Source organism: Pelagirhabdus alkalitolerans, assembly GCF_900096905.1.
GTDB lineage: Bacteria > Bacillota > Bacilli > Bacillales > Amphibacillaceae > Pelagirhabdus > Pelagirhabdus alkalitolerans.
In genome coordinates, this window is record NZ_FMYI01000001.1 from 57672 (window position 1) to 115342 (window position 57671).

Consider the following 57671-nt stretch of genomic DNA (forward strand, 5'->3'; position numbering starts at 1 on the left):
AAACTGGTGATAAGATGACAATGCCGATCAGTGACATCAAAAAATCAATCACTCGCTTTACTTTTGTATACATAATCAAGTATGTCTCCTTTAAAGTGACGGTAGTTATGAAATATTAGATGTTACATCAGATTCATGATAAACAATCGACATCAAACGTTCTTTTAATGTTTCATTTGTTAAATCATCATGGACCTCAATTAAGTCAAACACCGATTGTGCATCGACTTTTTTAGTCCGACCTACGTAAATTTTGCTATAGACTTCACCCGGCAATACTTCATCATCACCTAATAGCTCTTCATACATTTTCTCGCCTGGGCGTATGCCGGCGAACTCAATCGGAATATCATCGGTCGTGTAGCCTGATAATTTAATTAAGTTTTTCGCCAAGTCGACAATTTTAACAGGTTCACCCATGTCCAAAACAAAAATCTCGCCACCCTTAGCTAGTGTCCCTGCTTGAATCACAAGACGTGACGCTTCAGGAATAGTCATGAAATAGCGTGTCATATCTGGGTGGGTAACGGTAACGGGGCCACCTTTTGCAATTTGTTTTTTAAAGAGTGGGATAACAGAACCACGACTACCTAAGACGTTACCAAAACGGACAGCGACAAACTTGGTTGAGCTTTTCGCCGCTAAGTCTTGGACAACCATTTCTGCTAACCGTTTCGTTGCTCCCATTACATTCGCAGGATTGACTGCTTTGTCAGTTGATACGAGTACGAACGTTTCAGTACCGAATGTATCCGCTGCTTCTGCTACATTGCGTGTACCCATGACGTTATTTTTAATCGCTTCATGAGGGTTGTGTTCCATGAGTGGTACGTGTTTATGCGCAGCTGCATGATAAATAATACATGGATTATATTGATTAACTATGTCAAAAATCCGTTCGCGATCTTGGACGTCCCCTATAATCGGAATAATTTCAGTTTCTTGATCTGCAAATACTTGTCGTAATTCCATATCAATGGAATAAATGCTGAATTCACCATGACCGACTAGTAAAATCCGACTTGGTTTAAATTGCATGAGCTGACGACAAATTTCAGATCCGATCGAACCCCCTGCACCTGTCACCATCACCGTGTTGTTTTCGACGTATTTTGAAATAGCGTCAATATCAAGCTGAACGGGTTCACGACCGAGGACGTCTTCAACATCGACATTTCTCAGTGCTTTAACCGATACTTTACCCGTTGCGATATCTTCAATTTTCGGCAAAATTTGCAGTTTAGCCTCTGTTTCATTACACCGGGCAATAATGTCTGTTAATTGGCCATTTCGAAGTGATGGAATCGCAATGATAATGTGTTCGATTTGTTTGTTTTCAACAACGGCCCCGATGTGCTGTGTTGTTCCTAAAACCGGTATATCAAATATTTGCATACGTTGTTTAAACGCATCATCATCAACAAAAGCAACGGGGTGTAAATCTGATTCTGACGTTCCATTCGTTAACTGACGCGCAATCATCGCTCCGGCATCACCGGCACCTACGATTAATGTTCGTTTTAAATCTTTACCTTTGTTAATATAACGGTCTCTAAACATACGCCAAGCAAAACGAGATCCTCCGAGGAATGTTACATGAAGAAGCCATGTGACAACTAAAGCACGTCTATAGACAGAAAAGTCATTAATAATAAATTGAATGAGTCCAGTTGAAACAACTGCTAGCGTAACGGAATAGACGATGGCTTTTAGTTCATTCACACTGGCATAAGACCAGACTTTATGATAGAGCTTGAAGCCAACAGCATATAAGTGATGAAAGATAAGTAATGCGATCGCACTGACTAACACCGTTGTATTTGACCAAACACCCATAACTGGATACACGACCCATGAGGCAACTACAATCGCTGCCATGACTATAACTGAATCAAGGAGAACGAGTGAGACCATTCGATTTCTGTAATTCATAATGTTGACTCCTTTAATTAATTGATCACACAAGTGTGTGATGTAGCGAGGCCACACCACACAATAAATGAACTATTGATTGACTTTAAACTGTTCGGTTAACTGGATCAGCATCTCTTTCACATCATCACCGATCTCATCATTTTGTAGGGCAAATTCGATCGTTGTTTTGACAAATCCGAGCTTTTCACCAACATCATGACGTTCACCATTGAAATCGTAAGCATAAACTTTTTGGAGTTCATTTAACATTTGGATTGCATCTGTTAATTGAATCTCACCACCTGCCCCAATCTCTTGGCGATCCAGAAAACGGAAAATTTCAGGCGTGAAGACATAACGCCCCATAATCGCTAAGTTAGAAGGTGCTGTGCCTTGAGCTGGTTTTTCTACAAAATTATTCACTTGATAGCGTTGGCCATTTTTTGATTTTGGATCGACAATACCGTAACGATGGGTTTGCTCATCCGGTACTTGTTGTACACCAATCACCGATGATTCGGTTTCTTCGTATTGATTAATCAGCTGTTTTAAACACGGGACATCACTTTGAACGATGTCATCACCAAGTAGTACCGCAAATGGTTCGTCTCCAATGAATTTACGCGCACACCAAACGGCATGCCCTAATCCTTTAGGTTCTTTTTGACGGATATAGTGAATATCAGCCAAGTTCGTCGACTGTTCCACTTTATGTAGTAAATCAAGTTTATTTTTCTCTTTTAAGTTCGCTTCTAGTTCTGGTGCAAAATCGAAGTGATCCTCGATTGCGCGTTTACCTTTTCCTGTCACGATGATAATATCTTCAATACCCGATGCGACTGCTTCTTCAACAATATATTGAATGGTTGGCTTATCGACAATCGGTAACATTTCTTTCGGTTGTGCTTTTGTAGCTGGTAGGAAACGTGTCCCAAGTCCAGCAGCTGGGATAATTGCTTTTTTGACTTTTTTCATTGTGTATTCTCCTTATCACTTAAAATAATCCAAAAAACTTCTTACGTTCGATTCTTAACGGTTCATTCACAAATACAGGTTCTCCCTCTACTAAGAGTCGAGCATTTTCTGTGAACATGTAAAGCGTGGATACGCCGTATGTTTTCTCAATTTCCTTTGTTGCTTCAGTCATCATAAAGCCTCGTGAAGTGACACCGTGTGCATCCGAGGCAATGAAATGGGTTAGATTAGATTCAATCAGTTCATGTGAGAACTTCTTCATTTTCTTTCCGAATTTCCCTACTAAACTACTTGCCGTTATTTGTGTTAAAACACCTTGTCGGACAAATTCATAGAGACGATTTGGGTGTTCTAAAAACTCTGTATTCCGCTCTGGATGAACAATAACAGGTACAAGATCGTGCAGCTGAATATCGAACAGTAACTGCTTGGTAAAGCGCGGAATGTGATTGGTCGGCAGCTCAACGAACAAATAGCGTCCCGACTGATTCATTGTTAATAGGTCATTGTGCTCTATATCATTAACGAGTTCACCATATAGGCGGATTTCTTGACCTGGTAAAATGGTCAATGGAAGATTCCGATCTTGCAATTGTCTATTTAAGTTTTCAACTGCACTTAAGACTTTCTCTTTTGGGTTATCGTAACGGCCATTCTTATGATGTGGTGTGGCTACAATTGTATGAATCCCTTGATTTATTGCTTCTTTAGCCATTGCAACACTTTCTTCAATATGTTTTGCCCCATCATCTAGACCGGGCAAAATATGACAATGTGTATCTATCATTGTGCACACTCACCTTTACATTATTTTTACATAATAAATTAATTATAACAGGGTACAGATAAGATTGAAACCCTGATTTTACGCATTTCACAGCATAAAACGTGACTTGAGTCATATTCGACTAATCTCGACAATTCTCATATATTTGTATTTATAGTACTTTTTTCATGCTATCACTGAATGAAAGCGTTTTTTTATTTTGCAATTTCCTTTTTCATTAAAAAAATGAATTGTCATATATTCAACAAAAAAAGACAAATGTTAAATATGCGTTAAAGGATTATTCTATTATTACTCATGGTTTATCATAGTCGATCATGTGGTAATGAATGTGTCAGTACATACAAAAACCGAACTCAACAAACGTCAAGTTCGGTTAACGGGTCCAATTGATCTTTTAAATAAATCGGCTCTTATTCTTCAGTAGCGTCATTTCACAAAGCACCCATAATCGTAGGTGTTTCTTATGCATTAAAAACGCGTATTTCTTTTGTGTTTTTCGGAAGTAATAGTCCTAAAAGACCACCTAATGAAAAAACAATCATAAATATTCCGATTGAGAATGCATCTGTTAAAAGAGCAAAACCAACATTAGTGAATTCTACCAAAATAGGAATTGATACTCCTATACTGACTAAAAACAAGAGGATTACAACGGCTTTAATTAGTGACTGTCTATGCTTAGGTGCAAAATAAGCTAGTGTCCAAACAGATAAAGCGCCTAATAACAAGGCAAGTGTATAAGATAAAATGTAATTTAAGATCCTTGCATTTCTTACACCTTCTGCTTCTGAAACATAATAAGTGGTGTCTATTTCTTCAAAAATGGGTTGAAGCAATGTATCACTACTTACAACAATCTCTTCGTCTTTATCATATTCATCATTTTCCCAACCTATAAACTCATATCCCTCTTCCGCTTGAGGTTCGATATGAATAGGCGTCGACTCATAATATATACCTTGCCAAATCCAATCATAATCAACGTCTTCGTACATGAAAGGATCTTGTCCGTTTACTAAAACAGTACCTTTGTGTCTCTGTTCATGCTCTATATTCAGTTCAAATGACTCACCTAAACCGAAATGATCGTCCAAATAAGATCTAACGATCGAAGGGCGTTCTTCAGCAAAGTATCGAAGCGTATCAATACTCTCATACCATTCATCAACATCATGGTGATTGATATCCCATCTCTTTAAATGGAGCCCCATTTCATCTTCATATAACGCTTCAAATTGTTGAATCTGATGAAGCACTCTGTCAGTATTAAAATGAATATTTAAGTAATCGATAAAGCGCGATTTAAATTCTTCATTAAATTCGTCATTTTCTAGCAAATGACGAATCAAAAATGTTGACTCCTCTGGGTGTAAGATCCATTCAACTGTATCATGTACGACCCCTCTTGTATTATCTCGTCTATCATCTGACGTGTACATTTCGAATCCATGGTCCGTATCGTACAACAACCAACGCCATCTGCCATCTCGACCTTCAACAGCATCTGGATCATATTCATCTGTTAAGTAGCGCCAAAACCTAATATTATTGTGAGGCCAATCCGAGTTTGCAAGGTAAACCTGTGAAATAATGTAATCCATATAATTGTCTACATCCATTAATGTTTGAATATATTGATAATGTTCATCTTCTTCTAAACCATTTTGTTCAATATATTCAATCATATCGTGATAGTGAGCTTGTCCATCTGGATTCCCTTTATCAAAATCAGCAGATCCCTCTTCCAAAATTGTCACATTATCTGGGTTCACTCCATCATAGTGAGACTCAAGGTAATACTCATCTTGCCTTTCTCGAATATTGTAAATACCCCAATATTCCCCATTTATAAAAGCAATCGCAGGTCTAGATGCCTGTGGAGCAAAATTACCTATGTCCTCGACTAAACTTTGCATAAATGCATCTCTAAAACTTAAATCATTGTGATCATTTCCAGAATTTCTTAAGAGAATGCGTTTGAACGCATCTATCTCTTCATCGCTATCCCCATAAGCTTGCAGTGAAGGGAAAAATTCATAGTGCATCCAATCATCTTCATCGTAAGAGCCTCTAGCGTAAAACCTTAAAGATTTTTGATCACGGTTTCTAGTAATTCCACCGTGTATTCGAACACCGAGGTTTTGACTAATTCCAAGAACGCCATTAGGCTCATAAAGTTCAAAAGCCATTGGATGCTCCCATTCTCTTCCTCTATTTTCATAATTACCTTCAGCATAAATCCCTATCTCTTCATCAAATAAGTTGTCTGAGTCTGTATTTAATGAGATCACAGGAAAGTTGAAGCGATTGTGAACATCTCTTCCTACGAAATATGAATGTGTGGCAATTTCGCTCAACTCACCAGAATCACCCCTAGTTACAGCACGAACGGTTTGAACTTTAGGCAATTCTTCACTTAATGTTTCTTCAATACTTAAAACACCATCATACAACTTTGAATCCTCTGTCGGTTCAGAACCATCTAGAGTATAATAAATCTCTGTACCTTCATCAGATTCAATTTCTAAGTCAAAGCTTTGTTCATAAAATCCACCTTGATGAGAAAATCGTGGTGTTGATAACACCTCATCAAATCCATCATCATCATTTTCATCACCAGGCGTCGGTGAATTAAAGTACGTTAGCTGATCGTCACCATCCGGCATCCGACCAAACGATCTATCCCGAGGTACTTCTCTTTGAGCGATGAAGTCGATCGTTGTTTCACCGTCTGGTCCCATTAATATAATCGGTTCACCTTGACGACTAATTGAGAAGTTCGTGTGATGCATGCCATTATTATCTAATCGATCCTCTCCAGATGCCCATATGACGATGTAGTCATCCGCTTCAATCACAACATCCTCTGGAATCTCCCAACGTGTTGGGTTTGTTTCATCATCTGATAAATAGTACCCTGATAACTCAATTGATTCATCAGTTGGATTATACAATTCTATCCAATCATGATAATTGCCCTCATCATCAGAAATCGTCTCACCATTAGATGCCATATATTCATTGATATATAACTCTTGATCTTTGGGCGATAATAGGTTTTCTGGCTCTCTAACTGATATATTATCCCAATAATCTCTGATCGGGGCATAACCTGATGCTTGTCCTTCTTTTTCAACAGAAATAGGGTTTTCTGTTAAATCAATAATTGCTTCGACCTCAAGACTTGGCTGATCTTGTAGGGCACCATTTTCCATAAGATGACCTATAACAGAAACATCTTCTATACCAGTATTTCGTACATTTAACCGAGTTAAATTAGTAAGGTTCTCTAATACTTCTATATGCTCGCCTATCGGTACGTTAGGAATGATGAGCGTTTCCAATCCAACCAGATCTTGAATAGGGGTGAAATTATAAATTTTTTCATTGGAATGAAGATTTAGGTAAGTTAATTCATCTAAATCTTCCAAAAACTGAATGTCTTGAATATTTGATTCTCTAAGATTTAAATGCGATAAGTTTTCGAAGTTCTCCAAAAATTGAACGTCTCCGTTTTTAAGAGGATTTTGACTTAAATCTAATTCTTCTAGATTTATTAACGTATTCAATGGCGTCGCATCTTGAATATGGTTATCTCTCAAACTTAACTTTTCAAGCGAGGTAAAACCTGCAAGGATTGAAATATCTTCAATTCGATACTGATAGCTGCCGTCGTCAGGATCCGGTCGCTTCACATTATGACGTAAGCTCAGCTCTTTTAAATTTTCAAGACCTCTTAAGCTATCAAAATGAATCGCTTCAAGTGAGGTGATCTCATTATTTCTCAGATTAAGAATTTCTAATTCGGATAAGTTTTGCAATGGTCTAACATCTTCAACAAAATTATCTTCAAGATCTAATGTTTCTAATTCAGTTAAGTGTTCGATTCCTCTGAGTGATGTAATATCTGCACCCTTAGCTTCCAATGATGTTACATTGCTTAACATCCCTACTGTTAAATCATCTTCGGGTACACTTAATTCATCTCGTATGACTTCCTCCAAATTCTCATCCTCAAACTGAACAGCTTGAGACATTTGATAAGAATAGGAATAAATCATCGTAAATGCGATGGAAAAAATGAGGAGGCCTGTGAAAATGATGACAATTCTTTTCATAATTTATTGCCTCCCCTTCATCGTATAAAATGAACTTAACATATGATCCGACATTGGCATGACAACATCTTTTCTCGTTAATTCAATGCTTTGACCGTACTTACTGTTTGACATAGCTTTTAAGCCATATTGTTGAATGATTCGTTGTAACCACGGCGGAATGATATCTAGTGTTTTTATTTCTAAAATAATCCCTTTGTGATGATCATGACCTTTATATAGAGGCTTTTCTGGAAAAAGCCTATCAGCACTAGCACTTTCAACTGTATGGTCAAACGTTAAACGGAAGTCTTCACGATCTTTTGGCTGAAGCCCTTCCCTTTTATAACGAACCAATGTTTTAGGCCGCAACGCTTTTAAATGCGCCAATCTCTCAAACTCAGTTAAAACCTCATTATTATGATTTGGCCAATGGCCTGTACGAATATACTCTAAATAATCTCGACCTTTAACAAACACACTATATTTTGTCATATTTAACCCTTTTCGTGTTTTCAATTCAACACTAATTGGTGTATCGTTACTAAAGTTTTCGTGATAAGAGCGAATGCGTAATTTAATTCGACTATAGTTGCCATAGCACTTATCTGTATAAGCTTCATAGTCATTCGTATCAAAATACAAGCTTTTCACAAGGTACTTTTGATCTTCTGATCTCAATGTAAACTTATCCATATCCATATAAATTAATGCTGCATTCTTTATTTGGTGATATTGCTGCCTACTGATTAAATATTTATATTCAAAACGTTTAACCGTTCTCATACTAAAAGCTCCTAACTTATTTGCGTTAAATTACATCGGTAGAGCAAGCTGAGGTGCAAGTAAAGATACTTTCTCAACACCATTAATCTGTTTAATTTCATTTAACAGATCCTGGGACGGATTGTCTTGGTTTTTTAAGAATTTTAGTTCAAAAATAATTTCCCAATGCTCATCATGTACATCATGTGATCGTACTTGTGCATTTGTTGCATAACGTTTAATAATATCTTCTAGATCCTTAGAATGACCATCCAATTGACCCGTAACGACGAGAACAAACTCTGCATGAAGAGGCGTTCCATATTTCACCATAAATAAAAACGTTACAACAATTGCGACAATAATACTCGCCACAATAGTTACTGTCCAATTATAGGTACCTGCACCTAACCCAACAGCAATTGTCCAGAACAAGAAGACCATATCGCGCGTATCTTTGATCGGTGTACGGAAACGAACAATTGACAGCGATCCGACTAGACCTAGCGATATAACAAGATCACCTTGAATAAAGTACATAACCATCGTTACAATTGGCGAAATTAGTACTAATGTTGTTAAAAAAGAGCGCTCATAGTTCATACCTCGATGTGTATATTTGTACACAAAGGCAATCCCGATTCCTAGAATAATAGCTAAACTAATCGATACAACTAGATTCATAATATGTATAGCTTCTACAAAAAACGTGCTTGAAAGTTCATATAACATGTGCATATCTCCTTAAATGTATTGAATTTTTTTACTACTAGCTATGCATTTGTACCTTGTTTTTATAAATACAAAAAGCACCTTTGGTATTCTATCATGTATAATTTTTCTATTCAACCCAGTTATTTTAATTGATTCAGCTATAGATCTGATTCAATATATAGATATCTCCTTGAAAAATATCACTACGTCATTCTTATGATCTTAGAAACCCCGGAACAGACAGGGGATTTCTAAGACCAATAAGAAAAAACCGAACTCAACAATCGTCGAGTTCGGTTAACGGGTCCGCTTTAGTTAATTATTATGCTGCTTGTTGTTTATCTTTTGATTCACCTAACATGAGCTTAGGTCGTTTAATAAATAAATAGCCAATCACTATAATATTGATTAGATAGGCTGGTAATAAGTATGAACCGTTATAAACGAGCGAATACACCCATATATTCATCCCATCAATTAGTGATTCAAAGAAGACAACGCCTGCTAAATAGTGTGATACAAAACGAAGACTGATTCCTGCTAAAACACCAAGCGCTAAATAACCAGCAAATAGTTTATGATTGTTATCTTTTAGAGCTCTTTGTACAACTGGTGCAAATAATCCAGCCACTCCTAATACGGTAAAGGCGATTGGATAGTCAAGCGCTCCTTGGATCGGATGCATAATCCAGGCTGTACCGGTTGCGATCTGTAGTGTCCCGTAAAGAAAGCCGGATAGAAGACCGCCTTTTAGTCCCCAACGGAATGCGACGATGAAAATGGGAATCATCGCGAATGATACAGACCCACCTTGTGCCCAAATTCTAAATGATAAAAATGGTAGTAAGTCTAAAACAAGTGCGAAAGCTGTGAAAATTGCCACTTCAATTAAAAATAATGTGCGTTTTGATTGCATGATTGTCCCCCTAATGGTTTTTAATCAACAAAAAAAGCAATACATATGGGGGTGCTTCCTGATGGAGGACCCGCCTTTAGTATTACTTTTAAACGCCATCAAAAAAGCCACCATCCCTACGCTAGTATTAACTAACAGGTTCATAGAGTCTAAACATCTCGTGTTTACTCTCAGCTGACAACATCAGCTCCCCTTGAAGGCTTCATTATTCACTTTTTTTGTTACCTTTCATTATAAAGAAAGACTCGCCAGTTAGCAAGTCTTATTCTCCATAATAGTAATATTGATTTTTAGTCAACTCGACATCGTTTAAAACGGAACCGAGCAACTTAGATTGAGCAGGCTCTAACAATTCTTTCGCTTTTAACGCCGCTTCTTGATCTGTTTGTTTACTTCTTACCACTAATAATGAGCCATCAACTTGATTTGCAAGAATTTGCGCGTCTGTTACAGCTAAAACAGGTGGTGTATCAAAGATAATGAAATCGTAGTAACGTTTTGCTTCTTCAATCAGTTTGGTCATCGCTTTGGAACCTAATAATTCTGATGGGTTCGGTGGGATGGGACCAGATGGCAATATATCAAGACCATCATGTTCTGATTTTGTAAAAGCCTCCGCTAAGGATAGCTCACCAACTAATACGCTACTCAATCCTCTACGGTTATCTGCACGGAATGTGTAATGCACCGTTGGTTTACGTAAATCGGCATCGACGAGTAATACATTCTTCTCTTGTTGAGAAAAGACAATCGCTAAGTTCGCAACCGTGGAAGATTTCCCTTCAGACGGTCCCGCTGAAGTGACAAGCATGGTTGAAAGATCCTCATCAACTGCTGCAAATTGTAAGTTCGTTCGAATCGTCCGGTATTGCTCTGAGATTGGAGAGCGTGGATTTAAAGATGTAATTAAGTGTCGCATCGTCTGATTAACTTGTTTTTTTCGCTTGGCCATTCATTTGTCTCCTCTCTCTTACAGGACGTACTGATTGAGGCGATGGAGTGGCAATGTCTCGGTCACTAATATGACTCACAATACCGATGACTGGTAAGCCGAGGTCTTTCTCCACATCTTCCTCTGTTTTAACCGTTGTATCTAAGAAGTCTAGTAGGAAAGCTAGACCGACACCGACCATTAAACCGAGTACACCTGCAATAGCAATGTTAAGCATTGTGTTGGGGCTAATGGGTGATGGATTTAATGGTACTTGTGCTTCATTTAAAACATTAACATTGTCTACATTCATTAGGTCACCGATTTGGTCTTGAAACACACCCACTGTTGTATTAACAATTTGAACCGCCATTTCAGGGTCTGGGTCTGTCGCACTCACTGTAACGACTTGAGAATCGTTTTCGTTATCGACCGTTAGTTTATTGCTTAAGGCGGTTGTAGAAATGTTCAAACCTAATTCCTCTTGAACTTCTGACAAGATTCGGTCACTTTGTATAATCACATTGTACGTATTAATTAATTCAACATTTGTTCGTAAATCATTCAATTCAACACCAGACACTTCTGTCTCATTCGGCGCTTGGTTCTGATTGACTAGAAATTGTGTACTTGATTCATAAATTGGCGTCATGAAAAAAGTTGTAACGACGCCACTTATTAACGCAGCACCTATCGTTAGTAAAATAATCAGACCCAGGCGCTTGCGTATGATGGCGACAATTTCTTGCAGTGATATCGTTTCTTCCATATATATACCCCTTTATGTAAGTTTTGCTCGATCATATAAATGCACAAATGACATTATAGCATACGTTTAGTATAAAATGGATAGAAAAATAAATAATTGTTGCTTTTGTTCGACCTTTTTATCTATGGAGCATGACAATTGTCACCTTTTTTGTTTTTTTGTTAGTGGATGTCTGTTCTCTGTTATAATTAATTAGAGAATATAAACAGTATTGGTAAATTATATAAACGTTAGGATGGTTGCTATGGAAGAGTTTATCAAAAATCGTGAGTTTCACCATGTTTTTCAACCGATTTTTGAAACAAGTTCAGAGTCATGTTTAGGATATGAAGGATTACTTCGAACAGATCAGTTTTCAAATCCTGAGCACGTTTTTAACCAAGCAAAACATGAAGGGCTTTTGTATGAAATGGATATAGCATCAATTGAAGAAGCGTTGCGAAAAGTTGAAAAGAAGCAAAATCTACAAGGTAAATCTATCTTCTTAAATTTACTCCCTTCCACTTTAAACGATTCTCGATTTTTACATGACTTAGACCGATTATTTGGAACGCTTACAACTTCACCTTCTTCAGTTGTATTTGAATTATCTGAACAGGAGTTACTCGAGCCAACCGATCATCACGTTAAGCAAATTGAAACTATTCAATCCTGGGGGTGTCAGTTTGCACTCGATGATGTCGGCAAAGGGTATGCTAATTTTCATACGATGATTGATTTTGAGTTTGATATGATTAAATTGGATCGTGGATTTGCTGATGGTTTAACGGATTCATTAAGAAAAAAGGCCTTCGTCAAAAGTATGGCTGACTATTGCAAGAAACTTCAAATTCGGTTAGTTTTAGAGGGGATTGAGACAAAAAGAGATTACGAGACAGCTAAAGGATTACATATTCCATCTGTCCAAGGCTATTACTTAGGACGACCGACTGATCTCGTGTAACAAAAGAAAGGATGAGCCGATGAACTATTGCCAACATTGTGGACATCAGTTAAAAGAGAAAGATAATTTTTGTCAATATTGTGGGAAGCAAGTCGCGACACCACAATCTGAGCTGATGAAGAAAACTGAGTCTATCTCCTTAAAGGAGCGATTCAACAAATTATCTAGAAAACAACGAATCATTGGGGGATCAGTGTTCGTTGCTATTATTCTATTATTTAGTTTCTATCAAATCGGACGTACATATGCAGACCCTGAGCGCGTGATTGGGGAATTTGAACAGGCGGTTGAGGAAGAAGACCGAGAGGCGATTGCTGATTTACTTGTTTTTGATGATGGTGAAGAGATTGATTCTGAAGATTTGGATGGGTTTATGCGCTATTTAGACGAGGGAAATATCTCATCTACAGACATACAGAACTTGTTAACTGATCAAATTGAAAATCCCGCAGCCGATTACATTTTATCAGTTGAAGAATCAGACGGTAATTGGTTTTCATTCAATCGATATGACATCGTTGTGCCTAATTTTTATGTAGAGGCAACGGTTGAAAGACCAGGGTCTGACGTTCTATTTGAACAAGAGGTTATTTCTACAACAGAATCAGAACGTGAAACAGTAGAGTTAGGACCACTCGTTCCGGGTATATACCAAATGGAAGCTACTTTTGAAAATGACTTTGCTTATCTTTCAGAGTATAAGGAGTTCGAGCTTCTTAGATTAGATCGGACGGATGTCGACTTATCATTTTATCTGGAAGGTGATACGTTAGGCTACTCTGTTGAGTATGAATCAGAAGCTGAGGATATTCAGTATTACTTAAATGATCAAGAAATTGAACTAGACGCTGACAATTTATTCAGCCCGGTTTCAGCAGATCAACAGCTCGAAACATTTGCCGTTCTCACGTTCCCTTGGGGCGAAGTCGAAACAGAAACGACAGAAGTTCGTGCTGGAAATAACTATTTATCTGTCGATTCACCCTTTTCTGAAGAGGCGAAGAATGAGCTCATTGATGCCGTGGATCAATATGGAACCGAGTATATTAACGTGATGAACGAACAATCAGTTGATGAAGCGTCGGTTGTGACGGATGCATTTTCCGATGATTATTTAACAGATGAAGTCGATGGTTTAATTGATAGCGAGCGTTACTGGGACAGTGACCATAGCGAAACGAACATTGACCTCAGTAGTTTGTCACTTTCTTATGATGAAGATGATGCAGCTTATTATGTAAATGTTAATGTTGAGTACGTATTTCTTGTTGATGAGGTGACAGATCCCGATGAATTCGGTGATTCGGAACCGAGTGAAGAAACGAGACGCATGCAACTAAGGTTATTTTATGATGAATCTAAGGATGCTTGGTTAGTGGATGATGTATCGGGGTTGTTCTTCTTTAGTAGCTCGAACTTAGAAGAAATATCACATTAAATAAAAAGAGAACTGGAGTGATCGAGATGAAAACATGTCCAAATTGTCAAGAAACATTAGAAGAAGATGCACTATTTTGTACAAATTGTGGGACGAAGTTGGGTGAGGAAACTGAAGAAGATGCACCGGTTGTACACACACCCGTTGAGGAATATGCAGCTGATGAAGATGAGAAAGATTTTATTAGTCAGGTGAAGAAGGTCAGTAAATCATATTGGCACTTTTTACCGCCTGCTTTGATCCAACCGTTTAAGAAAAGTTTAATGATGACAGAACATAAAACAGATTTAGTGAACAGCATTATTACATTGGTATTATTCGCTTTACTTGTACCGGTTTATATTTATGTCGCGATGGATCAACTGTTCCCAACTCTCACGCCTTCTGTTTTTGAATATGTGTTGGAGCCGTTCTTTTACTTACTCGTGACGATCGCATTTGTGATTGCTGTTATGTTCGGGTTATCGCGTTTAATGAAATTATCATTATCGTACTTGCAAGTGATGAGTCATTTTGGTGCGCTGATGGTGCTACCTTTAACAGTGATTGCTATTGCGATTTTTATGGCGCTCGTTGGCGGATTAAGCGTGAGCTTTAGCTTAACTGTGATTTCTGTCCTATTGACCTTTGTGATGATGATTGTTAATCTTTTCGTTATTCGCATTACTTATCAAGCGAATCAAAGTGTTGATTTAGTTTATTTAATTGCCTTACTATTTATCGCATTTTATTTATTTGGTCAATTATTTGGGGAAGTTTTCTTAGCTGATTATATCGTGCGATTGATTGAGGATTTCATTTATCAAGAAGCATTTTTCGATTTAATTGATGGCATGATGAACGAACAGTATCAAAACTTCATGTGGTAATTCGTCACAAATATGTCACAATTAGCACGTCGCATGTCACTCATGGATTAAGCAGATTTTAAACAAATATTGGGAATTTTAAGGCTATTCTTATCCTTGTCTATATGCTAGACTGAGAACAGAACACAATATATAGTGTTCTGTTCTTTTATTTTATACTACATATTGATATATAAGGAGATGTTAAGATGCAAACTTTAACTCCACGTAAAGCTAATACCGACTCACTCATCGATCAACTAGATGAGATTGTCGCATCTGAGAATCAAGATTTAATCCAAGAAAATGCCAATGTTGATGGCCAGTCACCGATGGGGCAAATGTCGAAGTTCGGTTCAGAAGCTGCCAAACATTATGCGAAAACCAAATTATTAAGTGGAGACGTTGTTGAGGCGATGAATGATAATTTCATCCATCCACATGATTTAGATTTTTTACCGACAGGCACGACGACGTGTGCACAAATTCCATTAGGTGCGATTTTAAAAGGTGGTTTTAATACAGGGCATGGCTTTATGCGTGAACCTGGCGATATTACGAGTGCGATGGCACTCTCTTCAATTATTTTTCAATCAAATCAAAACATGCAGCACGGTGGTCAGAGCTACCCGATGTTCGATTATGACTTAGCACCGTATGTGCGTAAGTCTTACGAAAAGCATCGTAAAAAATTACTCGGCTATCCTGTTGAATGGGACGAGGACACTTTAGAAAAGACGGCTTGGAAAGAAGCTGAACGTGATGTCTTTCAAGCGTGTGAAGCGTTTATTCATAATTGCAATTCGATGCATTCACGTGGCGGTGGTCAAGTGCCGTTTGTGTCGATTAACTATGGGACAGACACTTCTGTTGAAGGGCGTTTGTTAATTAAAAATTTATTGCTTGCGACAAAAGACGGTTTAGGTAATGGTGAGACACCGATCTTCCCGATTCAAATTTTCAAAATGAAGCGCGGGGTTAATTTTGAACGTGAGGATAAGAACTATGATTTATATCAGTTAGCTTTGGAGACAACAGCGAAGCGACTTTTCCCGAACTTTAGCTTTATTGATTCCAGTGTTAACGTTCAGCATTATGATGGCACACCTGAATCGGAAGTGTCCTATATGGGGTGCCGAACACGCGTGATGGCTAATCGTCACGGGGATGACAATAGTATTCAGCGCGGAAATTTGTCGTTTACATCGGTGAATTTAGTGAAAACAGCGTTAGTGTCATCTTCGGTAAGTGAATTTTTTGATTCTTTAGGTGGAACTGTTGATCTTGTGATTAAGCAATTGTTGGAGCGATTTGAGTTTCAAGCGAAGAAGCAAGCACAACATTTTTCATTTTTATATGGGCAAGGCGTTTGGAAAGATAGTGAGGACTTGAAGCCGACTGATTCTTTACGTGAGGTCTTAAAACAAGGAACTTTGAGCGTTGGATTTATCGGACTTGCTGAATGTTTGGTTGCCTTGACTGGCAAGCACCACGGTGAAAGTGAGGCGTCACTTGAGTTAGGTTATGAGATTGTGCAGTTTATGCGTGAACGCGTTGACTGGGCAAGTAAGCAGTATGATTTGAACTTTAGCTTAATTGCAACACCTGCTGAAGGGTTATCAGGACGCTTTACACGCGGAGATCGTGATGAATTTGGGTTGATTCCTGGTGTGACCGAGCATGACTACTATACGAATTCATTCCACGTGCCCGTTTATTATTCGATTCGTGCAATTGATAAGATTCGGATTGAAGGACGCTTCCATGAGCTATGTAACGGTGGACACATTTCATACATTGAGTGCGATGGGGATGTAACGAAAAATACGAAGGCGCTTGATGTTTTAGTGAAGGCGATGGCTGAAAATGATTTCGGTTATGGTTCAATTAACCATCCTGTTGATCGCTGCGAACCATGTGGCTATACCGGCATTATTAATGAGGAATGTCCGAAGTGTGGGAATCGCGATCAAGATCAGGTGGAGCGTATTCGACGCATTACCGGTTATCTCGTTGGAGACATGAAAAAATGGAACACAGCTAAGCGCGCTGAGGAGCAGGAGCGTGTTAAGCATGGACAGTGATTTCATATGAAAGTGTTGAATATATTACATGATTCAGTTGTTGATGGTGAGGGTATGCGTACGGTGATTTTCTTTGCAGGGTGCCCTCACTTTTGCAAAGGATGCCACAATCCAAAGAGTTGGAATATTCGAAACGGAAGCGAGATGACCGTTGATGAGATCGTTGATGAGGTAATGAGCAACCCTCTTTGTGACGTGACTTTATCGGGTGGTGACCCGTTTTATCAAGCTGGAGAAGTTAAAGAAGTCGCTCGCAGGTTGCGCGAAAATGGGAAAAACATTTGGGCGTATAGCGGCTACACATTAGAGGAACTGCTCGATTTAGGCGGCGACTATGTTGAGCTATTAAGTTACTGCGACGTGTTAGTCGATGGTCCCTTTATTTTAGCAGAGAAAGACTTGAGTCTTGACTTTTGCGGCAGCCGCAACCAACGCGTGATCGATCTGAATCAACTTAATTTAGCAGAAAGAACTGGCTGAAGCCAGTTCTTTTCTTTATGGAATGAGTGTGTGACTGCGCGAAAATTTTGATTTGCGCGCGATTTTTTGTGGTTATGCGCGACTTTTGGTATTTGCGCGCGAAAATCAAGCTTGACTGCGCGATATATTGAATTTGCGCGCGATATGAGTACATAGAACTATCTAATTTTATAATGAGCTGATCGATTATCTCCGATTAACTCACATCCAGCGAACAATAATAAGCGACGCGTTACATGCCGACTCTCAACACCCAAATACTCACACGCTTCTCGGCAGGAGATCGTGTCTGAGATCAAAATCTGATAATCTTTTAATGCTTGTACATGCGCCCGCTTGTCAACACTCTTACAACGGGGGCAGTACCACGCTCCGTGCTTCCGCATCATTTGTTGACCTGCACAATCTGGGCACAGTACCCCTTTTAATAGATCCGCTTCTCGTATTTTAAATTTTTCCATTACATTAATTGCTCGATCCATGTGCCGACTCGAGAGTTGATCCGCAAGCCACGAACATTCGGATTCACTCAGTACAGTAGGATATCTCGCGATTATTTCTTCATACTTGTGTATAAAACTAGGTGCGGTGACTAAGCCTGGATGTTGAGTGATTAATTTACCTTGGCGGTGGGTGAACACAACAAGTGTTTGAATCGGAAGTTGATAACCTAAGTGAGCAAGCACATGTTGGAGTTGTTTCGCTTGGAGATTGGCTTGGAGTTTGGGATGTGTGTAGATGCGTTCATGATCGGTCGTTTGGATCATTTGGTTGGAATCGTTAAACGTGATTGTTCCGGTTAAATGTTTAATTTCAATAATTAAACAGAGTTGCGGGGTGATCAATAGATGATCAATTTGAAAATAATGTTCATCATGCAAAAGACGTAAACCTGCTAAACTAAAAATCGGTTCCTGCTTAACAAAATTCAAATAATATAAAAATTCTTTCTCCCCGAAGTAACCTGCTCGTTCTCTTCCTTCAGTATTTAACACTTGCTCATAGTGAGGATGACTCCGCGGCAAACGCCTTAAGAGTGCTTCGTAATGCCTTAAACTGGACGGTTCGGTTAGTGGTAATCGTTCATCAATCATAAGCACCTCCCTTTTAATGATTAAAGTATAGCACAGATTATTTTCTTTTTTGACAAAACACGTTATAATATATTTCGACTAACGAATAATTTTAGGAGTGACATCATGAAAGAGAAAATTTGGACACGAGATTTTGCCCTAATTTGTGTGGCAAACTTTTTTATATTTTTAGGATTTCAAATGACTTTACCGACCGTTCCACTGCTCGTTCAATCACTTGGCGGGACGGATCAAATTATCGGATTAATTACAGGGGTTTTTTCATTTTCATCTATTCTTTTTAGGCCATATGCTGGACATGCACTTGAATCAAAGGGCCGTCAGCCTATTTATATGTTGGGGCTGGCTATTTTTGTGCTGTCAGTTGGTTCTTACGCGATTGTCCCATCGATCATTTTCTTGATTCTCATGCGTCTTGTTCAAGGTGCAGGTTGGGGGCTTTCCACAACGGCAACAGGTACAATCGTGTCAGACTTCACTCCTCAAGCAAGACGTGGAGAGGGCATGGCTTATTTCGGGTTCTCAGGTAATTTAGCATTGGCGATCGGGCCATCACTAGGTTTAACACTCGCTGGTGCTCTATCCTACACGCAACTCTTTTTAATTATAGCCTCAACTGGGCTCATTGCATTCGTGCTCGCTTCTCGTATTCAATACAAAAAAATAGAAGATTTACCGCAGCCAGAGAAATCAACAACTGTAAAGTTTGATATTTTTGAAAAAAGTGCTGTTACACCGTCCATCTTACTCTTTTTCGTAACCGTTACTTTCGGTGGAATCACCTCATTCCTACCGCTTTATACTGCACAAGAAGGTGTGAGTGGAATTGAGTTCTATTTCTTGTTCTATGCGATTGCTCTTTTAATCTCGAAAACATTTGCAGGAAAACTATATGATGTGAAAGGACATATCTATGTCTTTTTACCAGGTGGTGTCCTCGTTGTGCTCGCGATGCTCACACTATTCATCATGCCTGACACGTGGGCATTACTACTCGCTGGTACGTTGTACGGACTCGGATTTGGTAGTATTCAACCTGCCTTGCAAGCTTGGGCGATTAATCAATCCCCGGCTAACAGACGCGGCATGGCAAATGCAACGTTCTTCGGTTCCTTTGATTTAGGTGTAGGAACAGGCGCTATGGTATTCGGTTTGATTGCCACTGCATTCGGATATGCATACATTTACTTAGCCGCTGCTTTATCCGTTGCAACAGCGATGGTCATCTACACAATCCTCGTGATTAAAAAATGGGCTTAAATGTGTAACGTTTTCGAAAATCTCTCGTCAAATAACTCGAAGGGACATACGTTACAGGATTGTTACATTTTTTATTCAAGTCAAAAATTATTTTACCTTTCAAACTATTGGTAGTACAATAGTTAATAGTGTTAATCATTCATATTTTAAGGGGATTCGTCATGAAGAAAAAAGAACAAGTGAATTCACGTTCTATGAAACGTAAATCAAAGAAGAGAAGTCGTAAACGTAAACTTTTGTTGTTTGTTTTAGTACCTATCTTGCTACTCGTAACAGCTACTTCAGTTTACGCATTTAATATTTTTAATCGAGCACAACAAGCAGTAGATAATGCATACGAAGATGATGGTCGTGACCGATCAGAATTAAGGGATTTTGATGTTGATCCAGATCATGATCACGTATCGATTTTATTTTTAGGTATTGATGAAAATGATCAACGTGATAACGCTGGAAGTGCTTTATCTGATTCTATGATTCTTGCTACCCTTAATAAAGACGATAATAGTGTGAAGCTAACAAGTATTCCGCGTGACTCATACGTCTACATTCCTGAGGTTGGTTATTATGATAAAATCAATCACGCGCATGCATTTGGCGGTGCACGTGCATCCATTGAAGCTGTTGAAGGCTTTCTAGATGTTCCTGTTGACTACTATGCTAGATTTAACTTCCAGGCATTTGTCGATGTTGTCGATGCGTTAGGTGGCGTTGATTTTGATGTGCCTTATGAATTTACTGAATCCAATTCAGACGACCAGCGTGATGCCATCCACCTTCTCCCTGGCGAACAGCGAGTTGACGGGGAGGAAGCTCTTGCACTTGCAAGAACACGTAAATTAGATAGTGACTTAGCTCGTGGTGAACGTCAACAAGAATTAATGGAATCGATTCTCGATCGAGCCGTTTCTATTGGATCTATTAATCGAATTAATGATGTCATCGATGCTGTTGGTGACAACATGACAACAAGTTTATCATTTGATGATATGATGAGCTTTATCTCCTATGGAATGTCCGGAGATCTAGATGTTGAAATGATTAATCTTGAAGGTAGTGACCTTTGGTTAGACGGTATCTACTACTATCAGCTAGATGAACAGCATCTTGCTGAAGTTCAAAACAAACTTCAAGTTCATCTTGATATCTTAGATGAAGATGAAGAGATGCAACCTGTAAATGAAGATGCGATTGGCGGAGAAGAAGATCGTCATCAGACAGATACAGATCAACATATAGAATAACAGTAAAAAAAGCCTTTAAGGGCTTTTTTTACTGTTTAAATTTCTTTATTAACCTTACTGAATACACTAATGGCACGATCTTCTTTAAACTTCTCTTTAGAAATTGCTTTCTATTTTGTTTTTTAGAATGGATTTCAAATCCTACTTTAACAGGGCTAGACCATTCTCGTACCTCAACATTACTTTCATTCCCTCCTGATATACGATTCAAAATAACCTGATCAAATGTAGTTACTATCTCTTTGTCTTGTCCCACAATTACGACTTCACTATTTTTTCTTTTATGTTCTACTAGATAACCACTTAGTTCGTATTTGAATACAAAGTCACGAACCCTTTTTAATTTTTCTTTATTAAAATCAACATTTGAAATGATATATTGTTTTCCATAAAGATTACCTTTTAATGGAGATGGGACAGTCACTTTATTTACTCTGTTTTGTCTAATAGGTTCCAATGTTCTTTGAAAATCAAAATACATACTACTTTTTTCTGTGTCATTTACTGTCTCGGGAAAGTAATCATCAATAATTGCTTTAGGAACGTCACATGGTTTTCCATACATAGGAAATACGATTGATCCTATCTGCGCTGTAGGATTCAGTTCGAGTACATGTGCTTGCCCAGAGCTTTCGACCAACAAGTCAACAGCAGAATGATATAGGTTAGGTACTGCTTGTATAGCATTAACCGCTACATCCTTTATAGAATGATTCAATTCATCTAGAACGTCAATTGAATCCCCACCAGCAGAAATATTATTTAAATCACTTAGAAATATAGTTTTATTTTCAGGTGGGATCGTCAACAGCGTATAACCTTGTTTTTTTATGAATGTTTCCAATTTCGCATCAATTTTTATTAAACATGAAGCTAAACGAGGGTTCTCTTTTCGTAATTCATTCTTTCTTTGAATAAGTTTTTTTATTGAAGAGTAGCCATCACCTACAATGTTTGCTGGAATTCTTTTAATTGCCCCCACCACTTGATCGCCAACAACATAGGCTCTAATGTCTTCAGCACTAAAGTAAGGTTCAATTAAACAATCTTCACCTTCATTTGAACTTCTCAAGTTGCATACGGCTTCCATTAAGTCTCTCTCATTATTAATGTCTAAATGAACACCTCGACCAAAACTGCCATCAAGAGGTTTAACAGCAACAGGGTAGCCTATATCTTCAGCTAATCGAATCAATTTTTCTTTTTCAATAGCTAAATTAAATCGATGTCCAGTAACTACAGGGACGTTAGCTTTTTGCAGATATTCTTTCGTCAATTGCTTATTCATACCAATTTCTGTCGCTTCATTTGAGACCTTATCGCCTCTAGTTCTAAAAAAATAATGTGTACGCGTCTCAGATGATAAAGAAAATAATTTTCCGGGTTTATCTACAAACCATGTTTTGATCTCGTCAAACGGACTCTCATTCTTCTCATGAAAATTTAGTGTTAATCCTCTTCTCCAACCTTCCAAAGCAATAATATATGCATCAAGTTCATGATCCCCTGCTTCATTCATAACATCTTTATTCAAATGAGGTAACCATTCTTTATTTATCTTTTTCATATTTATATTTCTCCTATTAACATTTAAGTTTTTCATCACCTCTTAATCGTACCATAATTTTATTATTGAGTATGCATTTAACTATTTCACTATACAATAAATTACTTTTGTGATAAAAAATCACTAATTTCATTTTTTATTTATATATATAGACATCAAGTAAGTTTAAAATTATAGTTGAGTTATATTTATAAAAGCGCTAGAATAGATAAGGATGCGTACAAATAATATTATGCTATAAGTATATAGTACTATAGGAAGTAATTAGGAGGCAACATTGTGGTGAAAGATGATATTCTTGGAAATTGGCCTAATCAATTAATTAATGCAATCCCAATGCAAGGTTTTCGTTATAAACTTAGCGGAGTTTCGATTGCATTAGAGGGTTGGAGAAGAGGATTAAACTTAAAATTTTATAGACTTGATGACTCTGAAAACAAATTTAAACTTAGGTTTTATTTGTCTAATGACAAAAGAACACATCATTTCGAAGCGTCAAAAGGTGATATGACAACTGCTGAAGCTGATAAGATCTGCGATGACAAATTTTTAACAAAAAAATACTTAAAAAAAGCTGGCGTCCCAGTTGCTGAAGGTAATATATTTAATAAGAATGATACTAACAGTGATATTATGAATTATTGTAAAGAGCTTGGGTTCCCGCTGGTTGTAAAACCACTTAATGCAAATGGAGGAAAAGGTGTCTTCTCTAATATCCAAACCCCAGTGGACTTATTGACTGCTATCACAACTGTACGAGACGAATTAAATTATAATAAGGTTATGGTCGAACGGTACATCGAGGGAGAAGAGTATAGAATAGTTGTATTGGATAATGAAGTGGTAGGTGTTCTGAATAGAATACCAGCGAACGTAATTGGGAATGGTCATGATTCAATTAGAAAACTGATACGTGATAAAAATAACAAACGAAAATCAAATCCACACCTAAGTAATTTAAAAATAAAAATTGACAAGGATGTCAAATCTGTCTTATATAGTCAAAACCTGGACTTAAAATCTGTTCCTGAATTAAATCAAGCTGTTGCATTAAAATTAACCAGTAATTTATCAACCGGGGGAGATTCTGTAGATTTAACAGATGATATACCTGATCAGTTAAAAGAAATTGCGATTAATGCTACAAATGCAATACCTGGACTACCACTAAGTGGAATTGATGTAATGGTAAATAAATCAAAAAACGAATATAAAGTCATTGAAGTAAATACGAAACCTGGTTTGGGAGGGCATTTATTCCCGTTCTACGGACAATCTAGAGATATCCCCAAGAAAATAATTGATTATTACTTCCCAGAAACCCAAGGTATTCAAAGGTCTTTTTTCTACTTTAATATTGAACAAATTTATGAAATATTAAAAAGCAGATCTGCTAAGGAAATTAGTATAACACCTTGTCCGACAGGAGAATTTCACAAAAAAGAATTTATTATTCATGGTAAAGTTCAGAAAGTTGGTTATAGAGTTGCCGTAACCAATAAAGCTAAAAAAATGAACATACATGGATCAATAAAAAATTTAGAAGACAATACTGTTCAAGTAGTCGCTTGTGCTGATAGCACAGATAAACTAAATGAGTTTAAAAAACTGTGCTATGAGGGATTAAATAGAGCAAAAGTAACATCTATTTCTGAATATGAATACCCGTATCCTGTACCTATTGGGTTCAATATAGAGACAAGAGATGAAGAAAGGGCATATTTAAACCTTCAAGAAGAAAAAGAGTATTATCAAAAGAAATACGAACAAATAGAGAGTAGTAAAGTTTGGAAAGTTACGTCACCTGTTCGTATTAGCCTTGATTATATAAAAGATAGAATAAAACGAATTAGAAGAATTGTTTAAACAATTCTAAAAATCATAAAATAAAAAATAATATGCTCCCCATAAGGTAAACAGTTTAAAAAGTTAAAAACTGCATACTTTAGGGTGATATTTTCATGTACAAAAGAGCATGTTTTCAGAAAAAAATAAGCTTCAAATAGCCCACACCTATCATTCAGGTCTGGGCTATTTAGCCCTTAAAGCATAATATTGTCTACTTTAGTTTAGCAGTTACAACTGCAGTAGTATTTTAACGAACAATACGAAATCCAATTAACAATGGAATATTTAAAGGATCAGATTTTAATAAATTTAGCTTATAATTATATTTAATATGGAATTCAGTTAATAAACCTATTATAGATTCATTCTTTTTCATGGTACAACACATTTCAATTTGATCTTGTTTATGTTCTTTCACATAACCATTTATATTATTCAGAATACAAAACGATTTTAATTTAAACATTATTTTATTGATATCTCCGTTATCAAATTCAATAATATGCTTCTCAACCTTTTCATTTCGATAACGTAATGGTTTTAGCGTGACTCTGGATACAGCTGAATTATTGAGTGTAGATTGAATTGATTTAAAATCAAAATATAGGTTAGAACGATAGTTGTTTTTCAATTCAGGAAAATAAAAATCAATAATAGGTTTTATTACATCTCTTGGTTTTCCTTCTAACGGAAAGAGATGCAACCCTACCATTGGACGGGTATTCACCTCAATTATACACATTCTCTTTGTTTTAGGATTGATAATCATATCGACACCAGACAATTCAATACCTTCAATCGATTTTATAGCTTCTTGAGCCAATATTTTAGCTTCTTCACTAATTTCATCTGTGACATCTATATGATCACCACCAGAGGATATATTAGACTTCTCACGCAATTTTAACATTTCACCCTTAGGTAAAATGCTATCCAACGAATAATTATTATTTTCTAAATTCAAATTAACCTCATGATCAACCTTTATCTTTTTATTATATACGAGTACATTCTTTTCTTTTAATCGATTTTTATGTTTTATCAATTCATTTATTGTATCTTTTCCATTCCCGACAACGTGAGCTGGTGTCCGTTTTGTCACTGCTACAATTTCATTACCTACACCAAAAAACCGATGTTCCTCTCCTTGGACATACTCTTCTAATAATAAATTATGATATTTTAGCTCATTAACAAGATAGTTAAACACATCTAATAAATCATCAAAGCATTTAATATTTGGATAAACTCCTCTGCCCGACTGTCCATCAACTGGTTTTATTGTTACTGGAAAAGACAGTTCATTACACATGTCTTTTAACATGGAAGAAGTGACATGATTATCTATATTAAAACCTTTGGGTGTATCTATTCCAATAGATTCTAGATGCCTTTTTGTTTTATTTTTATCACGACACAGCTTTTTTACTGTTTTAGATAGCTGTAAAGATTCTGATAATTGAAAAGATCGAACTGTATCTTTATATTTTAACTTATAATATATCATTCTTCTTTTATTGATTTCATTTTTTACAAAAAATTGAACGGAAACTCCTCTACGCCAAGCTTCCAAAGCTATTAAGTAGACACTCAAACGATTATTATATCCATCAGGAGGTAAAACACCATCCAAATGGGAGAGTTGATCAACCATATAATCCATACAACACCTCCAGAATATATTTTATTAATTTATTTTTTAAATAGCTGATTAAATTTCATCTTTATAATATCCAAAGGACTACGAATGATTTTTGTTAATTTCCATGATCTACTTTGTAAAACTTGAACATACTTTTGCTCATAATATGCTCTCTCTCTCTCAATATGAGCTATTTCTTTTTCTATTTTCTTACTATTTTGACTTTGATCATTTGTTAATATCTTAAATCCTATTTCAATCGGTTCGATCGTTTTAATGGATTCTTCATTCAATTTTATATTGGGATTATTTTTTTTTAGTCTGTCAACAAATTTTTTAATATCTTTTACATTTTCACCATTAACATGCAAAATGGGCCGTGTTTCTGTCATGTTTAGATAGCCATTTATATTATACTCATTTGCTACTTGTCCAAGAGACAATTTTAAACTGATTTCATTCAACTCACCTTCTACAGAAAATTGTTTATTTTCAGAAAAGTGTTTAGAAGGATGCGACAATACTACTTTCTTAGCAGTTCTCCTTTTCAATAAATCTACAGCACCATCAAAATCAAAATAGAGTAGCGAACGATCTTTTCCTTTTGTTGCTGGAAAATGATAATCAACAATTGATTTTGCTAAATCTTTAGGTACTCCATAAGCTGGAAACATATGCCCACCTAAACCGGGTTTTGTGTTAGCTTCTAATATATAGTATCCACTGGTTTCTTCGTCTACTATTATATCCATACCACTCATGAATAGACCAGGAATAGCTTTAGTAGCTTTAATAGCTATATTATGCAATTCTTCAGATACATTCTCTTTAATTTCAACAGAATCACCACCTGTCGACAGATTACTTGTTAGACGTAACTGAATAAATTCATTTTTAAGGGGGACTGACTCTAAATTCAAACCCAATTTATTCAAATTACGTTCAACAATTTGATCTGCTTTGATAACTTTATTACGCAGGTGTGGGTTTTTAAGTCGAATTTTATTCTTTTGATTAATTAACTCTCGAATCGTGCTATCACCATCTCCTACAACATTAGCTGCCACTCGCTTCATAACACCTTCTACTTGATCACCTACAACAAACACACGATGTTCCTCACCAGTTGCATAGCTTTCAACCATAATATTTTTAAAGTTCATTTGTTCTCTTAAAATATTTAAACTTGATTTAAACTCATCCATATTTTTTATATTTGAGAATACTCCGCTTCCACCTTTACCATCTGTTGGTTTAAGCACTAATGGAAAACCTAGCGTTTTTGCGTAGTTGATTATATCCGAAGTTTTTGACATAACTGAAAATTTTTTTCCTTCTGTTACAGGGAGACCTGATTGCTTCAGTCTTTCTTTAGTTAAAAATTTATCATCACATATGTGGTAGGCTTCACTTGATATAAGATCACTTCCAGAACCATCAAAATGATATGTCTTTTTACCGTCACTAAGTGAATATCTGACTTTAAACTTGTTATCGTTCTTGTCATCTCTATAAATGGTTAATTCAAGCCCTCTTCTCCAGCCTTCTAGTGCAATAGCATATATGCTAAAATACTTATCCATACCCTCTGATGGTACAGCGTTTATTAAATGATCCAACCATTTTTCATTCATATTTAATAACATCTTCATTCCCTTTCTGATTATCGTTATTTTTCACTGTGCTTTTTTATAATTTTTTGTATTTTTCAAAATAACGACCTCTTAATAAATCTTCATTTAAACAGACCTCAGCTCGATTGAAAGCCGTTCCTAATTTTTGGTCAATAGTACGAGAAAAATCAGCATAGTTTCCTGGTTTCGGTGTGAATTCCCCAAATACTAACTCGTCATTCTGCCTTAAAAAATCAATTCGCATAAAAGGTGAAGGAATTTCTTTACTCATTTTCTCCACCATGGTAATTTCATCTTCAGAAACACCTTCTCCGACAAATAAATAATTATCATACTTACCTGTTTTTACTCTCTTACCTTCTCGATCCCACCAACAATAATGCAAACCCTGGTTTCGATCTATTTCAAGAATCAACTCAACTTTACCATAAAAGGCGTAAAACTTAATATCACGGGCAGACTCTTTGGAATAATGGTCCTTTAAAATGAGTTCTTCAGCGTACCAATGATCTTCAATTACCCATTCTTTTTTTAGATCTTGCTCCATTTGTTTTTTTAGCTCATGAAAAGCTGAAAGGCGCTCGTTTCTTTTCAAATCAATAATGTCATTATCTGAGTAAACTAAATAGACCCCCCTTGAACCTGCTCCATCCATTGGTTTAATCACAACGTTTGGTTTTGCTGGCACTTCTGAAGCTTTAAAAGAATGAGCAGCAATATGAGGACGCCTAATCGAAAACTGATCCACAAATTGATAGGCTTTAAATTTATTATCTAATGTAGCTTCTACATTGTTCTCTTTAATTTGATTTAGTCGTTGCCTCCTTACCATCGAACTAGAAAATGAATCTTGACTTTCTAATGTCAAATCATATTTAGCTGGGTCTCGAACCAATAGCTCAGGAGGCAATGAGGGTGGAAAATCGTCCACTATTTTTTGGTAAATCAAGTGAACAAGTTCCCGATCTTGGTGAGTCTTATAAACTTGAGAACAGAATTGTAATATCTGATTAAATACTTGCTCACTTTTTTGTTTTTTGACTGTTATTTCATCTATAAATTTTATCAACTCTGCCCGATCATCAATTGTCCGCGCTATAGTTCGCATATGTTCATCTCTAATATCAAATAATTGATTAACTAACGGTGTGATGATTTTTTGTTGCTCACTCGTTTCTTCAATATGTTTTTCGTATGCGGTTATCTTTTTCTCAAGTGACGCTATTTTCACTTGCATTGAAGGGATACTTTTTAAGCGTCGAAGCGTCTTTTTAAATTTAACTACTGAAGTGATTGTATTATAAATAAATCTTTTTTTCGACTTCGTTCTTCCCATATTCCTATCAATAGCGTCTAACTCTCGGTTCAATTTTCTGATATATACGTCATATTGATAAGCTCTTTCAAACTCGTCTTGAGACTCAAATGAAACGCACTCACTACCAATTAAACGATGAGTTTCATTAGACATGGTCAGGACTCCTTTCAGGCAGGTGAGCCATTAAAAGATCTTGGTAGCTATTAGAACCGGCATGATCACACCACATAAATCTTGATACTTCCGCTCTTTTATAACTTTGCTTTATTCTTTTTAATTCTTTTCGACTGTTTTCATTAACTGGGTGTACGATGGGTTTTATACCCGTTTTTCTTATGATCGCTTCATATGATTGGCGAAATTGTATAACTTTAGTGAATCGATCTACTAAAGATTTTGATGATGATTCGTATACTAATTTCACAGCCTTCACAGACATTATCGGTGTATCTTCGATTACTTTAGCAAATTCTTCGTAATCATAAATAATAAGCAACTCTGCTTCTACATGATCTTCTCCGTTAACTACACGTAAATCTTTATTGAAATATGCTCTCATATCTTTTGAACGATCGTTATTTTGCTCTAGTTTACGAGTTGATTTTATAATTCCTTGTCTGAGATTAAGGTTAATATTATTAATCACATTTTCCACAAATCGTTTATGGTTAAGTGATGAGTCCCGCAAACCTCCACAAACTATAATGTCAAATGTATTTGATTCACCTGAGAAAAAAGAAGGGAGTTTTTGAAGCCTAGACAACCGTTGTTTTTTGTCGTTATGAAACTTTAATATATCCTCGAATTCAACATTGGCATGTTGCAAAGCTCTTTTGTATCGTTCGTTTGTAAGTGAATCTGCCTCTATTAAAACAATGAGTCCATCTACATTTAAGCAAGTGATCGACTCTTTAAGCACTATTTGAAGGTCATGATCAAACACCTTGAAATACCCGTTTAATAAATCAGTCCACTTTAATCCTTCATCTTTTAGTCGAGCTGTTTTTAGACAAATTGAGCTATAACGTGTGAAGGTATACTGATAAAAATCATCAACCGGCTCAAATCGGTCACTTAAGAATTTCAATGCTTTTAGTCGATTAGCCTGCTTTTTAGAATTTTCTAAATCTGAAACTTGATAATGAATTCTTTCTGGGTGAGCCCATTCATTTAATTGATGAACGGTTATATACTCTCCCTTTGCGTAGTCAATAGCTTGATTTAACATTTGTGGAACTGATAATTGTGAATTGACTTGAAAAAAATTTATGTTTGAATGACTTATTAATGATTGACAGTACGATGTTAATGACTTAGCTGAATAAACACTTATGAAAATAAACTCTATACTAGAATAGGTCTGATTCATAAGTGTATACAATGATTGATCAATATAGTCAATATGATGCTTTATAGGAACAATAACTGTTACTAAGGGAGAGACTGCTGAAGATGTACCGTTATTTTCCTCTATTTTATTAACACTGGTAAATGTGTACAATTGATCAATCGATCCTAACTGTTGATTTTGATAAAATGTGTTGATCGCATGTAACTTTTGATCATCTTCAAGATCTTTTATTGAATTTAACAATACTTTATTAGTCATCTGTTCATTTGGGACAGGGTGTTTGTCAGAAATTTCATAGTAGATCACTGATTTTAGTTCAGGGTCAATCTCATTATATTTTTCCTCAATTAACGTTAATAATTCACTCGCTTTTTCATGATAAAGAGGGGGCTTTTGTTTAATAAGATCCATTAACATGTATAGGACTTGTTTTTTACTAGCTTGCTTCATATAGCGTTTAGCCACTTTTATAAATAAAGATTTATTATAAGCATCATCATAACTTAATTCATGTAATTTTTCCTCATACAAGTCTTTATTCTTTATATGATTCATCGTTAGATTTTTCAACTTATTAATTAGTTCTTGATGATCATTAACTTTTCGATACTCCTTAATCAGTCTATTCAGTCTTTGCTTTCGTTGATTAGAATCAATCAATACGCCCCCTCCTTTCTATTCATTTCTAAGAGCAATCCAATTTTTATCTGCTAGGTTTATAAGATTTATACCTTTATAGTCGTTTTCTAATATTTCATTACGAATCTCTTGATCAGCTGGATACCAAGTTGCTTGTTTAGAAAAATATGTATCCAAATTTTCAACAGCGTTATCAAAACCATAACTTGTCTGACCACTTTCATTTGGAAGATGATTGATAATAACCTTAATATTATTTGCTTCAATATCAGGGATGTAAAGCTGTTGTTTATCCAAAGTCGCAGGATCTCTAATAATAAGACGATCACAAGCCACTTTTTCACCAAAACAAATCATTTGTGTAGAATCCCCGTCTAATTCTTCACGAACTAACGTATTGATATGCTTTTGAGCATGTATATCATAACGATTCATCTGTACAATACCTACTTTAAGATTTCTTTCTTTGTATAGACGAATATCATTAAGCTGTTCTCTAATAAAATGATCAGTCAATCTAAAGTCCGATGCTATGACTATATCAAACTGTCGAAACCCATCTTCACCTTTATTCTCTCTTCTAGGCCACATAGGTTCTGGAACTGGAAAGGGTCGTTCGGTCTGAGGAAATTTATAATATAAATTATCCGAGTATTGCTGGTGATAATATGTGTGCGCTTCTACATATTCTTTTCTTACCCCCATAAAGAAACCAGGGTATCCAAAAGCAGAATTACCCGTAAGTGATGCTTCGGTTTGACGTTGGAAAGAGAGTGGTGGTGTATTTAATACCTTTATTGATTTTTCCCCAAACACTCTTTTAATTCTTGTAATAAATTCTCCGTCTGCTCCAAATCGTATCGAATCCCAATATCCTAAAGCTTTTAGTACTTTATCTTTTTTGAACATGAAGGAAGACATATTTTTAAAAACATATTGACCTTGCTGACCTCTTCTAAAGAATGTCAAATCGTTTGTCAATCTTGCTTGATTAGAGTAGTTACCAACAAGACGGCGATCTGAAAATAGATTACGCACTTGTTTTTCAATTTTTTCAGAATGTGACCAATCATCGGCATCATTAATTGTAATTGCATCACCAGAGGCAACATCCAGGGCGTAATTCCTTGCTATATAAGCCCCACCATTTTTTTTCGTTTGCAAAACGATTAAACGTTCATCTTCTGCTTTTAATTTATTTAAAACAGCTAGCGTGTCATCTTGACTACAATCATCCACAGCTATAATTTCAATGTTCGTCCATGTTTGATTAAATAAAGAGCGGATAGCTGTTTCAACATAATTTGATGCGTTAAATGTAGGAACAATAATTGAAACACGGATAGGTTCATAAACTGGATTAGTCACCTTCGTATGCAATCGATCATAAAGTGTTGAAACATCGCTTTCACAAGGCTCTATAAGCTGAAGCTTATGCATTTTATACACTTGATTAAGTTGTTCTATTTTACAATCCATTGAGTCCTTTAAGTTAGATTTTGCATAAATAAGATCATAGTGCTGATCGAATTTTAACCTTTGAGCCAATAATTTTTCTGCTTCACTTGACTTTCCAATCATTGACAAACATTCCGCTTGTAAAATGCTTTTTCGCCGCTTTTTCACGGTATCTCTATTGTTTATTTCGATATGTCCCAAATAAAATAATGCTTTTTCTGCTGAAGCTGCACTTGCTTGATTGGCATACCAAGTCGCAAGTTCCCACAATGCTACCATTCTCACCTTATGAGAATAAGTTTTAGATGTGTAAGTTTCTAAATCAATTAATCCTTGTTCAGTAAAACCTAAATTATTTAATTGATAAAGTGTATTTTTTAAGTTTTCAAATTGAGGATTAGGCTTGAAAATCTGTTTAATTCTTTTCTTTTGTTTTTCCGTAAGTGTACCGCTTATTTTTTCTTTCATCTCAGTCGTCAATAATCGGCTTACCGTTTCTTTAATTGGCTTTAATAAAAAGTTAATCATCTTCTTCAAGCTTTCACCTCCACATAAAACACAGCTTTATTTTCTTTTCGATAATTTCTTTCTTTTCTCTTTTTTTGATTTTCGGTATTTTTCAACCACTTCTTCAGCATCTCCGTCTTCAACGATCTGCCCTTCTTCCATCCAAATAGCACGTGAACAAACTGTTTCAACAAAGGACATGCTGTGTGAGACGATAATGACTGCTTTAGCTTGTTCCATCATATCCTGTATTTTTGCACTTGCTTTTTGTTTAAAAGCCATATCACCAGTAGATAAGGCCTCATCTAGTATGAAAATATCAGGCTGAAGCATTGCAGCAACACTAAAGCCTAACCTTGCTTTCATACCACTGGAATAATGTTTAACTGCTTTTTCTCTTGATTTTTGTAACTCTGCAAAATCTAAAATGTTATCAATATTATGCTCAACTACAGATTTAGGAATCCCTAGAAGCATACCATTTAAGTAAATATTATCTACAGCTGAGAGATTGCGGTTGAATCCCGTTCCATAGTTTAATAAAGCTGTTGTCGTGCCTTCAATTTTCAATTCACCTTGATCGGGTTTTAAAATTTCAGTGAGTACTTTGCATAATGTGCTTTTACCAGCACCATTATGACCGATCACACCAATAACCTCTCCTTCTTTTATTTGGAAATTGAGATTTTTAAGCGCCCAATGTTCATGATTATTGAGTCTGAATTTAAGACCTAGTTGATTTGCATCGACAACAATCCGGTCTTTTTTATTAATATTAACATTCGTTAATTCAATTTTTTTCTTTGGTCGTCGTTTAACTTTAGGAACTGTTGCTTCATAGTTGTCTAAAACTGTGTCAGGATCTCCGATTTCTCTTATTTGTCCCTTATCTAACCATATAACTCGATCACAATTTTTTCTTGCAAATTTATGACTATGTGTTACCACAATAACCATTTTTGCTTTTTGTACGAGTTCTTTTATTTTTTTTGCGGATTTGTCACTGAAATTTTGATCACCAGTATTTAATGCTTCATCCAGTATGAGAATTTCAGGTTCTAGGTGGGAGGCGACACTAAAGCCTAGTCGTGCACGCATACCACTTGAATACTTTTTCATTGATTGTTCAAAAAAGTCTCCTAGACCAGAGAATTCTTGAATATCATCTATGGTTTCATCAATTTTATTCTTGCTCATCCCCATCATCATGCCATTCAAGTATACATTTTCTCTTCCGGATAACTTCTTATTAAATCCCATTCCTAATGAGAATAATGCTTGTACTTTACCATCGATTGATATATGGCCTTCATCAGGTCGAAGTAAGCCTGATAAAATTCGACAAAGTGTCGTTTTACCAGACCCATTAGACCCTACTATACCTAGAACTTCTCCTTTATAACCTTTAAAATTTAGACCTTTTAATGGCCAAGAAATTTTAGGTGTATTGTCCTGGTCCTTATCTTCCTTAGGCCTAAATAAATTGATGACAGTTGACTTGTAATCATCTTTTTTTAGGTCATTTTGGTAAGTGACACCTATATTCTCAGCATTAATGACGATTTCTTGTTTATTTACCATCTTATTAACTCCATTCACTAACAATTAGGTTAGAGTGCTTTTATAATTTTATGTTCATTTTTATAATAGTGCCTTAACATTATAAGGATGAAGAAAAATGAGAGTATCCCTATAATAAATAGACTCAAAAAGTTCGGATTGACGTGATACATTAGAATATCTCGATAGGCGCCTAGTATAACGGCGATTGGATTTAAGTTAACTAACCATTCTAAACCATCTGGAATTGGAAAACGAGACTCTTCCCAGATAATAGGTGAAGCATAGAATAAGATTCTGACAATGTGTTTTGTCAAATTATCAATATCTCGTACAAAAACAGAGATATATCCAAACATCAAACTAATGCCTACTAGAAACAATAATTGTATGACAATGATTAAAGGTAATAAAACTAAGCGCCAAGTGGGGACAACCCCAAAAGCAATTAAGAATATCGCTACAACAACGAGCCCAAATATAAAGTTAAACATTTGGGTTAACGTTAATGCCACAGGAAATAAAGATTTAGGTAAGTAGACTTGATTAATAATCGATGCATATTTCGTTATCGATTTTGTTGAACTATTGATAACGGTACTCATCCATCTCCAAACAACCATACCAATGACTAAAAAAACCGGAAAATCTGGTCCACCGCGTCCCATGATTACAACGACTAAGAAGTAATAAACGAGGACGTTTAATAATGGATCAAGTAGCCACCAAAAGTAACCTAAGTAACTATCTCTGTTATCTGCCTTTAAGCCAGACATAACTAAATATATTAATAAATCTTTTCGTTTAGCCATTTCATGTATATATGTTCTCATAACTGTATTTCACTCCGCTCGATAATTTAACAATCCTTTTTTATATAGTGCATGTATTCTTTTGTTTTTAGAAATGCATAGTGGGTGAAGTACCACGCTGCAATAGGAAATGATAATTTTTCTACATCACGATAGACTCGCCAATTTTGCTTAGCCATATTCCACTTGTTACTGGAAACAGAACCTAATCGAACATGGTAATTAGCCAATACCTCATTAATACCATGTGCTTCAAATCCTTTTCTGGTTAATTCTAACCACAATGCGTAATCTTGCCTTGAACGAATATCGGGCATTTGAATGTCTCCGGTCTGCTTCGTATCAATCATGACGGTTAAGCAGCCAATAACATTTCTCTTTAGCAGCTGCTTGTACGAAATAATGCTAGGAACTGCAACAGGTTTTATGACTTTAGTTTGATCAGTGTGAATTTGAACACGCTCGTAGGCTGTGTGCGTAAATGCTGTTTGTGTTTTTTGCATGTACTCCAATTGAACAGCTAACTTTTTATCAAGCCACTCGTCATCACTATCTAAAAAGGCAATGTAACGACCTCTTGTTGCTTTCAAACCAGCATTTCGTGTTTTGGCTGGTCCTCCATTTTCGGATCGCTCTATTATCCTAATCCGGTCATCATCTTTAATATATTTTTTTACGGTTTCGACGGTTCGATCTGTTGATGAATCATCAATAATGATCATCTCCCAATCGGTGAAGGTTTGATTTTGAACCGATTGGATCGTATCTCCTATAAATTGTTCTGCATTAAAAGTTGGTGTTATCACCGATACTGTTGGTGAAACATGCTCATTCATTCAATCCCGCCTTTAACCTTTCAAAATCTGTTGATACTCACCTAATAACTTTAGTTTTTCAACTTCCCAATTCAGTTCATTACGAATTGCTTCCCGTCCATTTTTTATCATTTGTCTGCGTTCTTTTGGATGATCACGCAAGTATGTTAAAGCTTCTTCCCAGGTTTCGGGTCTTTCGGGATCAACGGTGAGTCCGCACTGATAGCGGTCGATAAATGCTTGCCAAGTTGGAAAGTTGGAACAGACAATCGGAAGCCCTGCTGCCATATATTCAAAAAACTTAGTTAGTTCTTTACGCATGTAGTGTGGTGTTTTCGGAAAAATAGCGACACCTGCTAGCCAATCTTTTGATTGATATGCTTGGTCTATATCTTCGCGCGGAACAAATTGATCGATCCCAGTAAAGTGCAAATGATCTTTTTTATCAGCTGCTGTTTGTTTCATTTGATCTGCTAGTGCTGCATCACATAGACCGTAAAAATATATATCAGGTTGACTTTTAAGTTGTGGCAATGTCGCATGCTCATAAGCACCTCGAACTGAGGTGACATTTCCCGTGTAAATTAATACGTTATCCGGTCTTTCTTTTGTATGATAGTGATCCATTAGAGACGTATTAATAATGGGATAATTTAAAAGTTCAAATGAATTTGGATACCGCTCTCTATAATATTTCTCTGCAATGCAGACCTCCAAGTTTTTAATAAAAAATGACTCAACTTTATTAAAAACACCACCAACTATCTTTTTCATCCAGTTCTTTAAATAATCTTTTTGCATGATACCGGTATAATAATTTTCATGAACATCATAAATGACATGGTAGCCTTTCTTTTGAAGCAACCATCCAACCCACAATAATTCTGGGTCATGAAAATGATAAATATCCGCGTTCTCACTCTTAGCCAACTGATACGCTTGCCAAGTTGATGTGAGCATTCGCTTTAATAGCTTTTTTTGTTTAGGTAAACTGACCAATCGAATACCTTCTTCTGTTTCTTGAATCGTTCCTTTAGATGCATTTTCTAAAGGAACAATAAGAGAAACATGGTAGCCAGCTTGTTTTAAGGAAACACATTCTTTATGATAAATTCGCGTATCAAAAGGGTGGTGAACAGTTGTTAAATGAACAACTTTTTTTTGATTAGCCAAATCTTCTAATCCCTCAACTTCCCATTCTAACATAATTATATTAGCTAAATATGATAATCAATTGCTTTTAAATCAAACAATAGATAACCCTATGTTATTATACCACTTTGCCTCTATTTGTCTAAGTTAATATCTACTTAAATAATACCTATTGTTATATAAGTGATGCATATTTATTTTCACTTGTTAGATGTTGCTTTCGTATCTCCATGCATCTTTTAACATTTCTCCCACAGACAATTTAGCTTGCCACGCCAACTCTTTTTCAGCCTTTGTGACATCGGCATAACAGGTTGCTATATCTCCTGGTCGACGCTCTACAATTTCATAAGGGATCTTTATTTGATTAACTTTCTCAAAAGTATCAATCATTTCCAACACTGATGTCCCTTTTCCAGTCCCTAAATTATAAATGTCCAAGCCTTTAGTAAGGTTTTCAATAGCTGCAACATGTCCTTTGGCTAAATCGACGACATGAATATAATCACGTATGCCGGTTCCGTCAACTGTATCATAGTCATTTCCATATATAAACAATCGATCTAATTTACCTTTAGCTACCTTTGTCATATAAGGAACGAGATTATTAGGCGTTCCGCTTGGATTTTCGCCTAATAAACCACTGGAATGGGCGCCTACAGGGTTAAAATAACGTAATAATACGATAGAAAATTGCGGGTCTGCCTTTGCGATATCTTGAAATATTCTTTCACTCATTGCTTTGGTCTCACCATAAGGATTTGTCGTTTGTAGTAGCTTCATCGTTTCGTTCATTGGCGATGTTTGATTGCCATAAACGGTTGCTGAAGATGAAAAAACGATTTTTTTGACGTCATACTCCGAACAAACCTCTGTCAGAGTTATCGTTGCCATAAGGTTATTTTGATAATACATAAGTGGTTTTTCAACGGATTCACCTACTGCTTTTAGACCCGCAAAATGAATGACACCATCAATTTTATTATTGTTGAATATGTTTAATAAAGCTTGTTTATCCGTCACATCTTTTTGATAAAAAGGTACTTTTTTATTTGTTAAATTTTCTATTATATTTAATGTTTTTATATTACTATTAGACAAGTTGTCCACTATAATGACATGGTGACCTTTGTTTATTAACTCAACGACTGTATGTGAACCAATATATCCTATCCCACCTGTAACTAATATATTCATCATTACCATCCTTAACTTTAATAGTCATCTAGTATGCTATCTCAAATTATAATGATTCTTTGTGATGCGGGCAAATTTTAGTAACTTTCAATTTTTAGTTGGATAATATCGTCTCAAGTATTATAATGAGTGTTGAATGTTTTTTCAATTAATTACAAATTATTTGATGATATAAATTTTTATTATGAAAGGATCTGAGAAAGAGTGGACTTTAACAATTCAAGAACCCATAAGTTCTTACTAATGCTTGGAGATATATTATGTATTTTAATAGCCTATGTAAGTGCTTTTTATATAAGGTATTTTGATTTCCCTGACCCTAACTGGGATGCTTTTATTTCATTATTACCTTGGATCATCGTTATTGGTTTATTTTTAATTTCGGTGTATGAATTATATATTATCGATGGAAAACAAACGTTATCGGATCTATTCCGAAAAATACTTGTCGTTGTTACCATGTTAACATTTTTAACGATGGCAAGCTCTTATCTATTCCGAGCTTTCGCTATGCCTCGTTCAGTTATTGTCATTTCAACTGTGTTCATGGTTGTTTATTTACTCGTATTTAATGCGGTCTTCCTGAAATTAACGAGACGCAACGTTGTTGGGAAATTTTTAATTGTCGGTAATAAAACAAACACAGATCAGTTGATCACTAAAATTAATTATCCCATGTTAAAAGGCTCTGAATATACATGTGTAAGAGAAGGTTCAAATATCAAAAACATACGACAAATGGTAATTGATTCTAATTACATCATTTTATGTACGGATATTTCCAAAGAACTAAAATCACAAGTCATTTATCATGCTATGGAACACAATAAAGAAGTTTATGTCATCCCGACACTGTATGAGCTTGTTTTGCAACGCGCGACAACTTCACCATTGGATGATACGCTTGTTATGGGTGTTAAACCTTTTATTTTAACTTGGGAAAAGTTGTTTTTTAAACGCATATTTGATATTATCTTTTCGTTTATCATTTTAGTTTTGATCTCACCCATTTTAATTGTGATGGGGGTTATTATAAAATTAGAGGATCCTAAAGCCGCCGCTATTTTCAAACAAGAGCGACTTGGTAAAGATGATAAGCCATTTACTATTTACAAATTTCGCTCAATGATCAGTGATGCGGAATCTTACACAGGTCCTGTACTTGCTTCAACGGATGATGATCGAATAACTAAGGTAGGTAAATTCATTCGAGCTACACGTATTGATGAACTCCCTCAGTTTTTCAACGTTTTAAAAGGAGATATGTCAATTGTTGGACCAAGACCAGAACGTGAATTTTTTATCAATAAATTATTAAAAGAACATTATCACTATGGTTACCGTAATAGAGTAAAACCTGGTATTACAGGGTATGCCCAAGTTATGGGGAAATATACAACTGTAGCTGAAGATAAATTACGCTTTGATTTATTTTATATCCGTAACTATAGTTTCTGGCTAGATCTTTTAATAATATTAAAGACTGTGTTAGTCGTTTTTGATAAATCAAAATCGGAAGGTACAGAGACCGAAAATAATATCAAAGAGAAAAATAACATATACCATCATGATCATTAATAAAGAAAGAGCCACTGACCATCTTCTATATTTAGAAGGTTATCAGTGGCTCATATTGTATTATCCGATCGCAAACATTATTTCAGCTTCACAGGCAAGTTCCCCGTCAACGGTTGCTTTGGCCTTGCCTTTTCCAATCGCACCTTTTAAGCGTGTGATTTCGACTTCGAGTTTCAGTGTATCACCTGGTTTTACTTGTCTTTTGAAACGGCATTTATCCACACCTGCTAAGTAGCCGATCTTGCCTTGATTTTCTTCCTTTTTCAACATGACAACAGCGCCTGTTTGAGCGAGTGCTTCAATAATCAAAACACCAGGCATGACAGGGTAATCTGGGAAATGTCCTTGAAAGAACGGTTCATTGATGGTGACATTTTTCTTACCGACAACACGTTGTCCTTCTTCTAGCTCTGTAATTTCATCAACGAGTAAAAATGGATAACGGTGTGGGATTGTTTCTTTAATTTGATTAATATCTAACATTATGACCAACTCCTAATTTTTTAGTAAAAAGAAGAGCGGACCCGTTAAACGTCCGCCTTATCTATTTATTATTCAACACCCGTAATAATATCGAGTAGGTGCTGCCAAAATTCAAATGTTAATACCTCGATCGCTTCACCATCACCTATGACACTAAATCCAACGACCATGCCGATGATAAGCGCGAGGAATGCGAGCAGAAAGATTATGATAATACGTAGCCAGATTGGGATGAGACGACGTACTTGCCTTTGTTCTTTCTTCTCTTTTTTTGCTTGACGTTTTTCTTCTCTTGATTTAGGTTCCTTATCTTCAGAAACCTCGTTCGTTTTGTTTGATTTATCTTCTTGCATAAGAAAGCTCCTTAGCGTAGTTGATTAACAAGGCCACGCATTTGGTCATGCATTGAAATCGTACGTGCATTGAATTGGTATGCGCGCTGTGCTTGCAATAGGTCAGTCATCTGTTTTTGCAAATCAACGTTCGATTGTTCAAGCGTTTGATTCTGGATCCTGTTATCAGCACCAGGGATCTCTGTGATAATTTCATCCGCTTCATACGCCACTTCTGTTAAGTCTGGTAAGCGGAATAAATTATTGCCTGTTGGTTCTAAAAATTGAGGGCGTATCGCTTCGGCCACTGATAGTTGACCTTCAACGACTTCAGCACCATCTCTTATGGTCACTACTTCTCCAGTTTCATTAATCGTAACATCTTCCATGTCATCCGCAAATTCGATTGGCTCACCATCTTGACCTAAAACAGGATGACCATCGCTTGTTGTTAGCATCACTGTATCACCCGCTTCAGTTGGTTGCAAGTAAAGCGTGCCGTCTCTTGTGAAACGTGGCTCTGTAACACCATTCTCTGTCACTTCAACTTGTAACATATGATTATCTTCGAGCAGTGCAACATCTAGATTTCGCTCTGTTGTTTGCAGAGAACCGACTGATAGATCAATGTTTGTATGACCTAAACGAGCGCCGACACCTTGACGAATGCCGTGTGGCGTTTCACGGTTTAGAGCATTTGCTTCTTCATCGCTAAAATTATCAATATTTCGATAGAGTAGTGATGTGAAATTCGCGCCTTGGTTTTTATAACCTGTTGTACTTGAGTTGGCTACGTTATGGCCGACTAGATCGAGTTTATTTTGCAATTGATTCATCGTGACGGCTGCTTGTACATTCATTCGACTCATCGGTTAACCTCCTATGTTAAACGTGCGATTTGATTAACCGCAAGATCCATACTTTGATCATATGCTCTGACGACTTGTTGATTCGATTCAAAGTTTCGATACGCTTGCATCATATCGGTCATCGTTTGAACTTCATCAACATTTGATGTTTCTAAAGAACCTTGCTCAACTGAAAAGGTAACATCTGCGAGGTCACGCGCATCAACAATCTCACCGTCTTCTCCTTCAAGCATAAACAAATCTTCATCATCTTTAATCAAATCATTCACATTTTCTGTGTAACTAATGTCGAGTGGAATAGCTTCATCTCCGACTTCAACAATACCTTCAGGTGTCACTTCAAACTGTTGACCGTCTGTAAATACCGGTTCACCAGCTTGGTCTAAGACGTAATACCCTTGGTTTGTTGTTAGGAATCCCTCACCATCAACAGTAAAGTTACCGTTTCTTGTGTAACGCTCTTCACCTTCAGCGTTTTGAATCGTGAAGAATAGACCACCCGCTTCATCAGGAATCGTGCCGTTAACAAGTGCCATATCCGTTGACATGCCCGTTTCTTCAAGCCCGCCTTGAGCGTGGTCAGGAATGGTTTCTTGTACATAAACCCCCGTATTAATCGAACCCACTTGTCCTCCGTTTGGGACGTTAAAACGTCGTGTTGTTGGCAGTTCTTCTGATCCCATACGTTGGATCAACATTTCTGGAAAAGCACGAACAGCTGCTTGATCTTGTTTAAATCCTGGTGTTTGAGCATTCGATATATTATTGGATAATGTGTCTTGGCGTCGTTGTTGCGTCAACATCCCACTTGCTGCTGTGTAATAGCCTCTTAACATAACAGGACTTCCTTTCGGTGATTGGTTTTAAATTCAAAGTATTTAAACGATGGATTTTTTCTCAATTTTATCGATATTTTCTAACATAATGCCTGTACCTGCTGCTACACAGTGCATTGGCTCATCTGCTAAAAAGACAGGAACTTTCAACTCTTCTGATAAGAGCTGATCCATACCATGAAGCATCGCGCCTCCACCCGTTAAGATCACGCCGCGATCGATAATATCGGCAGATAATTCTGGTGGCGTTTTTTCTAGTACATTTTTGGCTGCTTGGGTAATAAGGGATACCGGTTCACGTAGCGCTCGCTCAATTTCATCTGAGTGAATCGTAATCGTACGTGGTAAACCAGATACCATATCACGTCCCCTTATATCGATTGATTCATTGCGGGAGCCTTTAAATACAGTTGCCACGTGCATTTTAATATCTTCTGATGTACGTTCACCAATTAATAATTTATACTCGCGTTTAACGTAATTTAAAATTTCTTGATCGAATTTGTCACCAGCCATTTTAATCGACTGTGCTGTCACAATATCGCCCATTGAAAGAACGGCAACATCTGTTGTCCCACCACCGACATCAACCACCATATTACCGCTTGGTTGGAAAATGTCCATGCCAGCACCGATTGCTGCGACTTTCGGTTCTTCTTCTAAATAGACTTTCTTGCCACCGGATTTTTCTGCTGCTTCTTTTATTGCTTTTTGTTCTACTTTAGTGATGTTTGTCGGGCAACAAATTAACATGCGCGGTTTTGAAAACATACCGCGTACACTGATTTTGTCAATAAAATACTTTAACATCGCTTCTGTCACGTCAAAATCTGCAATAACACCATCTTTAAGTGGGCGGATTGCTTCAATATTACCTGGCGTTCGTCCGACCATACGACGCGCTGCTTCACCAACTTCTAACACTTTAGATGTCGAACGGTCCATCGCGACAACAGATGGTTCATTTAATACAACGCCTTTTCCTTTTACGTGAATCAATACGTTTGCCGTCCCTAAATCAATTCCGATATCTCTTGAAAACATGCTATGATCCTCCCTAAATTTATATCTACGTGTGCCAATTATTTACGATTGTCTCTAATAATATATAATAGCACACTTTTAGGGGGTACGTTAAACGATTTTACAAATATTTTGTGAAGATTAATAAATAGGAAGGATCTTGACGAATTAGGATGAGGAATACCGTTTATCTTGGTATTTACGTTTTGTTGCTTCGCCACCTCTAATGTGGCGAATGTTTTTGTGATGTTCGAGGATTTGTTTAGCTTCAATGGCAAGGAGTGGATGAATCTCTGGTAGTCGCTCGGTCAAATCTTTGTGGACGGTACTTTTTGAAACACCGAATTCTTTTGCAATCGTGCGGACAGTTTTTTTCGTCTCAACAAAATAGTGCCCTATAGCAAGCGTTCGATTCTTAATATAATCATGCACATCGTTACACCTCTCTTGTTGTCTGACCACGATGTAAGATGAGTATTTCTATTAAACGGCTTGTAAGGTTTTATTCAGGTCATTTGTTTAATCGTATGATGGTGAGTGGTGCATTATACGTGTTGGTTTGAAATACGAGAAGAGAGTGATTTGATTTGTGTGCGATAATTTTAATTTGTGTGGTTTTTTCGTGGTTTGTGTGCAAAAATCTGGATTTGTGTGCAATTTTTCCGATTTGTGTGCGAAATTCTGATTTTGTGCGCGATAATTTGATTCTGCGCGCGATTTTCACAATCTGCGCGCGAAAAAGAAAAAAGCTAGCGTAGGCTAGCTTTCATCTGTTAAAAAATATCACCTTGACCAGGGTCGCGACGGAAAATTTCAAATTCTGGTTCTGAAAAAATATCGCCTTGGCCTGGATCGCGATACTCAATAATCATTTCTTTATCTTGTTGCTCTTCTAAGTTTGCAGCTTCTTGTTGGGTGAATGTGACACCTGTTAATAGGGTGAATACAACTAAGAGTGAAAAAATACGACGTTTCATATTTTCACCTCCTCATGTTCATATTTTTGAACACTGAAGCTACATCGACTGCATGGCTGTTAGTGGTAATCGTGCAAAATAATGATCGCTGCGCTCTTCGATAAAAGCGTCATAAGAACGCTCGAGCAGTTCATAATCATGATGAGCACGACCCAAATAATAATGTGTGAACGGTGTAAATTCAGTAAATTCCGAAAGAATCTGACGAGCCGTTTCATAATCGCCCCCTGCCATCGCTAAGTGAGCTTGTTCACTTTTGATTGGGGTCGTAAGTCCTTCTGGTCGATTAAAATGAGCATAGATGAAGGGTCTATTTTGTTGTTCAATCATAGTAATAATACGTGTAATGTCGTTTTCACGAGCCATTTTTTCGGCTTCTTTTAAATGATAATTAGCCGATTCAAAATCATCGAACAAATAAGACAAACTTAAATTAATGTGTAAATTTGCTAAGTGAACGTGATTATGATTATTTTTGAATGCTCTAAATCCGTATTTTCTAGCTAGGAGCATCTCATTACGTTTCCAGTGGTGCATAAATAAAACACGATCTAATCGGTATTGCAAAAGAGGGGTTAACACTCGATGCGAAACTTGATGAAATAGCGCAAGGAGATCATCTAAGCGATTGGCTACCGCATCGAAATCAAAGACATCAACATGAATCGCAATTACGAAAAATTCAATTAGCGCTTTTAAAGCAGGGTCATCGGTTTTAATCTTCTGCGTTTCAAAAAGCAATTGATCATGCGTAAGGGTTCTCTTTTCTTTGGTTAACATAAGATCGAAAAGATAAGCCCACTGCCGGTTTACTGAATTGACATGATGTTTATTTCGGCTTAACAGCGTTTTTAAATCTTGATAATAACCATTCATAAACAAATATTCCCAACCGATCCGCATATCTTGCGGGTCACTTGCTTGCACAAAAAATTCACGCAATGCTTCTGGACGATTTTTTTGTTGAACGTTTAATTCAATCCAATAACTGAAACGCTCTAAGCCTTGTTGATAAATGTCGCGGTACGTCTTTGCATGTTGATTCATGTTGTTCTCCCCTCCTTTTTGTATTTTTTTCTAGATCAATTATCACATAATTCATATAAAACACAAGCATATTTATGTTAAATCGTTCGACATATTTCTCATTGTTCTAATTTTAAGAAAATTTAATTAATATTTTGTTTTAAAAACATAAAAAAAAGAGCAAGTTTCCTAAACTCGCTCTCTTTTCACTTACGATTCATCTTCTGTTTCAGTTACGTCTGTTTGAATAGCTGTGACGGGTGCGTTAAATACCATTTCAGGATTTACTGGAACATTGTTTTTCCGGATTTCAAACTGAACATGAACACCTTGATCTTTAGCAAATTCATTTGTACCAGCGTGAGCTAACACTGTCCCTTGCTCTACGGTCTGATCGAGTTCCACTTCGACATCCGAAAGACTGGTATAGTATGTTTTTAAGTCATGATCATGCTCTAAGACAATAGTTTGTCCGAGTAACGGATCGTCCTTCACATCAATCACCTCACCGCTCAAAGGAGCGACAACTGCTAATGGCTCATCTGTAGATGGCACAATTGATATGCCTTGTGATTGATAATATTTATTGTTGTAAAAAATCAGGGCATCAACTTGTTCACTTTCATCCGTGTCAAAATCATAGAAATGTGTTACAACTTCTGTTTCAGCTTCTTCTAACACAGGCCACTTAAATTCTTCAACAGACTGGCTGACTGGCTCAGACGGTTCATAAAATTCCGCTGATGGGTCCATTCTTGACTCATTCTCTTCGAAAAACTCCATTTCCGGAGCTGGTGCACTTAATCGGTTCATCGTCTGATACCAGACGACACCTGTTAAGAGTAGTGCAGCCACTGACAAATAAACAGCTGGAAAGAATGCTTTCTTTCGAATGAGACGTTTCCACTTTGAACGAATTGTATTTTGTTCTTCATTCATTTTCATCACCTCAGCAACCATTCTGAACCATCTGAGGTGATTCTATACCTATCACTTATATATTTTACAAATTAAACGAATCTAGATCCATTTTTTCAATCTTAATGTCTTGGTAGTAATGATTTAAAATGTCACGGTAATTATAACCTTCTTCAGCCATACCATTGGCCCCGTACTGACTCATGCCAACACCATGACCATACCCTTTTGATGTAATAATGTAATGTTCATCTTGATAATTGATTTCAAAATCTGTTGACGGCAGTTCCAATCGTTCTCGGATTTCTCGACCTGTGAATTGTTCGTCTTGCCATTCTATCGATTCAACTCGTCCAGACTCTGTGTACGTCATAACGGGTTCAAGTGTCGGATCGTGTATGACTAGATCCAATTTACTTTCTAATTCTTCAGTTGTCATAATCAGTTGATCGGAGTACTTTGGTGAATCTGTATCCCAAGGGCTATCGACACTTTTTAAATAAGGAAGGGGTTGTTGCCAATAATCTTCTGGATTTTCCGTTTGACCATTGCTTGTTGAAAAATATAAAGGGGTGATCGGTTCATCATCAAATAAAATAACTTCGCCTGATGTTTCCTGTGCCGCTTCTGTCATTTTGTTTAAATGTGATTGATAACTAGCCCCCAAAACTTCCTTTAATTGATCATGACTTTTATATACTTGGTGATTCACTGTATCGGTGATCGGTTCACCTTGATGGTTTAACTGATGTGACAAGACATAAGTTCGCGCAGCTACAGCTTGAGCTTTTAACGCTTCTTTCTCAAAATCAGCCGGCATTTCACTTGCGACAACATGTGCGACATACTCCTCGAGGGGTAGTTCTTTAATGGTGTCATTCGCGCGGACAACACTCACTGTATGGACGTCATGCTCTTCGTCCTTATCAGATGTCATATCCCCTTCATTTTCTGCTTGTTTTTGACTTAATAATACAATGGTTGATGGCACAAAGAAGCTAAAGATCAAAATAACAAACAATGTGATAGCAGCGTATTTTAGCAATATAGACCATGTCCGATTCGTATAAATGATGTTGCCTCCTATCTGCATAGATCAATTCTTACATTAATGTATGCAAATAGGGTTCATTTTAGACTAAAAAAGAGCGAAGGATTAACCCCGCCCTATTTTAATCTATAATGATGAGATTTGCTCAACTTGATCAACAACTGCAAATTCCATTTCATCTTCTATAATACGTTCAACATCTGCACCGAGCGCTTTTAATTTATCCGTAAAATCAACATAACCTCGGTCAATATGTTTTAATTCTGTTACACGTGTGTAACCATCTGAAACAAGACCTGCTAATACTAAAGCTGCACCTGCTCGTAAGTCAGTTGCTTGCACTTGGGCACCTTGTAATTGAACCGGTCCTTCAACAATCACACTTCGCCCCTCAATTACCATCTTAGCATTCATGCGGCGAAACTCTTCTACATGCATAAAACGATTTTCAAAAACCGTCTCTGTGATCACACTTGTGCCCTGTGCTTGTTGCATAAGCGTCATGATTTGAGATTGCATATCTGTTGGGAAACCTGGGTGTGGCAATGTCTTAATGTCAGCCGGTTTTAAAACATCCGGACCCATCACACGTAAACCGTTCGCCTCTTCTTCAATCGTGACACCCATTTCTTCCATTTTAGCAACGAGAGCTCTCAGATGTTCTAATTCTGCTCCTTCAACTAGGACATTTCCTTTCGTTAGCGCTGCAGCAACCATAAAGGTTCCCGCCTCAATTCGATCAGGAATAATCGAGTGCGTGGCACCCACTAATTCATCAGCACCATAAATTTTAATTGTTTCAGTACCTGCCCCGACAACTTTAGCGCCCATTTTATTAAGGAAATTTGCTAAATCTACAATTTCGGGTTCTTTTGCTGCATTTTCTATAATCGTTTTACCTTTTGCTAACGCAGCCGCCATCATAATATTCTCTGTTGCGCCCACACTTGCCATATCGAGATACACTTTTGCCCCAACTAATGGTTCATCTTTAAAGACCTCTACATAACCATTGCCGACGATGACTTTTGCTCCCATCGCTTCAAAACCTTTTAAGTGTAAATCAATCGGTCTTGAACCGATTGCACAACCACCTGGCATCGCAACTTTTGCATGACCAAATCGGGCAAGTAAGGGTCCGAGTACAAGGACGGATGCTCGCATTTTTGTTACATATTCCAATGGCGCCTCTGTTAGCAAAGGGTTCTCGGCATTTACTTCTAATCTATTTTTATGTGCTTCTACATCTGCATCAATATGTGTTAAAACATCGACCATCGTATTCACATCCGCTAATGCGGGTACATTTTCAATTGTTGATTTGCCTCGACTTGCCATCAACGTCGCTGCAATAACGGGCAAAACAGCGTTTTTAGCACCTTCTACTTTAACCGTTCCGTTTAGTGTCTGACCACCTTTTATCACTATCTTTTCCAAGGCTCATTCTCCTCTGTCTCAAAGTCTTTTTATATATTAGTATTCAGTCGTTAGGATGGGTGTGCCAATTGTAAAGGTGGTATCCCCGCTAGCTCCTATTCGACTCGCTAGTTGAATATTCATTTTGTTATGTTCAGTTGGTATTTCTCTTTGTAATCGATCTGTATAACCTGATACAACAAAGAAATCTGTCTCTATCAATTTTTGATCAACAATGATATCCCATTCATCTATCCATTTTTCTAAAGTATGCCTGCCAGATAGCGTATCATATTCAGGCAAACTAATACAAGCATAATCCCGCCTGGCACCTGTGTAAATAGTACCAATGAACGAATTAACCTCATCCCGGATTCGATTGTGCTCAAAAAGCTTTACTACATCACCAGTTAAATGATAGGTCATGCGAAACACTTGCTCAGACGTTAAATGTTCGATTTCGATTGTTTCTTTCAAAAAACCTGTCAGTTCCCGTTCATATAACTCGTGATCTACTGTCACTTCACGTTGTTTAAATCCTGATGTTTCTATGTAGTCTGTCGTCTGTTTTAGAGCATCATAATCCAACACTTCAATAATCGTTCGCTCACCTTCTTCAATGTGAGCATGCAAATCATCTGTCAATATAAGTAGGTCATGTAATGGGTCTACCCAACTGAACGAAACTAAAACATTTAGTATAGAAAGTATAACAGTCCATCTATTTAACATTCGAATCACAACGATCGCCTCCTACTAATCTGTAAAACTAGTATGTGCGAACGTTTTAGATTTTAAACATAAACGAGAGGAAAAAGGATTCACTTCAATCAGTGAATACCAGCTTCCCCCTTACACTTTTTAGCTAAAACATAAAAATGACTTGTTGTGTCCAACTAATCAAATCGATAAAGAAATGACTCACAGTTGAACCGATCACGATCGTAATAAAGACCATCAAGAGACGTGCTTCAAACACACGATCCTTTTTAAAGATTTCATCAAATCGAACGGCCTGCAATAGTTGCCAAGTGATCACAATAAAAATAATGTGCGATGCGATATTAACCATTGCTTGTGTTCCTAATTCTTGTAACATAATGGCCTCCCTTAGCTTGTCATTTCCCGGGAAATAGTGTCACTATTTCATGTCGACTGTCTTCTTTTGTTACGAAAATCACAATTAGATGTTCTTTAACACTTTATTTGTTGAAAATACGTATTAAAAAACCCCTCAATTTAATAGTTTATAACGTTTTTGAAAAAAGTCAATTTTTATCTTTAATCTTTTCTAACATAAATTGGTGACTTTCTTGTTTTTGATTTTTGACGACTGTTACATTAATTAAATAGGAACCGTCATCAGGTAATTGACAACTGTCTTGATAAAGCCCTGCATCGACTTTTTCTTGATGATACAACGTTGCTTGATGTTGAAGCGTTTGAGGATCTAAGGCATCAATAACCAACGTTTCAACAGGTTCACTCAGTTGTAATGAAAAGTGATAGGTCATTGGGTCTTGAATCGATGGTTCAAATTCAATTCCTCTTATAAACGATAAGTCGTCTATTTGATTTAGCCATAAATAGGGGAGTTGATAATTTTTATTGTCCGTTTCTGTGGTTAAATACCCTTGATATGAATCGTCTGCAGATTTTGGTTGTGTAACTGTTAACCGGATGGGAAGTTCGATTGTCTCATTCGGGGAAATTATGACCCTTTTAGGAATATCCCATCGTTTTCCAATTTGAGTCCTAGGCCGTTTGATTTCAAACGGGATCGGTTGATCGGATACATTGGTAACTTTTAGTATATGCGTCTGTTCCTCATTGTGTTCATTTTTAATGCCGAATGAAAGGTGAGCATTTTCGATTAATAAGTCCGTTTCAAGGCTTGCCTCAGCATTAATCTCACCAGCGCCTTGTTCAATCGGAGCGTGAGTTTTCAGTGGCGATGCACCTGTCAGTAAAGCAGCCTTTAATTGTTCTGGTGTGTAATCAGGATTGGCCTCTTTTAAAATTGCCAAAACACCTGTTACGTATGGTGCTGCCATGCTCGTTCCATTTAGTGCTTGATAGCCATCTGGGACAGTGCTTAAGATGTTGTATCCTGGTGCGATAATATCTGGTTTTATGGCCCATGATGCTGTAACAGGGCCTCTTGAACTAAACGAAGCCACTTCATTATCAATTTCGTTATGGTGTGTTCTTAACCAAAGTCCCTCATCTTGTCTAAGCGACTCGGCAGACTCTTCTGAGATAAGTGCTACTGGAAAAGGTGTTTGAAGATGAAGAAGAGCTTCAATTGATTCATCTGGTTTATGTTCAATTAATAATCCACTTGGCTTGATCTTCTCTAATGTTTCTAAAAAATTCTGTTCAGTTGGATCCACGAGTAAAATATGTTCTGATGCATCATTCGGATCTGTCGTTAACCGATAGTCACGCGTTAAATCCCATGACTTTGCATTTGGAAGTTCTAAAAGTTCTATTCTTTGATGATTTTTTAATAGTTCAAGTTCTGGTTTTGTGTAGCTTTTAGTCGATGCCCCAACTGAGATTGCCTGTTCTGCCGTTGCAGGCGATCCAACTGTCCAATCTTCAGGTCCTGCGTTTCCGTTTGCTACGACAACACTTACTCCTTTTTCAACAGCTCGATTAACGGCCGTACTTGTCGGCCAATCAGGGCCATTAATCGTATTCCCTAATGATAAATTGATAATATCCATACCATCTTTAACAGCTTGTTCGAGCGCCGCAATCACATGTAAATTCGTTCCGATACCACCAGGACCGAGCGCTCTATATGCATATAAATCGACATCTGGCGCGACACCTTTAAACGTACCATTTGCACCGACTATACCTGATACATGAGTGCCATGAAGTGTTGGCATCCCTTCTTCAGGTTGTGTTTCCATCGGATCATCATCTAAATCAAATAGATCATAGCCCCCCTTATAATTTCCCTTTAAATCAGGGTGCGTGTAGTCTATGCCTGTATCAACAATACCTACCTTTATGCCTTTACCGGTGTAGCCAAGTTCCAAATCGAGATACGAATCACTTATCAGTTCGGTGTCTGCAAGTTGGTAAGACGCGGTGTAATCAACAACTGGAAATACGCGTTTTACAGCCTGCTCTTCTAACACACGCTCGATTTGATGGGGCTTTCCTTCAATAGCGACAGCTTGTAACAACGTATCAAATGTATTTAATACATGAATATATGGATGATATCGATCGAGTTTTTCTATAAATGCATCTGGTGATTCATCTAGTTCAACAAGGTGTCTTTCTTCAGTTGCTGATACTGAATCAAATGCAAAAAGACTGCTGAACATTATAAACAACAAAAAAAATACACGCATATAGCCACTCCTTCCTTAAGCTAGTATGCGCGCATTTATTCTGTTTTATGTTACTTTATTTCGTGCCGTACAAGCGGTCGCCAGCATCGCCTAAGCCTGGAACGATGTAACCTTTTTCGTTTAGTTTTTCATCAATCGCAGCTAAGTATAAGTCAACATCAGGGTGCTCTTTCTTAATTAAATCAATACCTTCAGGTGCTGCGATTAAGCACATTAATTTAATTTTTGTTGCCCCGCGTTTTTTTAATGAATCGATCGCATCTTTTGCTGATCCGCCAGTTGCTAACATTGGATCTACAACGATTAGTTCACGTTCTTCAATGTCATTTGGCATTTTAATGTAATATTCAACGGGTTGGAGTGTTTCTGGATCACGGTAAAGCCCGACATGTCCTACTTTAGCAGTTGGAATATGGCGTAAGACGCCTTCAACCATGCCTAGTCCTGCTCTTAAAATTGGTACAATGCCTATACGTTTACCACTTAGGACGTTTGATTGCATTGTCGTAACAGGTGTATCAATCGTCACTTCTGTTACAGGTAAGTCGCGTGTGATTTCATAAGCCATCAATCCAGCCACTTCATCAACGAGCTCTCTGAAATCCTTCGTCCCTGTTTCTGTCTTACGAATGTGTGTTATTTTGTGTTGAATTAATGGATGATCCAGTACAAAAACGTTTCCCATGCGTTAACCCACTCCTTAAATTTTTTATGTATCTGTCAAAAGTGTACAGAAAAATGACATTGCTTTCAAGAAAAGGTCGAAAAAAAACTAAGAATAAACGGTTTTGTCCGCTCACTCTTAGTTTAATTTATTTATTGATAGATAGGAAATTGATCAGTTAAGTTTTTAACGCGTTCTTTAGCTGTCTTGAGCGCCTCTTCGTCTTCGTGGTTATTTAGCGTGAAGGCAATGATCCGCGCGACCTCTTCCATTTCTGCTTCTTTAAAGCCTCGCGTGGTGACCGCTGCCGTTCCCACACGCACACCGCTTGTGACAAATGGGCTTTCAGGGTCAAACGGGATCGTATTTTTATTCGTTGTGATACCAATATCATCTAATGCACGTTCAGCATCTTTACCTGTTAATGATTGGTTTCTGACATCGAGTAACAACAAATGATTATCCGTACCACCAGAAATGAGGCGGATGCCTTCTTCTTCTAACGTTTTCGCAAAGGCTTTAGCATTTTTAACGATCTGTTTTGCATAGTCTTTAAAGCTAGGATCTAAGGCTTCTTTAAAAGCTGCGGCTTTTGCGGCAATCACATGCATTAAAGGCCCGCCTTGAATGCCAGGGAAAACAGATTTATCAACTTGCTTGGCATACGTTTCTTTCGTTAAAATCATGCCACCTCTTGGTCCGCGAAGTGTTTTATGTGTCGTTGTTGTGACAAAGTCAGCATGCGGCACAGGATCAGGGTGTTCGCCTGCTGCGACAAGGCCTGCGATATGTGCCATATCAACCATTAAGTAGGCACCCACGCTATCTGCAATTTCACGGAATTTGCTAAAATCAATTTCACGTGGATACGCACTAGCACCTGCTACAATCATTTTAGGCTTTGTTTCTTTTGCCTTTTTCAAAATCGCATCATAATCAAGCATTTCAGATTCTTGGTCAACACCGTATTCTTCAAAGTGATACAATTTACCACTAAAGTTGACAGGGCTTCCGTGTGTTAAATGACCACCGTGTGATAAGTTCATCCCTAAAACAGTATCACCCGGTTGCAAGAAAGCTGAATAGACCGCCATGTTTGCTTGAGCACCTGAATGAGGTTGTACATTGGCATGTTCTGCACCGAATAAAGCTTTCGCACGGTCACGCGCCAAGTTTTCAGCGATATCAACGTACTCGCAACCACCATAATAGCGTTTGTCAGGGTAACCTTCTGCATACTTATTCGTTAAAACAGAGCCTTGCGCTTCCATAACCGTTTCAGTCACAAAGTTCTCAGATGCAATCAGTTCGATTTTATCATGTTGTCTAGTGCGTTCTTTTTCAATTGCTTCGTACAATTCTAGATCGTTTTCTTTAACATGTTTCATTATTTTTCCCCCTTATTATTGCCACTTTATTCATAGGTTGCACGTACACCACCAATTAATTTTGGTCTTGTATACGCTGCATTAACGCGTGCTTTGTTTAAATAATTTTGCTTGAGTCTCATCGGTACAGCCACAGGCTTTAAGTGCATGCCGATCATCGTCTCCCCAATATCAATGCCAGCATCTGCTTCGACTTGCTCAACTACGACTGAATCTTCCATCTGTTGATAAGCATAGGTCGCCATTGAACCCCCTGCTTTTTTGTGAGGAACAACAGCGACCTCTGTTAGACGATGTGTTTTTTGAACATGTCTTTCAACAACTAATGCTCGGTTTAAGTGTTCACAACATTGAAAAGCGAGTTCAATGTTTTCCTGATGACTCAGATCGATGAAGGCATCAAAAATTTGCTTCGCCACATCTGTACTGCCATCTGTTCCAATGTGATGTCCGCCTACTTCACTTGTGGAGGTGCCAATCACAAATAGATCAGATGGGTTTAAACGTTTGGATGTTTTCCACTCTTCAGTGATCTTTGTGAGCTGATCTGTCAAATTCATCACAGCATCATCACCCTTATTCTTTGCTTTCGTATTCAGCGATTTTTTCAATACGACGTGCATGTCTACCGCCTTCAAATTCGCTTCCCATCCATGTCTTAACGATTTCTTTTGCTAGATCAACACCGATCACACGCGCACCCATTGCGAGTACGTTTGAATCATTGTGTTCTCTAGTAACTCGAGCCGTGTATACATCATGGACGAGTGCACAACGAATCCCTTTTACTTTATTTGCTGAGATCGACATACCAATGCCTGTCCCACAAATGACAATCGCACGATCATATTCTTGATTCGCTACTTTTTCAGCTGCTGGAATACCATAATCAGAATAGTCTACAGAGTCTGGGCAGTTACAACCGATATAATCAACAGATACGCCTAATTCTTGTAAATATGATTCAATTTCATTTGCTAATTCATAGCCACCGTGATCTGACGCTAAAACTACTTTCATTGATTCAACACTCCTATCATTTAATTTGTTTCTTCTATTGTACGCATTTTTCAATCAGAAAAATAGACATTTTTCATAGGATTCAGTTAATTTTTTTTAGTAATTGATCAATCGCTTCATCAATCTCATCTCGCGTTTTCTTATAGGCTTCTAAATCAGCCCCGAAGGGATCTTTAATATCAAAGTTTGGAAGTTGCTTTTCAAGTCGTTCAATTTCGTCCTGTTCTTCTCTGAGGAAAGCACGCCACTGAAGTTCTGTTTGTTGGTCACCATGCTCCTCATGCACAACAGCACGTTTTTCTTCTAAATTAAGGTGCGCTTGCTTGAGTTCTTTCCATAGATCTTCTGCATCATCACTTGCATATTCTTTAAGCGTAAAAATCTTTTCATACGCATATGAAAATCGTGTCGCCAGGACTTGTTTATGTTGACGGGTCATCGTTAAAATTAAATCGGCCCAGTCAACCAATTCATCACCAACAGGTGTTGCAACTGACGTATGATCAATATTGATTGCAGCTAGTGCCTCAGTCGTTTCTTCTGAAACCGGTACACCTTTAATAGCTGAAATGCCGGCTGATTTGACCTGATGGCTCGACTTCTCTTTTAATATCGCCTCAGCCATCGGACTTCTGCATGTGTTGCCAGTACAAACAAACAGAATATTCATTGATTCTCCCCCTAAATTCATTCGTATTTTATTAGATAAATCATAACATATCCATCATAAACGTCCAAATTGTTAAGGTTTTGTGACAACAAGTTCCTACTTACATTGTAACTAATATATGCAGGCCAAGTCCAATTAAAATCACACCACCTAATCGGTCACTCATCCGATGGAGTGAAACGGTTAAACGCTTGGCTAATAAAAGGCCGAGCATACTCATCATCATCGTCATAGTAAAAAATAAACCAATCGAATAAATCCAAGCCGTTGGTTCTCTTACTAACGTAAGACCGATAGGAATACTATCCAAGCTGACGGTGAGTGACATCATGATTAATTTCGTTTTGTTCCATTTAATCGATACACTTTCTGTAAAACTATTGAGACATAAATAGACACCGAGTGAGACGAGTAAACTTCCTGTGATCAAATCGATTAAATCATCGACATAATACACAATAACTTGTCCACAAAGAAAGCCGACTATAGGAAATAAACCATGCCAAAATCCGATCAAACCACTCATCAACACCATTTGTTTGATTTTAAAACCATTAAGACCAACTGCTAAACAGACACTAAATGCATCAAGCCCCAATACAATTGCGAGTAAAAATTGATAAAACACAGGTTTCCCCCATTTTTACAATCAGATACTTGATGCTTATTCACATGTGGATAAAAAAATAACAGACCGAGGTCTGTTATTTTTTCATTGTCTCTTTTAATTCTATATAGGTTGCTGCTTTTTTTAATCGGTTCATAATTGCATAGCCAACCGCTTCTTCAGGAAAATACTCTGCCAAAATTAAATCCACATCTGTTTCTTTGAACCGTCTCAATACTTGATAAAGGTCACGCGCAACCGTGGAAAGGTCAGATAAGGTGCCACACGTTTCTATTTTCTCTACATTTAATTGAGTCGATCGTTCTTCACTTGCCAATACGCCGACCTTTTTACCCATCTGTTTATATTCATCGATTTTCTCTTGGAAAAAGTCAGGATCACCCTTAACAAGCACAAGTGGAACAGCCGGTTCATAATGATTGTATTTCATTCCCGGGGCTTGAGGCTTGTTAATATCATCGTCCACTGTTGCATCTTCAATCACTTGATCAAGTACCGCTTCTATTTCAAGTCGCGTGATCCCACCTGGCCTTAGGATACGTGGCACATCGGTTGTACAATCAACGACGGTTGATTCAACACCTACACCTGTTACGCCTCCATCTAATATCGCTGAAATCCGCTTATCTAAATCTTGATAGACATGAATGGCACTTGTT

At 37.0% G+C, this 57671-nt stretch carries 52 protein-coding genes and 1 riboswitch (2 of these 53 cut by a window edge); of the genes, 9 read left to right on the forward strand and 43 right to left on the reverse strand.

The features are described from left to right. From BLR62_RS00230 to BLR62_RS00275, 10 genes are all read right to left on the reverse strand, one after another. A protein-coding gene (locus tag BLR62_RS00230; protein WP_090791587.1) for a sugar transferase crosses the window boundary here: on the reverse strand, positions 1 to 73 show its 5' end (the start). It extends 560 nt beyond the left edge of the window; only the first 73 of its 633 coding nucleotides appear in the window; it begins with the start codon at positions 71 to 73; the stop codon falls past the left edge of the window. 32 nt (positions 74 to 105) lie between these two features. Then, positions 106 to 1932 (reverse strand): polysaccharide biosynthesis protein, encoded by a 1827-nt coding sequence (locus tag BLR62_RS00235; RefSeq protein WP_090791590.1) that lies wholly within the window; start codon positions 1930 to 1932, stop codon positions 106 to 108. A 72-nt stretch (positions 1933 to 2004) separates the two neighbouring features. Beyond that, positions 2005 to 2889: a UTP--glucose-1-phosphate uridylyltransferase GalU gene (gene galU, locus BLR62_RS00240; RefSeq protein ID WP_090791593.1), complete on the reverse strand. Its 885-nt coding sequence runs from the start codon at positions 2887 to 2889 to the stop codon at positions 2005 to 2007. 19 nt (positions 2890 to 2908) lie between these two features. Beyond that, positions 2909 to 3676, reverse strand: coding sequence for a tyrosine-protein phosphatase (locus tag BLR62_RS00245; RefSeq protein WP_090791595.1), 768 nt, complete (start codon positions 3674 to 3676; stop codon positions 2909 to 2911). A gap of 464 nt (positions 3677 to 4140) precedes the next feature. Further along, positions 4141 to 7797 (reverse strand): CotH kinase family protein, encoded by a 3657-nt coding sequence (locus BLR62_RS00250; protein ID WP_090791598.1) that lies wholly within the window; start codon positions 7795 to 7797, stop codon positions 4141 to 4143. A 3-nt stretch (positions 7798 to 7800) separates the two neighbouring features. Next, the gene (locus BLR62_RS00255; RefSeq protein ID WP_090791601.1) at positions 7801 to 8562 is read right to left on the reverse strand and encodes a polyphosphate polymerase domain-containing protein; all 762 of its coding nucleotides are present in this window, start codon (positions 8560 to 8562) and stop codon (positions 7801 to 7803) included. Between the two features lie 30 nt (positions 8563 to 8592). Next, on the reverse strand, positions 8593 to 9273 hold the full coding sequence (locus tag BLR62_RS00260; protein ID WP_090791603.1) for a DUF4956 domain-containing protein: 681 nt from the start codon (positions 9271 to 9273) through the stop codon (positions 8593 to 8595). 304 nt (positions 9274 to 9577) lie between these two features. After that, positions 9578 to 10171, reverse strand: coding sequence for an energy-coupled thiamine transporter ThiT (gene thiT, locus BLR62_RS00265; RefSeq protein ID WP_090791606.1), 594 nt, complete (start codon positions 10169 to 10171; stop codon positions 9578 to 9580). A 96-nt stretch (positions 10172 to 10267) separates the two neighbouring features. Beyond that, a riboswitch (TPP riboswitch) is annotated at positions 10268 to 10375 on the reverse strand. A 58-nt stretch (positions 10376 to 10433) separates the two neighbouring features. Further along, positions 10434 to 11123: a CpsD/CapB family tyrosine-protein kinase gene (locus BLR62_RS00270; protein ID WP_090791609.1), complete on the reverse strand. Its 690-nt coding sequence runs from the start codon at positions 11121 to 11123 to the stop codon at positions 10434 to 10436. Beyond that, entirely contained in the window at positions 11098 to 11871 is a 774-nt protein-coding gene (locus BLR62_RS00275; protein ID WP_090791611.1) for a YveK family protein, read from the reverse strand. Before BLR62_RS00275 ends, BLR62_RS00270 begins: the two co-directional genes overlap by 26 nt. 244 nt (positions 11872 to 12115) lie before the next feature. Between BLR62_RS00275 and BLR62_RS00280 the strand changes: the two genes are divergently transcribed. The 5 genes from BLR62_RS00280 (at position 12116) to nrdG (ending at position 17664) form a co-directional block, all read left to right on the forward strand. Continuing rightward, positions 12116 to 12814 carry an EAL domain-containing protein gene (locus BLR62_RS00280; protein ID WP_176759169.1) on the forward strand — a complete coding sequence of 233 codons (699 nt, stop codon included), beginning with the start codon at positions 12116 to 12118 and terminating at the stop codon, positions 12812 to 12814. Between the two features lie 19 nt (positions 12815 to 12833). Continuing rightward, positions 12834 to 14252: a zinc ribbon domain-containing protein gene (locus tag BLR62_RS00285; protein WP_090791616.1), complete on the forward strand. Its 1419-nt coding sequence runs from the start codon at positions 12834 to 12836 to the stop codon at positions 14250 to 14252. A gap of 26 nt (positions 14253 to 14278) precedes the next feature. Beyond that, on the forward strand, positions 14279 to 15121 hold the full coding sequence (locus tag BLR62_RS00290; protein WP_090791619.1) for a zinc-ribbon domain-containing protein: 843 nt from the start codon (positions 14279 to 14281) through the stop codon (positions 15119 to 15121). A 188-nt stretch (positions 15122 to 15309) separates the two neighbouring features. Continuing rightward, complete coding sequence (locus BLR62_RS00295; RefSeq protein ID WP_090791621.1) at positions 15310 to 17184, forward strand: anaerobic ribonucleoside triphosphate reductase; 1875 nt, start codon at positions 15310 to 15312, stop codon at positions 17182 to 17184. 6 nt (positions 17185 to 17190) lie between these two features. Beyond that, positions 17191 to 17664: an anaerobic ribonucleoside-triphosphate reductase activating protein gene (gene nrdG, locus BLR62_RS00300; RefSeq protein ID WP_090791624.1), complete on the forward strand. Its 474-nt coding sequence runs from the start codon at positions 17191 to 17193 to the stop codon at positions 17662 to 17664. A gap of 158 nt (positions 17665 to 17822) precedes the next feature. Here nrdG and BLR62_RS00305 read toward each other — a convergent pair whose 3' ends face one another. Next, entirely contained in the window at positions 17823 to 18758 is a 936-nt protein-coding gene (locus BLR62_RS00305) for a nuclease-related domain-containing protein (protein WP_090791627.1), read from the reverse strand. Between the two features lie 105 nt (positions 18759 to 18863). On the opposite strand from BLR62_RS00305, the gene BLR62_RS00310 reads away from it, so the two are divergent. Next, entirely contained in the window at positions 18864 to 20018 is a 1155-nt protein-coding gene (locus BLR62_RS00310) for an MFS transporter (RefSeq protein ID WP_090791629.1), read from the forward strand. 161 nt (positions 20019 to 20179) lie between these two features. Next, positions 20180 to 21262 (forward strand): LCP family protein, encoded by a 1083-nt coding sequence (locus BLR62_RS00315; protein WP_090791632.1) that lies wholly within the window; start codon positions 20180 to 20182, stop codon positions 21260 to 21262. 28 nt (positions 21263 to 21290) lie between these two features. Here BLR62_RS00315 and BLR62_RS00320 read toward each other — a convergent pair whose 3' ends face one another. Continuing rightward, on the reverse strand, positions 21291 to 22829 hold the full coding sequence (locus tag BLR62_RS00320) for an ATP-binding protein (protein WP_176759170.1): 1539 nt from the start codon (positions 22827 to 22829) through the stop codon (positions 21291 to 21293). Between the two features lie 279 nt (positions 22830 to 23108). On the opposite strand from BLR62_RS00320, the gene BLR62_RS00325 reads away from it, so the two are divergent. After that, positions 23109 to 24695, forward strand: a complete 1587-nt coding sequence (locus BLR62_RS00325) for an acylphosphatase (RefSeq protein ID WP_090791638.1) — start codon at positions 23109 to 23111, stop codon at positions 24693 to 24695. Positions 24696 to 24924: 229 nt separating this feature from the next. Here the strand turns inward: BLR62_RS00325 and BLR62_RS00330 are convergent, their stop codons facing one another. From BLR62_RS00330 to galE, 10 genes are all read right to left on the reverse strand, one after another. Beyond that, positions 24925 to 26340: an ATP-grasp domain-containing protein gene (locus tag BLR62_RS00330; protein WP_090791640.1), complete on the reverse strand. Its 1416-nt coding sequence runs from the start codon at positions 26338 to 26340 to the stop codon at positions 24925 to 24927. Between the two features lie 29 nt (positions 26341 to 26369). Then, positions 26370 to 27953 carry an ATP-grasp domain-containing protein gene (locus tag BLR62_RS00335; RefSeq protein ID WP_176759171.1) on the reverse strand — a complete coding sequence of 528 codons (1584 nt, stop codon included), beginning with the start codon at positions 27951 to 27953 and terminating at the stop codon, positions 26370 to 26372. Positions 27954 to 28008: 55 nt separating this feature from the next. Then, a complete protein-coding gene (locus tag BLR62_RS00340; protein ID WP_090791646.1) occupies positions 28009 to 29424 on the reverse strand; it encodes an ATP-grasp fold amidoligase family protein in 1416 nt (471 codons plus the stop codon). Next, complete coding sequence (locus BLR62_RS00345; protein ID WP_090791648.1) at positions 29417 to 31282, reverse strand: glycosyltransferase family A protein; 1866 nt, start codon at positions 31280 to 31282, stop codon at positions 29417 to 29419. Before BLR62_RS00345 ends, BLR62_RS00340 begins: the two co-directional genes overlap by 8 nt. Before the next feature lie 15 nt (positions 31283 to 31297). Beyond that, a complete protein-coding gene (locus tag BLR62_RS00350; RefSeq protein WP_245719374.1) occupies positions 31298 to 33247 on the reverse strand; it encodes a glycosyltransferase family 2 protein in 1950 nt (649 codons plus the stop codon). 36 nt (positions 33248 to 33283) lie between these two features. Further along, a complete protein-coding gene (locus BLR62_RS00355) occupies positions 33284 to 34807 on the reverse strand; it encodes an ABC transporter ATP-binding protein (RefSeq protein ID WP_090791651.1) in 1524 nt (507 codons plus the stop codon). 29 nt (positions 34808 to 34836) lie between these two features. Continuing rightward, positions 34837 to 35619, reverse strand: coding sequence for an ABC transporter permease (locus tag BLR62_RS00360; protein WP_090791654.1), 783 nt, complete (start codon positions 35617 to 35619; stop codon positions 34837 to 34839). A 26-nt stretch (positions 35620 to 35645) separates the two neighbouring features. Beyond that, complete coding sequence (locus tag BLR62_RS00365) at positions 35646 to 36434, reverse strand: glycosyltransferase family 2 protein (protein ID WP_090791657.1); 789 nt, start codon at positions 36432 to 36434, stop codon at positions 35646 to 35648. Between the two features lie 12 nt (positions 36435 to 36446). Further along, positions 36447 to 37619, reverse strand: a complete 1173-nt coding sequence (locus BLR62_RS00370) for a glycosyltransferase (RefSeq protein ID WP_245719360.1) — start codon at positions 37617 to 37619, stop codon at positions 36447 to 36449. A gap of 153 nt (positions 37620 to 37772) precedes the next feature. Beyond that, the gene (galE, locus tag BLR62_RS00375; RefSeq protein ID WP_090791659.1) at positions 37773 to 38762 is read right to left on the reverse strand and encodes a UDP-glucose 4-epimerase GalE; all 990 of its coding nucleotides are present in this window, start codon (positions 38760 to 38762) and stop codon (positions 37773 to 37775) included. 243 nt (positions 38763 to 39005) lie between these two features. Between galE and BLR62_RS00380 the strand changes: the two genes are divergently transcribed. Next, positions 39006 to 40340, forward strand: coding sequence for a sugar transferase (locus BLR62_RS00380; RefSeq protein ID WP_245719361.1), 1335 nt, complete (start codon positions 39006 to 39008; stop codon positions 40338 to 40340). 60 nt (positions 40341 to 40400) lie between these two features. Here BLR62_RS00380 and fabZ read toward each other — a convergent pair whose 3' ends face one another. From fabZ to BLR62_RS00485, 21 genes are all read right to left on the reverse strand, one after another. Next, complete coding sequence (gene fabZ, locus BLR62_RS00385) at positions 40401 to 40823, reverse strand: 3-hydroxyacyl-ACP dehydratase FabZ (protein ID WP_090791664.1); 423 nt, start codon at positions 40821 to 40823, stop codon at positions 40401 to 40403. A gap of 68 nt (positions 40824 to 40891) precedes the next feature. Further along, on the reverse strand, positions 40892 to 41176 hold the full coding sequence (locus BLR62_RS00390; protein WP_090791666.1) for a DNA-directed RNA polymerase subunit beta: 285 nt from the start codon (positions 41174 to 41176) through the stop codon (positions 40892 to 40894). 11 nt (positions 41177 to 41187) lie between these two features. Beyond that, positions 41188 to 42024: a flagellar hook-basal body protein gene (locus tag BLR62_RS00395; protein ID WP_090791670.1), complete on the reverse strand. Its 837-nt coding sequence runs from the start codon at positions 42022 to 42024 to the stop codon at positions 41188 to 41190. An 11-nt stretch (positions 42025 to 42035) separates the two neighbouring features. Further along, the gene (locus tag BLR62_RS00400) at positions 42036 to 42860 is read right to left on the reverse strand and encodes a flagellar hook-basal body protein (protein WP_090791673.1); all 825 of its coding nucleotides are present in this window, start codon (positions 42858 to 42860) and stop codon (positions 42036 to 42038) included. A gap of 42 nt (positions 42861 to 42902) precedes the next feature. Then, complete coding sequence (gene mreB, locus BLR62_RS00405; RefSeq protein WP_090791676.1) at positions 42903 to 43904, reverse strand: rod shape-determining protein; 1002 nt, start codon at positions 43902 to 43904, stop codon at positions 42903 to 42905. Between the two features lie 147 nt (positions 43905 to 44051). Further along, complete coding sequence (gene spoIIID / locus BLR62_RS00410) at positions 44052 to 44315, reverse strand: sporulation transcriptional regulator SpoIIID (RefSeq protein ID WP_090791679.1); 264 nt, start codon at positions 44313 to 44315, stop codon at positions 44052 to 44054. Between the two features lie 341 nt (positions 44316 to 44656). After that, positions 44657 to 44860 (reverse strand): hypothetical protein, encoded by a 204-nt coding sequence (locus tag BLR62_RS00415; protein ID WP_090791680.1) that lies wholly within the window; start codon positions 44858 to 44860, stop codon positions 44657 to 44659. Between the two features lie 39 nt (positions 44861 to 44899). Then, on the reverse strand, positions 44900 to 45907 hold the full coding sequence (locus BLR62_RS00420) for an AimR family lysis-lysogeny pheromone receptor (protein WP_090791683.1): 1008 nt from the start codon (positions 45905 to 45907) through the stop codon (positions 44900 to 44902). Between the two features lie 189 nt (positions 45908 to 46096). Beyond that, positions 46097 to 46825 (reverse strand): stage II sporulation protein SpoIIQ, encoded by a 729-nt coding sequence (gene spoIIQ, locus BLR62_RS00425; RefSeq protein WP_218119737.1) that lies wholly within the window; start codon positions 46823 to 46825, stop codon positions 46097 to 46099. Positions 46826 to 46889: 64 nt separating this feature from the next. Beyond that, positions 46890 to 47897 carry a stage II sporulation protein D gene (gene spoIID / locus BLR62_RS00430; RefSeq protein WP_090791687.1) on the reverse strand — a complete coding sequence of 336 codons (1008 nt, stop codon included), beginning with the start codon at positions 47895 to 47897 and terminating at the stop codon, positions 46890 to 46892. Positions 47898 to 47981: 84 nt separating this feature from the next. Next, entirely contained in the window at positions 47982 to 49292 is a 1311-nt protein-coding gene (gene murA / locus BLR62_RS00435; RefSeq protein WP_090791689.1) for a UDP-N-acetylglucosamine 1-carboxyvinyltransferase, read from the reverse strand. Between the two features lie 36 nt (positions 49293 to 49328). Then, positions 49329 to 50003 (reverse strand): YwmB family TATA-box binding protein, encoded by a 675-nt coding sequence (locus BLR62_RS00440; RefSeq protein WP_245719375.1) that lies wholly within the window; start codon positions 50001 to 50003, stop codon positions 49329 to 49331. Positions 50004 to 50136: 133 nt separating this feature from the next. Then, a complete protein-coding gene (locus tag BLR62_RS00445) occupies positions 50137 to 50370 on the reverse strand; it encodes a DUF1146 family protein (protein ID WP_090791693.1) in 234 nt (77 codons plus the stop codon). A 169-nt stretch (positions 50371 to 50539) separates the two neighbouring features. Further along, positions 50540 to 52642, reverse strand: a complete 2103-nt coding sequence (locus BLR62_RS00450) for a S8 family peptidase (RefSeq protein ID WP_090791695.1) — start codon at positions 52640 to 52642, stop codon at positions 50540 to 50542. Between the two features lie 55 nt (positions 52643 to 52697). After that, positions 52698 to 53327 (reverse strand): uracil phosphoribosyltransferase, encoded by a 630-nt coding sequence (upp, locus tag BLR62_RS00455; RefSeq protein WP_090791697.1) that lies wholly within the window; start codon positions 53325 to 53327, stop codon positions 52698 to 52700. Between the two features lie 131 nt (positions 53328 to 53458). Further along, positions 53459 to 54694 carry a serine hydroxymethyltransferase gene (glyA, locus tag BLR62_RS00460; protein ID WP_090791700.1) on the reverse strand — a complete coding sequence of 412 codons (1236 nt, stop codon included), beginning with the start codon at positions 54692 to 54694 and terminating at the stop codon, positions 53459 to 53461. 26 nt (positions 54695 to 54720) lie between these two features. Continuing rightward, entirely contained in the window at positions 54721 to 55254 is a 534-nt protein-coding gene (locus BLR62_RS00465) for a TIGR01440 family protein (protein ID WP_090792568.1), read from the reverse strand. A gap of 16 nt (positions 55255 to 55270) precedes the next feature. Continuing rightward, complete coding sequence (gene rpiB / locus BLR62_RS00470) at positions 55271 to 55714, reverse strand: ribose 5-phosphate isomerase B (protein WP_090791702.1); 444 nt, start codon at positions 55712 to 55714, stop codon at positions 55271 to 55273. Positions 55715 to 55796: 82 nt separating this feature from the next. Continuing rightward, positions 55797 to 56384 carry a low molecular weight protein arginine phosphatase gene (locus BLR62_RS00475; protein WP_090791704.1) on the reverse strand — a complete coding sequence of 196 codons (588 nt, stop codon included), beginning with the start codon at positions 56382 to 56384 and terminating at the stop codon, positions 55797 to 55799. Positions 56385 to 56484: 100 nt separating this feature from the next. After that, positions 56485 to 57012, reverse strand: a complete 528-nt coding sequence (locus BLR62_RS00480) for a manganese efflux pump MntP (RefSeq protein ID WP_090791706.1) — start codon at positions 57010 to 57012, stop codon at positions 56485 to 56487. Positions 57013 to 57088: 76 nt separating this feature from the next. Continuing rightward, positions 57089 to 57671: the 3' portion of an L-threonylcarbamoyladenylate synthase gene (locus BLR62_RS00485; RefSeq protein WP_090791709.1), read on the reverse strand. Its footprint extends 452 nt past the window's final position; the window shows 583 of its 1035 coding nt (coding positions 453–1035); its start codon lies off the right edge, out of view — the gene reads right to left on this strand; it ends in the stop codon at positions 57089 to 57091.

Coding starts and splice junctions, on each gene's coding strand:
- BLR62_RS00235 (WP_090791590.1), bottom strand. CDS start 1,932: ATGAATTACAGAAATCGAATGGTCTCACTCGTTCTCCTTGATTCAGTT.
- galU (WP_090791593.1), bottom strand. CDS start 2,889: ATGAAAAAAGTCAAAAAAGCAATTATCCCAGCTGCTGGACTTGGGACA.
- BLR62_RS00245 (WP_090791595.1), bottom strand. CDS start 3,676: ATGATAGATACACATTGTCATATTTTGCCCGGTCTAGATGATGGGGCA.
- BLR62_RS00250 (WP_090791598.1), bottom strand. CDS start 7,797: ATGAAAAGAATTGTCATCATTTTCACAGGCCTCCTCATTTTTTCCATC.
- BLR62_RS00255 (WP_090791601.1), bottom strand. CDS start 8,562: ATGAGAACGGTTAAACGTTTTGAATATAAATATTTAATCAGTAGGCAG.
- BLR62_RS00260 (WP_090791603.1), bottom strand. CDS start 9,273: ATGTTATATGAACTTTCAAGCACGTTTTTTGTAGAAGCTATACATATT.
- thiT (WP_090791606.1), bottom strand. CDS start 10,171: ATGCAATCAAAACGCACATTATTTTTAATTGAAGTGGCAATTTTCACA.
- BLR62_RS00270 (WP_090791609.1), bottom strand. CDS start 11,123: ATGGCCAAGCGAAAAAAACAAGTTAATCAGACGATGCGACACTTAATT.
- BLR62_RS00275 (WP_090791611.1), bottom strand. CDS start 11,871: ATGGAAGAAACGATATCACTGCAAGAAATTGTCGCCATCATACGCAAG.
- BLR62_RS00280 (WP_176759169.1), top strand. CDS start 12,116: ATGGAAGAGTTTATCAAAAATCGTGAGTTTCACCATGTTTTTCAACCG.
- BLR62_RS00285 (WP_090791616.1), top strand. CDS start 12,834: ATGAACTATTGCCAACATTGTGGACATCAGTTAAAAGAGAAAGATAAT.
- BLR62_RS00290 (WP_090791619.1), top strand. CDS start 14,279: ATGAAAACATGTCCAAATTGTCAAGAAACATTAGAAGAAGATGCACTA.
- BLR62_RS00295 (WP_090791621.1), top strand. CDS start 15,310: ATGCAAACTTTAACTCCACGTAAAGCTAATACCGACTCACTCATCGAT.
- nrdG (WP_090791624.1), top strand. CDS start 17,191: ATGAAAGTGTTGAATATATTACATGATTCAGTTGTTGATGGTGAGGGT.
- BLR62_RS00305 (WP_090791627.1), bottom strand. CDS start 18,758: ATGATTGATGAACGATTACCACTAACCGAACCGTCCAGTTTAAGGCAT.
- BLR62_RS00310 (WP_090791629.1), top strand. CDS start 18,864: ATGAAAGAGAAAATTTGGACACGAGATTTTGCCCTAATTTGTGTGGCA.
- BLR62_RS00315 (WP_090791632.1), top strand. CDS start 20,180: ATGAAGAAAAAAGAACAAGTGAATTCACGTTCTATGAAACGTAAATCA.
- BLR62_RS00320 (WP_176759170.1), bottom strand. CDS start 22,829: ATGAAAAAGATAAATAAAGAATGGTTACCTCATTTGAATAAAGATGTT.
- BLR62_RS00330 (WP_090791640.1), bottom strand. CDS start 26,340: ATGGATTATATGGTTGATCAACTCTCCCATTTGGATGGTGTTTTACCT.
- BLR62_RS00335 (WP_176759171.1), bottom strand. CDS start 27,953: ATGAATGAAAAATGGTTGGATCATTTAATAAACGCTGTACCATCAGAG.
- BLR62_RS00340 (WP_090791646.1), bottom strand. CDS start 29,424: ATGTCTAATGAAACTCATCGTTTAATTGGTAGTGAGTGCGTTTCATTT.
- BLR62_RS00350 (WP_245719374.1), bottom strand. CDS start 33,247: ATGATTAACTTTTTATTAAAGCCAATTAAAGAAACGGTAAGCCGATTA.
- BLR62_RS00355 (WP_090791651.1), bottom strand. CDS start 34,807: ATGGTAAATAAACAAGAAATCGTCATTAATGCTGAGAATATAGGTGTC.
- BLR62_RS00360 (WP_090791654.1), bottom strand. CDS start 35,619: ATGAGAACATATATACATGAAATGGCTAAACGAAAAGATTTATTAATA.
- BLR62_RS00365 (WP_090791657.1), bottom strand. CDS start 36,434: ATGAATGAGCATGTTTCACCAACAGTATCGGTGATAACACCAACTTTT.
- BLR62_RS00370 (WP_245719360.1), bottom strand. CDS start 37,619: ATGTTAGAATGGGAAGTTGAGGGATTAGAAGATTTGGCTAATCAAAAA.
- galE (WP_090791659.1), bottom strand. CDS start 38,762: ATGAATATATTAGTTACAGGTGGGATAGGATATATTGGTTCACATACA.
- BLR62_RS00380 (WP_245719361.1), top strand. CDS start 39,006: ATGCTTGGAGATATATTATGTATTTTAATAGCCTATGTAAGTGCTTTT.
- fabZ (WP_090791664.1), bottom strand. CDS start 40,823: ATGTTAGATATTAATCAAATTAAAGAAACAATCCCACACCGTTATCCA.
- BLR62_RS00390 (WP_090791666.1), bottom strand. CDS start 41,176: ATGCAAGAAGATAAATCAAACAAAACGAACGAGGTTTCTGAAGATAAG.
- BLR62_RS00395 (WP_090791670.1), bottom strand. CDS start 42,024: ATGAGTCGAATGAATGTACAAGCAGCCGTCACGATGAATCAATTGCAA.
- BLR62_RS00400 (WP_090791673.1), bottom strand. CDS start 42,860: ATGTTAAGAGGCTATTACACAGCAGCAAGTGGGATGTTGACGCAACAA.
- mreB (WP_090791676.1), bottom strand. CDS start 43,904: ATGTTTTCAAGAGATATCGGAATTGATTTAGGGACGGCAAACGTATTG.
- BLR62_RS00415 (WP_090791680.1), bottom strand. CDS start 44,860: ATGAAACGTCGTATTTTTTCACTCTTAGTTGTATTCACCCTATTAACA.
- BLR62_RS00420 (WP_090791683.1), bottom strand. CDS start 45,907: ATGAATCAACATGCAAAGACGTACCGCGACATTTATCAACAAGGCTTA.
- spoIIQ (WP_218119737.1), bottom strand. CDS start 46,825: ATGAATGAAGAACAAAATACAATTCGTTCAAAGTGGAAACGTCTCATT.
- spoIID (WP_090791687.1), bottom strand. CDS start 47,897: ATGCAGATAGGAGGCAACATCATTTATACGAATCGGACATGGTCTATA.
- BLR62_RS00440 (WP_245719375.1), bottom strand. CDS start 50,003: ATGTTAAATAGATGGACTGTTATACTTTCTATACTAAATGTTTTAGTT.
- BLR62_RS00445 (WP_090791693.1), bottom strand. CDS start 50,370: ATGTTACAAGAATTAGGAACACAAGCAATGGTTAATATCGCATCGCAC.
- BLR62_RS00450 (WP_090791695.1), bottom strand. CDS start 52,642: ATGCGTGTATTTTTTTTGTTGTTTATAATGTTCAGCAGTCTTTTTGCA.
- upp (WP_090791697.1), bottom strand. CDS start 53,327: ATGGGAAACGTTTTTGTACTGGATCATCCATTAATTCAACACAAAATA.
- glyA (WP_090791700.1), bottom strand. CDS start 54,694: ATGAAACATGTTAAAGAAAACGATCTAGAATTGTACGAAGCAATTGAA.
- BLR62_RS00465 (WP_090792568.1), bottom strand. CDS start 55,254: ATGAATTTGACAGATCAGCTCACAAAGATCACTGAAGAGTGGAAAACA.
- rpiB (WP_090791702.1), bottom strand. CDS start 55,714: ATGAAAGTAGTTTTAGCGTCAGATCACGGTGGCTATGAATTAGCAAAT.
- BLR62_RS00475 (WP_090791704.1), bottom strand. CDS start 56,384: ATGAATATTCTGTTTGTTTGTACTGGCAACACATGCAGAAGTCCGATG.